58 protein-coding genes and 1 pseudogene (1 of these 59 running past the window's edge) are annotated in these 55,316 nt (G+C 63.5%); 48 read left to right on the top strand and 11 right to left on the bottom strand.

All coding sequences use genetic code 11. The features are described from left to right. From copD to fabI, 8 genes are all read left to right on the top strand, one after another. Positions 1 to 826, top strand: the 3' portion of a protein-coding gene (gene copD / locus SCA01S_RS17945) for a copper homeostasis membrane protein CopD (protein ID WP_062787970.1). 119 nt of this gene lie to the left of the window's left edge; 826 of the gene's 945 nt are visible here — the last part of the coding sequence; its start codon lies off the left edge, out of view; the stop codon is at positions 824 to 826. A gap of 36 nt (positions 827 to 862) precedes the next feature. After that, a complete protein-coding gene (locus tag SCA01S_RS17940; protein ID WP_062787969.1) occupies positions 863 to 1,537 on the top strand; it encodes a class I SAM-dependent methyltransferase in 675 nt (224 codons plus the stop codon). Between the two features lie 107 nt (positions 1,538 to 1,644). Next, complete coding sequence (locus SCA01S_RS17935; protein WP_062787967.1) at positions 1,645 to 4,002, top strand: heavy metal translocating P-type ATPase; 2,358 nt, start codon at positions 1,645 to 1,647, stop codon at positions 4,000 to 4,002. Further along, entirely contained in the window at positions 3,999 to 4,397 is a 399-nt protein-coding gene (gene cueR / locus SCA01S_RS17930) for a Cu(I)-responsive transcriptional regulator (RefSeq protein WP_007406402.1), read from the top strand. Before SCA01S_RS17935 ends, cueR begins: the two co-directional genes overlap by 4 nt. A 403-nt stretch (positions 4,398 to 4,800) precedes the next feature. Continuing rightward, positions 4,801 to 6,522 (top strand): PHA/PHB synthase family protein, encoded by a 1,722-nt coding sequence (locus SCA01S_RS17920; RefSeq protein WP_062787965.1) that lies wholly within the window; start codon positions 4,801 to 4,803, stop codon positions 6,520 to 6,522. A 3-nt stretch (positions 6,523 to 6,525) separates the two neighbouring features. Beyond that, positions 6,526 to 7,953 (top strand): bifunctional enoyl-CoA hydratase/phosphate acetyltransferase, encoded by a 1,428-nt coding sequence (locus tag SCA01S_RS17915; protein ID WP_017501312.1) that lies wholly within the window; start codon positions 6,526 to 6,528, stop codon positions 7,951 to 7,953. Then, complete coding sequence (locus SCA01S_RS17910; protein ID WP_026109209.1) at positions 7,946 to 9,136, top strand: acetate/propionate family kinase; 1,191 nt, start codon at positions 7,946 to 7,948, stop codon at positions 9,134 to 9,136. The genes SCA01S_RS17915 and SCA01S_RS17910 overlap by 8 nt, the downstream gene beginning before the upstream one ends. Beyond that, entirely contained in the window at positions 9,133 to 9,906 is a 774-nt protein-coding gene (gene fabI / locus SCA01S_RS17905) for an enoyl-ACP reductase FabI (protein WP_021245226.1), read from the top strand. Before SCA01S_RS17910 ends, fabI begins: the two co-directional genes overlap by 4 nt. A 27-nt stretch (positions 9,907 to 9,933) precedes the next feature. Here the strand turns inward: fabI and SCA01S_RS17900 are convergent, their stop codons facing one another. Next, the gene (locus tag SCA01S_RS17900) at positions 9,934 to 10,353 is read right to left on the bottom strand and encodes a hypothetical protein (protein ID WP_017501314.1); all 420 of its coding nucleotides are present in this window, start codon (positions 10,351 to 10,353) and stop codon (positions 9,934 to 9,936) included. Positions 10,354 to 10,634: 281 nt separating this feature from the next. On the opposite strand from SCA01S_RS17900, the gene atpD reads away from it, so the two are divergent. The 10 genes from atpD (at position 10,635) to SCA01S_RS17850 (ending at position 18,866) form a co-directional block, all read left to right on the top strand. Further along, positions 10,635 to 12,041 (top strand): F0F1 ATP synthase subunit beta, encoded by a 1,407-nt coding sequence (gene atpD, locus SCA01S_RS17895; protein WP_438943869.1) that lies wholly within the window; start codon positions 10,635 to 10,637, stop codon positions 12,039 to 12,041. Next, positions 12,038 to 12,448: a F0F1 ATP synthase subunit epsilon gene (locus tag SCA01S_RS17890; protein WP_017501317.1), complete on the top strand. Its 411-nt coding sequence runs from the start codon at positions 12,038 to 12,040 to the stop codon at positions 12,446 to 12,448. The genes atpD and SCA01S_RS17890 overlap by 4 nt, the downstream gene beginning before the upstream one ends. Next, the gene (locus SCA01S_RS17885) at positions 12,445 to 12,720 is read left to right on the top strand and encodes an AtpZ/AtpI family protein (protein ID WP_021245229.1); all 276 of its coding nucleotides are present in this window, start codon (positions 12,445 to 12,447) and stop codon (positions 12,718 to 12,720) included. The genes SCA01S_RS17890 and SCA01S_RS17885 overlap by 4 nt, the downstream gene beginning before the upstream one ends. After that, positions 12,717 to 12,983: an ATP synthase subunit I gene (locus tag SCA01S_RS17880; protein WP_017501319.1), complete on the top strand. Its 267-nt coding sequence runs from the start codon at positions 12,717 to 12,719 to the stop codon at positions 12,981 to 12,983. The genes SCA01S_RS17885 and SCA01S_RS17880 overlap by 4 nt, the downstream gene beginning before the upstream one ends. After that, on the top strand, positions 12,980 to 13,681 hold the full coding sequence (locus tag SCA01S_RS17875) for a F0F1 ATP synthase subunit A (protein ID WP_047169224.1): 702 nt from the start codon (positions 12,980 to 12,982) through the stop codon (positions 13,679 to 13,681). Before SCA01S_RS17880 ends, SCA01S_RS17875 begins: the two co-directional genes overlap by 4 nt. Then, positions 13,678 to 13,920 (top strand): F0F1 ATP synthase subunit C, encoded by a 243-nt coding sequence (locus SCA01S_RS17870; protein ID WP_017501321.1) that lies wholly within the window; start codon positions 13,678 to 13,680, stop codon positions 13,918 to 13,920. Before SCA01S_RS17875 ends, SCA01S_RS17870 begins: the two co-directional genes overlap by 4 nt. A gap of 1 nt (position 13,921) precedes the next feature. After that, the gene (locus SCA01S_RS17865; RefSeq protein WP_017501322.1) at positions 13,922 to 14,671 is read left to right on the top strand and encodes a F0F1 ATP synthase subunit B family protein; all 750 of its coding nucleotides are present in this window, start codon (positions 13,922 to 13,924) and stop codon (positions 14,669 to 14,671) included. Then, positions 14,655 to 16,175, top strand: a complete 1,521-nt coding sequence (locus SCA01S_RS17860) for a F0F1 ATP synthase subunit alpha (protein WP_062787963.1) — start codon at positions 14,655 to 14,657, stop codon at positions 16,173 to 16,175. The genes SCA01S_RS17865 and SCA01S_RS17860 overlap by 17 nt, the downstream gene beginning before the upstream one ends. Next, positions 16,172 to 17,020: a F0F1 ATP synthase subunit gamma gene (locus SCA01S_RS17855; protein WP_062787961.1), complete on the top strand. Its 849-nt coding sequence runs from the start codon at positions 16,172 to 16,174 to the stop codon at positions 17,018 to 17,020. Before SCA01S_RS17860 ends, SCA01S_RS17855 begins: the two co-directional genes overlap by 4 nt. Before the next feature lie 79 nt (positions 17,021 to 17,099). Next, positions 17,100 to 18,866, top strand: a complete 1,767-nt coding sequence (locus SCA01S_RS17850; protein ID WP_062787960.1) for an oleate hydratase — start codon at positions 17,100 to 17,102, stop codon at positions 18,864 to 18,866. 143 nt (positions 18,867 to 19,009) lie between these two features. On the opposite strand, the gene SCA01S_RS17845 is transcribed toward SCA01S_RS17850, so the two are convergent. The 5 genes and pseudogenes from SCA01S_RS17845 to SCA01S_RS17830 form a co-directional block, all read right to left on the bottom strand. Then, complete coding sequence (locus SCA01S_RS17845) at positions 19,010 to 19,630, bottom strand: response regulator transcription factor (protein ID WP_030541612.1); 621 nt, start codon at positions 19,628 to 19,630, stop codon at positions 19,010 to 19,012. A gap of 593 nt (positions 19,631 to 20,223) precedes the next feature. Beyond that, positions 20,224 to 20,420, bottom strand: a pseudogene (locus tag SCA01S_RS22870) (hypothetical protein); the annotation flags it as partial. A 169-nt stretch (positions 20,421 to 20,589) separates the two neighbouring features. Further along, the gene (locus SCA01S_RS17840) at positions 20,590 to 21,474 is read right to left on the bottom strand and encodes a ribose-phosphate pyrophosphokinase (protein ID WP_062787958.1); all 885 of its coding nucleotides are present in this window, start codon (positions 21,472 to 21,474) and stop codon (positions 20,590 to 20,592) included. Beyond that, positions 21,471 to 23,009 carry a thymidine phosphorylase family protein gene (locus tag SCA01S_RS17835; protein ID WP_062787956.1) on the bottom strand — a complete coding sequence of 513 codons (1,539 nt, stop codon included), beginning with the start codon at positions 23,007 to 23,009 and terminating at the stop codon, positions 21,471 to 21,473. Before SCA01S_RS17835 ends, SCA01S_RS17840 begins: the two co-directional genes overlap by 4 nt. Then, positions 23,006 to 24,466: an MBL fold metallo-hydrolase RNA specificity domain-containing protein gene (locus SCA01S_RS17830; RefSeq protein WP_174544810.1), complete on the bottom strand. Its 1,461-nt coding sequence runs from the start codon at positions 24,464 to 24,466 to the stop codon at positions 23,006 to 23,008. The genes SCA01S_RS17835 and SCA01S_RS17830 overlap by 4 nt, the downstream gene beginning before the upstream one ends. A 252-nt stretch (positions 24,467 to 24,718) precedes the next feature. On the opposite strand from SCA01S_RS17830, the gene SCA01S_RS17825 reads away from it, so the two are divergent. The 3 genes from SCA01S_RS17825 to SCA01S_RS23045 all read left to right on the top strand — a co-directional run bounded on the left by SCA01S_RS17825 (position 24,719) and on the right by SCA01S_RS23045 (position 26,471). Beyond that, positions 24,719 to 24,982 (top strand): DUF2933 domain-containing protein, encoded by a 264-nt coding sequence (locus tag SCA01S_RS17825; protein WP_062787952.1) that lies wholly within the window; start codon positions 24,719 to 24,721, stop codon positions 24,980 to 24,982. Continuing rightward, positions 24,979 to 25,722, top strand: a complete 744-nt coding sequence (locus SCA01S_RS17820) for a methyltransferase family protein (protein WP_084391110.1) — start codon at positions 24,979 to 24,981, stop codon at positions 25,720 to 25,722. The genes SCA01S_RS17825 and SCA01S_RS17820 overlap by 4 nt, the downstream gene beginning before the upstream one ends. 401 nt (positions 25,723 to 26,123) lie before the next feature. Further along, positions 26,124 to 26,471 (top strand): winged helix-turn-helix transcriptional regulator, encoded by a 348-nt coding sequence (locus SCA01S_RS23045; protein ID WP_084391109.1) that lies wholly within the window; start codon positions 26,124 to 26,126, stop codon positions 26,469 to 26,471. Positions 26,472 to 26,538: 67 nt separating this feature from the next. Here SCA01S_RS23045 and SCA01S_RS17815 read toward each other — a convergent pair whose 3' ends face one another. Next, entirely contained in the window at positions 26,539 to 26,949 is a 411-nt protein-coding gene (locus SCA01S_RS17815; RefSeq protein WP_062787950.1) for a hypothetical protein, read from the bottom strand. 503 nt (positions 26,950 to 27,452) lie between these two features. On the opposite strand from SCA01S_RS17815, the gene SCA01S_RS17805 reads away from it, so the two are divergent. Next, positions 27,453 to 27,791, top strand: coding sequence for a hypothetical protein (locus SCA01S_RS17805; RefSeq protein ID WP_024270007.1), 339 nt, complete (start codon positions 27,453 to 27,455; stop codon positions 27,789 to 27,791). Positions 27,792 to 27,802: 11 nt separating this feature from the next. On the opposite strand, the gene SCA01S_RS17800 is transcribed toward SCA01S_RS17805, so the two are convergent. After that, the gene (locus SCA01S_RS17800) at positions 27,803 to 29,098 is read right to left on the bottom strand and encodes a DUF8535 domain-containing protein (RefSeq protein WP_062787946.1); all 1,296 of its coding nucleotides are present in this window, start codon (positions 29,096 to 29,098) and stop codon (positions 27,803 to 27,805) included. Positions 29,099 to 29,206: 108 nt separating this feature from the next. On the opposite strand from SCA01S_RS17800, the gene SCA01S_RS22960 reads away from it, so the two are divergent. Then, positions 29,207 to 30,187, top strand: a complete 981-nt coding sequence (locus SCA01S_RS22960; protein ID WP_062787944.1) for a lytic transglycosylase domain-containing protein — start codon at positions 29,207 to 29,209, stop codon at positions 30,185 to 30,187. Here the strand turns inward: SCA01S_RS22960 and SCA01S_RS17790 are convergent. Together SCA01S_RS17790 and SCA01S_RS17785 are read right to left on the bottom strand one after the other, a co-directional pair. Next, the gene (locus SCA01S_RS17790) at positions 30,174 to 30,761 is read right to left on the bottom strand and encodes an XRE family transcriptional regulator (protein WP_174544809.1); all 588 of its coding nucleotides are present in this window, start codon (positions 30,759 to 30,761) and stop codon (positions 30,174 to 30,176) included. The genes SCA01S_RS22960 and SCA01S_RS17790 overlap by 14 nt on opposite strands. A 102-nt stretch (positions 30,762 to 30,863) precedes the next feature. Further along, positions 30,864 to 31,328 carry a hypothetical protein gene (locus SCA01S_RS17785; protein WP_174544808.1) on the bottom strand — a complete coding sequence of 155 codons (465 nt, stop codon included), beginning with the start codon at positions 31,326 to 31,328 and terminating at the stop codon, positions 30,864 to 30,866. Between the two features lie 381 nt (positions 31,329 to 31,709). On the opposite strand from SCA01S_RS17785, the gene SCA01S_RS17780 reads away from it, so the two are divergent. The 19 genes from SCA01S_RS17780 to SCA01S_RS17690 all read left to right on the top strand — a co-directional run bounded on the left by SCA01S_RS17780 (position 31,710) and on the right by SCA01S_RS17690 (position 51,033). Further along, positions 31,710 to 32,030 (top strand): TrbC/VirB2 family protein, encoded by a 321-nt coding sequence (locus tag SCA01S_RS17780; protein WP_062787943.1) that lies wholly within the window; start codon positions 31,710 to 31,712, stop codon positions 32,028 to 32,030. 59 nt (positions 32,031 to 32,089) lie between these two features. After that, a complete protein-coding gene (traL, locus tag SCA01S_RS17775) occupies positions 32,090 to 32,380 on the top strand; it encodes a type IV conjugative transfer system protein TraL (protein WP_062787941.1) in 291 nt (96 codons plus the stop codon). Position 32,381: 1 nt separating this feature from the next. Continuing rightward, positions 32,382 to 32,948 carry a type IV conjugative transfer system protein TraE gene (locus SCA01S_RS17770; protein WP_062787940.1) on the top strand — a complete coding sequence of 189 codons (567 nt, stop codon included), beginning with the start codon at positions 32,382 to 32,384 and terminating at the stop codon, positions 32,946 to 32,948. Continuing rightward, positions 32,948 to 33,757, top strand: coding sequence for a type-F conjugative transfer system secretin TraK (locus SCA01S_RS17765; RefSeq protein ID WP_062787939.1), 810 nt, complete (start codon positions 32,948 to 32,950; stop codon positions 33,755 to 33,757). The genes SCA01S_RS17770 and SCA01S_RS17765 overlap by 1 nt, the downstream gene beginning before the upstream one ends. Before the next feature lies 1 nt (position 33,758). Then, the gene (locus SCA01S_RS17760; protein WP_062787937.1) at positions 33,759 to 35,099 is read left to right on the top strand and encodes a TrbI/VirB10 family protein; all 1,341 of its coding nucleotides are present in this window, start codon (positions 33,759 to 33,761) and stop codon (positions 35,097 to 35,099) included. Then, positions 35,086 to 35,964 (top strand): DsbC family protein, encoded by an 879-nt coding sequence (locus SCA01S_RS17755; RefSeq protein ID WP_062787935.1) that lies wholly within the window; start codon positions 35,086 to 35,088, stop codon positions 35,962 to 35,964. Before SCA01S_RS17760 ends, SCA01S_RS17755 begins: the two co-directional genes overlap by 14 nt. Then, entirely contained in the window at positions 35,961 to 36,962 is a 1,002-nt protein-coding gene (locus tag SCA01S_RS17750; protein WP_245652755.1) for a TraV family lipoprotein, read from the top strand. The genes SCA01S_RS17755 and SCA01S_RS17750 overlap by 4 nt, the downstream gene beginning before the upstream one ends. Before the next feature lies 1 nt (position 36,963). Beyond that, entirely contained in the window at positions 36,964 to 39,555 is a 2,592-nt protein-coding gene (traC, locus tag SCA01S_RS17745) for a type IV secretion system protein TraC (protein WP_062787932.1), read from the top strand. 5 nt (positions 39,556 to 39,560) lie between these two features. Further along, complete coding sequence (locus SCA01S_RS17740; protein WP_062787930.1) at positions 39,561 to 39,920, top strand: hypothetical protein; 360 nt, start codon at positions 39,561 to 39,563, stop codon at positions 39,918 to 39,920. Continuing rightward, the gene (locus tag SCA01S_RS17735) at positions 39,913 to 40,590 is read left to right on the top strand and encodes a type-F conjugative transfer system protein TrbI (protein WP_062787928.1); all 678 of its coding nucleotides are present in this window, start codon (positions 39,913 to 39,915) and stop codon (positions 40,588 to 40,590) included. Before SCA01S_RS17740 ends, SCA01S_RS17735 begins: the two co-directional genes overlap by 8 nt. Continuing rightward, the gene (locus tag SCA01S_RS17730; RefSeq protein WP_062787926.1) at positions 40,571 to 41,107 is read left to right on the top strand and encodes a S26 family signal peptidase; all 537 of its coding nucleotides are present in this window, start codon (positions 40,571 to 40,573) and stop codon (positions 41,105 to 41,107) included. Before SCA01S_RS17735 ends, SCA01S_RS17730 begins: the two co-directional genes overlap by 20 nt. Further along, entirely contained in the window at positions 41,104 to 41,760 is a 657-nt protein-coding gene (gene traW, locus SCA01S_RS17725) for a type-F conjugative transfer system protein TraW (protein ID WP_062787924.1), read from the top strand. The genes SCA01S_RS17730 and traW overlap by 4 nt, the downstream gene beginning before the upstream one ends. 32 nt (positions 41,761 to 41,792) lie before the next feature. Continuing rightward, a complete protein-coding gene (locus tag SCA01S_RS17720) occupies positions 41,793 to 42,029 on the top strand; it encodes a hypothetical protein (protein WP_369405416.1) in 237 nt (78 codons plus the stop codon). Next, the gene (gene traU, locus SCA01S_RS17715) at positions 42,026 to 43,045 is read left to right on the top strand and encodes a conjugal transfer pilus assembly protein TraU (RefSeq protein ID WP_062787920.1); all 1,020 of its coding nucleotides are present in this window, start codon (positions 42,026 to 42,028) and stop codon (positions 43,043 to 43,045) included. Before SCA01S_RS17720 ends, traU begins: the two co-directional genes overlap by 4 nt. Before the next feature lie 10 nt (positions 43,046 to 43,055). Continuing rightward, the gene (gene trbC, locus SCA01S_RS17710) at positions 43,056 to 43,799 is read left to right on the top strand and encodes a type-F conjugative transfer system pilin assembly protein TrbC (protein ID WP_062787918.1); all 744 of its coding nucleotides are present in this window, start codon (positions 43,056 to 43,058) and stop codon (positions 43,797 to 43,799) included. Further along, on the top strand, positions 43,796 to 45,631 hold the full coding sequence (locus tag SCA01S_RS17705) for a conjugal transfer protein TraN (protein WP_062787917.1): 1,836 nt from the start codon (positions 43,796 to 43,798) through the stop codon (positions 45,629 to 45,631). The genes trbC and SCA01S_RS17705 overlap by 4 nt, the downstream gene beginning before the upstream one ends. A gap of 288 nt (positions 45,632 to 45,919) precedes the next feature. Beyond that, complete coding sequence (locus SCA01S_RS17700) at positions 45,920 to 46,750, top strand: conjugal transfer protein TraF (RefSeq protein ID WP_084391108.1); 831 nt, start codon at positions 45,920 to 45,922, stop codon at positions 46,748 to 46,750. Between the two features lie 53 nt (positions 46,751 to 46,803). After that, positions 46,804 to 48,204: a conjugal transfer protein TraH gene (locus tag SCA01S_RS17695; RefSeq protein WP_062787986.1), complete on the top strand. Its 1,401-nt coding sequence runs from the start codon at positions 46,804 to 46,806 to the stop codon at positions 48,202 to 48,204. An 18-nt stretch (positions 48,205 to 48,222) separates the two neighbouring features. Continuing rightward, a complete protein-coding gene (locus SCA01S_RS17690) occupies positions 48,223 to 51,033 on the top strand; it encodes a conjugal transfer protein TraG N-terminal domain-containing protein (RefSeq protein WP_062787915.1) in 2,811 nt (936 codons plus the stop codon). A gap of 1 nt (position 51,034) precedes the next feature. Here the strand turns inward: SCA01S_RS17690 and SCA01S_RS17685 are convergent, their stop codons facing one another. Next, positions 51,035 to 51,244, bottom strand: a complete 210-nt coding sequence (locus SCA01S_RS17685; RefSeq protein WP_062787913.1) for a hypothetical protein — start codon at positions 51,242 to 51,244, stop codon at positions 51,035 to 51,037. Between the two features lie 160 nt (positions 51,245 to 51,404). Between SCA01S_RS17685 and SCA01S_RS17680 the strand changes: the two genes are divergently transcribed. The 6 genes from SCA01S_RS17680 to SCA01S_RS17655 all read left to right on the top strand — a co-directional run. Next, positions 51,405 to 51,728 (top strand): type II toxin-antitoxin system MqsR family toxin, encoded by a 324-nt coding sequence (locus tag SCA01S_RS17680; protein WP_062787912.1) that lies wholly within the window; start codon positions 51,405 to 51,407, stop codon positions 51,726 to 51,728. Continuing rightward, the gene (locus SCA01S_RS17675; protein WP_062787910.1) at positions 51,721 to 52,122 is read left to right on the top strand and encodes a type II TA system antitoxin MqsA family protein; all 402 of its coding nucleotides are present in this window, start codon (positions 51,721 to 51,723) and stop codon (positions 52,120 to 52,122) included. The genes SCA01S_RS17680 and SCA01S_RS17675 overlap by 8 nt, the downstream gene beginning before the upstream one ends. Positions 52,123 to 52,322: 200 nt before the next feature. Further along, positions 52,323 to 53,096 (top strand): type IV toxin-antitoxin system AbiEi family antitoxin domain-containing protein, encoded by a 774-nt coding sequence (locus tag SCA01S_RS17670; protein ID WP_062787909.1) that lies wholly within the window; start codon positions 52,323 to 52,325, stop codon positions 53,094 to 53,096. After that, a complete protein-coding gene (locus tag SCA01S_RS17665) occupies positions 53,086 to 54,012 on the top strand; it encodes a nucleotidyl transferase AbiEii/AbiGii toxin family protein (protein ID WP_062787908.1) in 927 nt (308 codons plus the stop codon). The genes SCA01S_RS17670 and SCA01S_RS17665 overlap by 11 nt, the downstream gene beginning before the upstream one ends. Positions 54,013 to 54,144: 132 nt before the next feature. Continuing rightward, on the top strand, positions 54,145 to 54,726 hold the full coding sequence (locus SCA01S_RS17660) for a hypothetical protein (protein WP_062787906.1): 582 nt from the start codon (positions 54,145 to 54,147) through the stop codon (positions 54,724 to 54,726). 30 nt (positions 54,727 to 54,756) lie between these two features. Further along, on the top strand, positions 54,757 to 55,316 hold a 560-nt coding region (locus tag SCA01S_RS17655), incomplete at its 3' end, for an RES family NAD+ phosphorylase (protein WP_245652749.1).

Here is a 55,316-nt window from a genome sequence, read left to right as displayed (position 1 = left end):
TCTGCCGATGGCGGCAATGGTGGCCGGTCTCGCCTGTCTCGCCCTCCTGCTGTCGGCGCTGGGGTTCGCGTTGCAGGCTGCGGCGATGACCGGGCTGCCACTCGCCCAGCCTGATCTTTCCATGGTCGCAGAGCTGTTCAACGGCACTTCCATGGGAACGGCGCTGAAGGCGCGCCTCGTCGCGCTCCTCGTTCTTCTGCTCTGCATCCCCTTGTATCGCCGGCAATCCCGTCCTGCCTTCATCGCCTCCACTCTGGCGGGCGCGGTCGCGCTCGCGACCCTCGCCTGGAGCGGGCATGGCGCGGCCGGCGAAGGCGAGGCGGGCTGGCTGCAACTGCTGGCCGATCTCATCCATCTGCTCGCCGCCGGCGCCTGGGTCGGCGCGCTTGCCGCCTTCCTCGCGCTGGTACTTCCCAGGCTCGCAACCGATGATCTCGCCGCTCAAGACATGGACCGGATCACGCTCGCCGAGGAAGCCCTGCGGGGCTTCTCCCTCGTCGGCACGATCATCGTCGCCCTGCTGATCCTGACCGGGACGGTGAACGGCTGGTTCCTGGTCGGCCCGGGCAACGTCGCCTCGCTCGGGCAGTCGACCTACGGCCTGCTGCTCATCGCCAAGCTGCTGCTGTTCGCCGGCATGCTGGGCCTGGCCGCGCTCAACCGTTATCGCCTGACCCCGGCACTGGCGCAGGCGATCGAGGAAGAGGACGCGCCACGGGCGCAGGCGCTGCTGCGCGCGAGCCTCGTCGTCGAAGGCGGTCTTGCGATCGTCATTCTCGGGCTCGTCGCCTGGCTGGGGACACTATCGCCGCCCATGTCGATGTAGCTTATCGTTTCGGACGCCTCGCGTTGGGAGAAGCCAATGCAATCCTACACCCCGCCGCTCGGGACCGGATCGACGAAAGACTATGATCGCGCGATCCGCCTGTGGACGCGGGAGAAGCGGTGGCGTGCCGCCATGCTCGCCGCCCTGGCGCCCAAAGCCGGTGAGACGGTCGTCGACGTCGGCTGTGGCACCGGCAGCTTCGCGCTGATGCTCAAGCAAGCCGAGCCCAGGACGCAGGTGATCGGTCTCGATCCCGATGCCGAGGCGCTCGACATCGCGCGGCACAAGGCCGCTGCGCGGCAGGCCGATATCGACTGGCGTCAGGGATTTGCCAGGGACGTGGCCCCAGGCACCGCCGACGCTGTCGTGTCGAGTCTCGTGCTGCATCAGATGCCGGTCAGGGAGAAGGCGGCAACCCTGCGCGCCATGTTCGCCATGCTGCGCCCGGGTGGCCGCCTGGTGATCGCCGATTATGGCCGCCAGCACGGTCTCATGCGGCTCGCCTTCCGCCTGACCGTGCAGGGGCTCGATGGCATCGATGATACCCGGCCCAATGCCGACGGCGTGCTCCCCGGCCTGATCGCGGCGGCCGGCTTCAGGCATGTGGCCGAGACGTTTCGGCTTTTGACCATCACCGGCGCGATCGACCTGTTTACGGCGCATCGACCGGCGCAGGACCACGGCCTTACGGTTGCCAATGACCTTGGCTGATGGCGGCCAGGCGAACGGGCCCGCCGATTTGTCCGCTTAGGCGATTACGTATTGACCCTGACACGGTGTCAGACCCTAGATCGTCAGGCGTCGAAAGGAGCAAGGCGATGAACGAGACACATGGAGCGGCGCATGGCGGCGGTTGCTGCGGCGGCCACAGCGCCGCGAAAGCGGCGACCGGCGTCAAGGACCCGGTCTGCGGCATGACCGTCGACCCGGCGACCACGGCGCATCAAGCCGAGCATGGCGGTGAACGCTATCATTTCTGTAGCGCGGGCTGCCGGACCAAATTCATCGCCGATCCCGAGCGCTATCTCGGCCCGCCAGCGCCGCCGGTCGCGGCGCCCGAAGGCACGATCTGGACCTGCCCGATGCATCCAGAGATCCGGCAGGACCATCCCGGATCCTGTCCGATCTGCGGCATGGCGCTCGAGCCCGCGACCGTGACTGCCGACAGCGGCCCCAGCCATGAGCTGGTCGATTTCACACGGCGCTTCCGGGTCGGCCTGATGCTGGCCCTCCCGGTGCTGATCCTCGAGATGGGCGCGCATCTCTTCCCCGCGATCCATCGCCTCGTGCCGATGTCGATCTCGGTATGGATCCAGTTCGTGCTGGCGACACCCGTCGTGCTCTGGGCGGGCTGGCCCTTCTTCGAGCGTGGCTGGGCCTCGCTCAAGACCCGCAACCTCAACATGTTCACCCTGATCGCGATGGGGACCGGGGTCGCCTGGATCTACAGCGTCGTCGCGACGCTCGCGCCCCAGCTGTTCCCGCCCGCCTTCCGCGGAGAGGACGGCATGGTTGCCGTCTATTTCGAGGCGGCCGCGGTGATCACTGTCCTCGTGCTGCTCGGCCAGATGCTCGAACTGCGCGCGCGCGAGCGGACCTCGGGCGCGATCAAGGCGCTGCTCAACCTTGCGCCAAAGACCGCGCGCCGGATCGGTTCCGATGGCAGTGAAGAGGAAATCAGCCTCGATCTCGTTGCGGTCGGCGACCGCCTGCGTGTGCGTCCCGGCGAGAAGGTGCCGGTCGATGGCGTGGTCGAGGACGGCCGTTCCTCGCTCGACGAGTCGATGGTCACCGGTGAGTCCATGCCCGTCACCAAGGCCAAGGCCGACACGGTGATCGGCGGCACGCTCAACCAGACCGGCGCGCTCGTTATCGTCGCCGACAAGGTTGGCCGGGACACCATGCTCGCGCGCATCGTCCAGATGGTCGCCGAGGCGCAGCGCTCGCGCGCGCCGATCCAGCGCATGGCCGATCAGGTGTCGGGCTGGTTCGTGCCCGTGGTCATCGCGGTCGCGGTGGTCGCGTTCATCGCCTGGGGCATCTGGGGCCCCGAGCCGCGCCTCGCCTACGGGCTGGTTGCGGCGGTCGCCGTGCTGATCATCGCCTGTCCCTGCGCACTGGGTCTCGCCACGCCGATGTCGATCATGGTCGGGGTTGGCCGCGGCGCCGGGCTCGGCGTCCTCATCAAGAATGCCGAAGCGCTCGAGCATATGGAAAAAGTCGACACGCTCGTCGTCGACAAGACCGGCACGCTGACCGAAGGCCGGCCTGCCGTCACCCAGATCGTGCCGGCGCCCGGCTTCGACGAAGCCGAACTGCTGCGGCTTGCCGCCTCGGTCGAGCGGGCCTCCGAGCATCCGCTCGCGCTGGCGATCGTCGAGGCCGCCAAGGATCGCGGCATCCCCACGAGCGACGTCACCGACTTCGATTCCCCCACCGGACGCGGCGCGCTCGGCACCGTCGACGGCCGCCGGATCGTGCTCGGTAATGCGCGGTTCCTCTCGGAAGAGGGCATAGCAACCGACGCGCTGGCGGAGCAGGCCGACGCCCTGCGCCGGGATGGCGCCACCGCGATCTTCATCGGCGTCGACGGCACCGTCGGCGGCGCCTTTGCAATCGCCGATCCCGTGAAGCAGACGACGCCGGAGGCCCTGGCCGCACTCAAGGCCGAAGGCATTCGCGTGGTGATGTTGACCGGCGACAACCGCACCACAGCAGAGGCGGTGGCAAGGCGGCTCGGCATTGACGATGTCGAAGCCGAGGTACTGCCCGACCAGAAGAGTGCCGTCGTCGCGCGGTTGAAGAGCGAGGGGCGCGTGGTGGCGATGGCCGGCGACGGGGTCAACGACGCCCCCGCACTGGCTGCCGCCGATGTCGGTATTGCCATGGGCTCGGGCACCGACGTCGCGATCGAGAGCGCGGGCGTGACGCTGCTCAAGGGCGATCTCATGGGCATCGTGCGGGCACGGCGGCTGAGCCAGGCGACCATGTCCAACATCCGCCAGAACCTGGTCTTCGCCTTCATCTACAATGTCGCCGGGGTGCCGGTGGCGGCGGGCGCGCTCTATCCGCTGTTCGGCATCCTGCTCTCGCCGATCATCGCGGCCGCCGCCATGGCGCTCTCCTCGGTCAGCGTGGTCACCAACGCGCTGCGCCTCAACCGGAAAGCGCTGTGAACATCGGGGAGGCGTCGAAGCAAAGCGGGGTCTCGGAGCGGATGATCCGCCATTATGAGAAGATCGGCCTCATCCCGGCGCCGCCGCGCCGGGGAGCGGGTTATCGCGACTATGGCGAGAGTGACCTCCATCGCCTGCGGTTCATCGCCAATGCCCGCGATCTCGGTTTTCCGATCGAGGAGATCCGGACCCTGCTCGGCCTGTGGGCCGACACGGGCCGCAGCAGCGCCGATGTAAAGCGGGTCGCGTTGGCGCGGGCGGAGGAATTGCAGCGCAAGGCCGAAGCGCTGACGACCCTGCGCGAGACCCTCGTCGATCTCGCCGAGCGCTGTCATGGCGACGAGCGGCCAGATTGTCCCATCATCGCCGAACTGAGTCTCGACAGAAAATGTTAGCGCCGGCCGCCTCTCGGACCAGACCCGCTCTGGCGGCCGGGGTGCTGATCGCACTTGGCATTCTCACGACGGGCCTCGCGATATATTTCCTCGCAGTCCGCCCGCCACTGCTGGCGGAGGATCTTCGCCATATCGGCGGCAACCCGCAGACCCTTTCGCCGGTATTGCGGGACTGGTTCGGCGGGATAGCTGGCTCGCCCGTGCGACCGCACTGAGCCTCCTGATCGTATTTGGCCGCTTTTCATACAGCAATGTCGTGCTGAGCTCTGACTTCTGGGGCTGGCATATGCGAGGCAATCCCTCCGTAGGACTACGGAGTGCGCAGAGGCTTCCTGCGCTTCAGGGCTTGTTGCACCGCAGCAGGAGCGAAAATGTGCAGAGTCGAAGCAATATCCCTGACCCGTTGGACGGTCTGGCCACGACGCTGGATCGGTCGAGCTTCGCCGCCATCGCGCAGCTGACTTCAGGCCAGTCGCCCGCCACTTTGGCGCAGTCTTTTTCCGACTGGTGGACGCACATTCTCTGCTCGCCAGGCAGGCAGCTGCAGCTCGCCGCCAAGGGCGGGCGCAAGCTGATGCGGCTCGCCGACTATGCCATGCGCAGCGCATCCGGCAGCGATCCCGAGCCGGCGATCGATCCGCTGCCCCAGGATCGGCGCTTCGCCGACGCAGCCTGGAAGCGCCATCCGTTCGACCTGATCGAGCAGGCCTTCCTGCTCCAGCAGCAATGGTGGCATGCCGCGACGACCGGCGTGAGCGGCGTCACCGGGCACCACGAAGCGATCGTCGAGTTCGCGACCCGCCAGATGCTCGACATGGTGTCCCCGACCAATTTCATCCCGACCAACCCCGTGCTCCAGCAGCGCATCCTCGAAACCGGAGGACAATGCCTTGTCGAGGGTGCGCGATTTTTTTGCGACGACCTGGAACGCCTGGTACGCGGGGAGCCCGCAGCGGGCACGGAGGCCTATCGGGTCGGCGAGAAGGTCGCAGCCACGGCTGGCAAGGTCGTGTTTCGCAACAGGGTCATGGAACTGATCCAATATGCGCCCGCAACCGAGACGGTGCGTCCGGAGCCGATACTGATCGTGCCGGCATGGATCATGAAATATTACATCCTCGACCTCTCCCCGGAAAATTCGCTCATCCGCTGGCTGGTAGGGCAGGGCTACACCGTGTTCTGCATCTCCTGGCACAATCCCGACAGCGCCGACCGCGATCTCGACATGGAGGATTATCGCCTGCTTGGGCCGATGGCCGCCGTGGATGTCATCCAGGCGATTACCGGCACCGAGAAGATCCACGCGGCCGGCTATTGTATCGGCGGCATGCTGCTCGCCATCACCGCGGCCGCGATGGCGCGCGATGAAGATAAGCGTCTGGCGAGCGTCACGCTGTTCGCCGCCCAGACCGAGTTTAGCGAGCCGGGCGAACTTGGCCTGTTCATCGACGAGGCGGAAATCAACCTGATCGATGCGATGATGTGGGCGCGCGGCTTTCTCGACAGCAGTCAGATGGGCGGCGCCTTCCAGATGCTGCGATCCAACGATCTGGTCTGGTCGCGCATCCTCTCGACTTATCTCATGGGCGAGCGCGAGCCGATGACCGACCTCATTGCATGGAATGCCGACGGCACCCGCATGCCCTATGCCATGCACGCGCAATATCTGCGGCGCTTGTTCCTCGACAATGACTTGGCCGAAGGGCGCTACGAGGCCGGCGGCCACCCGGTCTCGCTCTCGGGGCTGCGCATGCCGATCTTCATGGTGGGCACGGAAACCGACCACGTCGCGCCGTGGCGCTCGACCCACAAGCTCCACATGCTGACGGGCGCGGAGATCCGCTTCGTGCTGGCGAGCGGTGGCCACAATGCCGGGATCGTCTCCGAGCCCGGGCATCCTCATCGCCACTTTCGCGTCGCGACACGGATGCAGGATGGCCCGGCGCCAGGTCCCAATACCTGGCTGGAGCGGGCCGAGCTGCGCGAAGGGTCGTGGTGGCCGGAATGGAGTTCATGGCTTGGATCGCACTCGGGCAAGGCGGCCGCCCCACCGTCGATGGGCGCGCCCGAACGGAACTATCCGCCGCTCGGTGATGCCCCCGGGCGCTACGTGCTGGAGCGCTGAGCCATGGCCACCGCCAACCTCATCGAGAACCGCACGTTCGACGAGATCGCCGTCGGCGACACGGCCAGCCTCACCCGCACGCTGACCGCCGACGACATCCAGCTCTTCGCGGCGGTGTCAGGCGACGTGAATCCGGCGCATCTCGACCCTGTCTATGCCGAAACGGACATGTTCCACAGGGTCATCGCTCATGGCATGTGGGGCGCGGGGCTCATCTCGGCGATCCTGGGAACCGAGCTGCCAGGGCCCGGTGCGATCTATCTCGGCCAATCGCTTCGCTTCACCCGCCCGGTGGGCGTCGGCGACACCATCACGGCCTGCGTCACCGTCGCGCAGAAGCGCGCCGAGCATCATGTCATCGTTCTCGACTGCACCTGCGTGAACCAGAAGGGCGAGACCGTCATCAGCGGCCAGGCCGAGGTCAAGGCGCCCACCGAGAAAGTCAGCCGGCCCCGCATGCCGCTTCCCGACGTGCGGATCGCCAGCCACGACCGCTTCCGCCAGTTGATGGCGCGCGCCAAGGACGGATCTGCGTGCGTCACGGCCGTGGTCCATCCGTGCAGCGCCGACGCCATGCGCGCAGTGGCTGAGGCCGCCGACGCCGGCATCGTCGTTCCGATTCTCATCGGCCCTGCGGCGCGTATGACGAATGCGGCGAAGGACGCCGGTGTCGATATTGCGGCCTTCCGGGTGATCGACGTCCCGCACAGCCACGCCGCCGCCGCCGAAGCCGTCGCGCGCGTGCGGGCCGGCGAAGCCGCGCTGCTGATGAAGGGCTCGCTTCATACTGACGAGCTCATGGGCGCGGTCGTATCGTCCGACACGGGCCTTCGGACCGAACGCAGGATCAGCCACGCCTATGTGATGGACGTGCCCGGCTATCCGCGCCCGCTCATCATCACCGACGCCGCGATCAACATCGAGCCGACGCTTGAGGACAAGGCCGACATCGCGCGCAACGCGATCGACCTTGCCCATGTGATCAGGATCGAACAGCCCAGGGTCGCGATCCTCGCCGCCGTCGAAACGGTCAATCCGAAAATGCGCACCACATTGGATGCCGCGGCGCTCTGCAAGATGGCGGACCGGGGCCAGATCGAAGGCGCGCTGCTCGATGGCCCGCTCGCCCTCGATAATGCGATCAGCGAGGCGGCCGTGCGCGAGAAAAGTATCGTCTCGCCGGTCGCCGGCCAGGCGGACATCCTGCTGGTGCCCGATCTGGAGGCCGGCAACATGCTCGCAAAGCAGCTGACCTTCCTGGGCGGCGCCGATGCCGCAGGCGTGGTGCTCGGCGCGCGCGTTCCGATCATCCTCACCAGCCGGGCAGACAGCGTGCGCACGCGCCTCGCCTCCTGCGCGCTCGCGGTGCTGCTGGCGCGGGCTGCGACCAAGGCGGCTCCCGGCGTTGCGGGACAGCGCCGCGATGGCTGAAATCCTGTGCCTCAACGCCGGTTCGTCGAGCCTTAAGTTCGCGCTCTACGCCGAGCCGGGCACTGATGAGCCCTCTTTGCTGGCGAGCGGCAAGATCGAGAATATCGGCCTTGAGCCGCACCTGATCGCGCGCGATGCGAAGGGGGATGTCCTTGCCGAGCGGCGCTGGACGAAAGACGGCACGATCACGCACGAGACGCTGCTCGAGGATTTGCTGCGGGAGATCGAAGCCTCGGTCGGCGACGATCTGATCGCGGTAGGACATCGGATCGTTCATGGCGGCACCGACTATTCAGCGCCGGCGCGGGTCGACGCGCCACTCCTCGCCGCGCTCGAGGCGCTTTGCCCACTGGCGCCATTGCATCAGCCCCATAATCTCGCCGCGGTCCGCGCCGTCTCCAGGCTGCGCCCCGCTGTGCTGCAAGTCGCCTGCTTCGACACCGGCTTCCATCATGGCCAGCCCCCGATCGCGACGCGCCTCGCGCTGCCGCGCGCGCTTGGCGAAGAGGGCATGCGGCGCTACGGTTTTCACGGCATCTCCTACGAATATATCGCGCGGCAGCTGCGTTTGATCGATCCCGATACAGGCGGTGGCCGCACGATCGCCGCGCATCTCGGCAACGGGGCCAGCCTTTGCGCGATGGCCGGGGGGCGCAGCATCGACACGACGATGGGGTTCACCGCGCTCGACGGGCTGGTGATGGGCACGCGCTGCGGCGCGCTCGACCCGGGCGCGGTGCTCTATCTTTTTCAGCAGAAGGGCATGACGGCGCGCGAAGTCGAGCATCTCCTCTACAGCGAGTCCGGCCTTTTGGGCGTGTCCGGCATCTCCAGCGACATGCGCGCGCTTCTCGGCAGCGAAACGCCCGCCGCTGGGGAAGCGATCGAGCTCTTCGTCTGGCAGATCGCGCGCCAGGCCGGCGCTCTCGCGTCCTCGCTCGGGGGTCTCGACACATTCGTGTTCACTGCCGGGATCGGCGAGAATGCGCCTGAAATTCGCGCCCGCGTCGCCGGTCGGCTCGGCTGGCTCGGCGTGGACCTCGACGCGGACGCGAACCTCCGAGGAGATGCAGTCATCAGCGCGCCGTCCAGCCGTGTCGCCGTCCGCGTCATCCCGACCGATGAGGAAAGGATGATCGCCATCCACACCGCCGATCTTCTGCGTGAGGAGCCGAAACCATGAAACCTCTCGTCGATCTTACTGGCAAGCGCGGCCTGGTGATCGGTATCGCCAACGCGCATAGCATCGCGGCGGGTTGCGCCCAGGCCTTTCACGACTGTGGCGCGAGACTGGCGGCGACCTATCTCAACGGAAAGGCCGAGCCGTTCGTGGCGCCCGTCGCGGAGACCCTGGGAGTCGAATGGCTCGCCGCGTGCGATGTCCGGGTGCCGGGCGAACTGGAGGCCCTGTTCGAGCGGGTGAAGTCCGAATGGGGCGGCCTCGATTTCCTGCTTCACTCGATCGCTTTCGCGCCGAAGGAGGATTTGCACGGCCGCGTCGTCGACAGCTCGGCCGAAGGCCTCGCGCTGGCGATGGACGTCTCGTGCCACAGCTTCCTGCGCATGGCGCGTCTCGCCGAGCCGCTGATGTCGGATGGCGGCTGCCTGCTGTGCGTCACCTTCTACGGGTCGGAGCGGGTGGTCGAGCACTACAACCTGATGGGGCCGGTCAAAGCGGCCCTCGAAAGCGCGACCCGCTATGTCGCGGCTGAGCTTGGCCCCAAGGGCATTCGCGCCCATGCGATCTCGCCAGGCCCGATCGCGACCCGCGCTGCCAGCGGCATCGACCGCTTCGACGAGCTGCTCGAACGGGCCGCGGCGACGGTCCCGCAGCACCAGCTCGTGACCATCGAGGATGTCGGAGGGCTCGCCGCCTTTCTGGTGAGCGATGCCGGCCGCCATATCACCGGCACGATCATTCCGGTCGATGGCGGTCAGCACCTGCTCGGCTAGGGCGGCTCGCCGCGATCGGGGGCTATCCTATTTGTCGCTGGTGGCCTGCTTCTCGCCGTCGCCCGGGCTTTTCTGCCCGAACCATGGTCCGACAATGGCAGCAAAGGCATCCAGCGCCCCGGGAGCCGTCGGAGCGCTCGCGACGGCCTGCCAGGCCTGCTGCCATTCCTCGAACGCCGATCTTGTGCCGGCAATCATATGCTCGCGGACCGTGGCCATGTCCTCGAACAGTGCCCGCGGTCCGGCCGGGCTGACCGCGCCGGCGTCCGACGTCTTGTCCGTCGCGCCCGCAATCGAGGCACGCGCCTCTTCGGCGAAGCGGCCGGCGGCGCGGTTGCCGACCTCGAGCGACTCTTCGCCACCTTTCCGGGCGACTTCGGCGAGCTTCAGCATCAGGCCGACATTCGCTTTGGCGAGCGCGGCGAGTTGATCAACGGGATAGGGCATGAAACGGTGAACCTTTCTCTTCGCGTTTGAGCTCTGGCATATCGGGCATAGCGCCCTGGCCTTAGGCCCATCGCGTCGCGCCGCCGTTATTCGGCGAGGCTGAATCAGAGAGAATCGGTAACTCTACGTATGCCGAATCTGCGGCTTGCCTGCGACGCTCAGCCAATGCACTTTTGGCTTGTCGTCCATGTCGTGCCCGCGGGCAGCGACTTCTACCCGTCCCGTCATGATCGCGGCACGGTCGGGCATGATTATGGTCTGACCCGGCAACCGGCATGGGCGTGATACCGTCCATAGCCAGGCTCGGCCGGATTGCGGCGCTGCGCGGTCCCGTCCTCGACGTCGAGTTCGACGAAGGGCCGCTGCCCGCGGTCAATGAAGCGCTGCGCGTCGATGCGTCGTCAGGCCCGCTGGTCGCGGAAGTGCAGAGCCATATCGATGACCGCACCGTCCGCGCCGTCGCGCTTCAGCCGACCTCCGGTCTCGCTCGGAATGTCGGCGTGATGGCCTTGGGCGCCCCCATCGCGGTCCCGGTCGGAGACAAGGTTCTGGGGCGGCTCCTTACGCCGACCGGGCAGGTGGGTGACGGCGGCGCGCCGCTTGGGCCGGATGTCCCATTGAGGCCCATTCACCGCGCCCCCCCGCCGCTCGACGAGCAGAGCGCGGCGACGGCGATGTTCGAGACTGGCATCAAGGTCATCGATCTGCTCGCGCCGCTCGCCCAGGGTGGCAAGGCGGCAATGTTCGGGGGCGCGGGGGTGGGGAAGACCGTGCTGGTGATGGAACTCATCAACGCGATGGTCGCGCGCTATGAAGGTGTTTCCGTCTTTGCCGGCATCGGCGAGCGATCGCGCGAGGGCCATGAGCTGCTCACGGACATGCGCGGCTCGGGCGTGATCGACAAGACCGTGCTCGTTTTCGGGCAGATGAACGAGCCGCCGGGCGCGCGCTGGCGGGTAGGGCTGACCGCGCTCACCATCGCCGAACATTTCCGCGACGAGCAGAAGCGCAATGTCCTGCTGCTCATGGATAATGTGTTCCGCTTCGTCCAGGCCGGCAGCGAAGTCTCCGGCCTGCTCGGACGCATGCCTTCGCGCGTCGGCTACCAGCCGACGCTGGCCAGCGAAGTGGCCGCGCTGCAGGAGCGCATCGCCTCGGTGCATGGGGCGGCGGTGACCGCGATCGAGGCGGTCTATGTGCCCGCCGACGATTTCACCGACCCTGCGGTCACCGCCATCTCCGCCCATCTCGACAGTTCCATTCTGCTCTCGCGCGCCATGGCGGCCGAAGGCATCTATCCCGCAGTCGATCCGCTGGGATCGTCGTCGATCCTGCTCGATCCGCAGGTCGTGGGCGATCATCATTACGCGCTCGCCCAGCAGGTCCGGGAGACGATCGCGCATTATCGCGAGCTTCAGGACATCATCTCGCTGCTCGGTATCGAGGAACTGGGCCGCGAGGATCGGCTGATCGTCGGCAGGGCGCGGCGGCTGCAGCGCTTCCTGACCCAGCCCTTCATGGTGACCCAGGCCTTCACCGGGCAAGCCGGCCGTTCTGTGGCGCTGGCCGATACGCTGCAGGGCGTCGCGGCCATCCTGGCCGGCGAGACCGACGACTGGCCCGAGAGCGCCTTCTACATGGTGGGCGATATTGAAGAGGCACGCTCTCGCGTGGGGGAGGGCGCATGAAGCTGCGGATCACCGATCCGACCGCGATCCTCGTCGACACGGACGTCAGGTCGGTTCGCGCCGAGGATGCCAGCGGCAGTTTCGGCATCCTGTCGGGCCACGCCGATTTCCTGACCGCGCTTGGCGTCTCGATCGTCTCCTGGCGGGGCCTCGATGGCGCTCCCGGCTATTGCGCGGTGCGCAACGGCATTCTGACCGTGAGCCACGGCACGGAGGTCGCGGTCGCGACGCGCGAAGGCCATGTCGGCGATGACCTCGGAACGCTCGAGCATGACGTGCTCGCGCGCTACCGCGAGCGCGACGAGGGCGAACGATCCGAACGGACCGCGTCGGCGAAGCTCAGGATGCAGGCGATCCGCCATATGGTCGAGGCCCTGCAGGGTGGTGGCCGGGAGCTTGGTCTGTGACCGCGGACAAGCCCGAGCAGCCGATCGTCGAAGCCATCCGGACCCGCGCGGAACGGCGGCGGCTTGCGCAGCGGCTTCCTTCCGTCGCCCGCAATCTCGGCCAGATCGGCGTGCTCGGCTGGCAGATCGTCCTGCCCGCGCTGGTCGGTCTCGCGATCGGCCGCTGGCTCGACCACCGGCTGGATAGCGGCATCTTCTGGACCGCGCCGCTCCTGCTCGTCGGGCTCGCCCTCGGCTGCTGGTCGGGCTGGCGCTGGATGCACCGGCAATGAGCCAGCTCTCCCCCATCCTGTTCCTGGCCCTCGGATTTGCGGTCGGCCTCGCCCATTTCGCGGCCATCGCCAGAGAAGCCGACCTCGTCACCCATGGCGGCCCGGCATCGCGCGCGATCCTGCTCAGGCTCGGGCGTCTCGCCGTCACTATTCTGGTTCTCGTCATCGCCAGCCGGCAAGGGTGGCCGGCGCTTCTTGCCGCTACAACCGGCTTCATGGGCGGGCGCCAGATCATGCTCCACCGGCTCGGAGGCGCCCGATGAAATTCGCGTCACCACTTGAAAGCCATGTGCTGTTCGCGATCGGTCCGGTGCCGATCAGCCAGCCGGTCGCCACGACCTGGGGCATCATGGCCTTCCTTACAATCGGAAGCTGGTTGCTGACCCGCCGCCTTGCGTTCCGCCCAACCCGAGCCCAAGCGGCGCTCGAGCTGGTCGTCGAGACCATCGCCGGCCAGATCCGCGAGACGATGGAGGCGGAGCCGCGGCGTTATCTGCCGCTGATCGGCACGCTGTTCCTGTTCCTGCTGGTCGCCAACTGGTCGTCGCTGATCCCCGGCGTCGAGCCGCCGACCGCGACCCTCGAAACCGACGCGGCGCTTGCGCTGATCGTCTTCGGCGCAACGCTCTGGTTCGGCGTCCGCGCGCTCGGGCCCAGGGCCTATCTCGCGACCTTCGCGCGCCCCTCGATCCTGCTCGCCCCGCTCAATATCGTCGAGCTCTTCACCCGCAGCTTCTCGCTGATGGTGCGCCTGTTCGGCAACGTCATGAGCGGCGTCTTCATGATCGGCGTCGTGCTGAGCCTCGCCGGGCTGCTCGTCCCGATCCCGCTCATGGCGCTCGAAATGCTGACCGGCGCGGTCCAGGCCTACATTTTCGGCGCGCTCGCCATGGTCTTTATCGGGAGCGCTATCAGCGAGAACGGCGCCCGCCCGCCATCCAAACAGGAGTCCCCCGCATGAACTGGATCCATCTCGCCAGCATCCTCGGCGCCGCTTTCGCGATCTCGATCGGCGCAATCGCCCCGGCGCTCGGGCAGGGCAGGGCCGTCGCCGCCGCGATGGACGCGATCGCGCGCCAGCCCGAAGCCGCCAACACCGTCTCGCGCACGCTGTTCGTGGGCCTCGCGATGATCGAGACGATGGCGATCTACTGCCTCGTGATCGCGCTGCTGCTGCTCTTCGCCAACCCGTTCGCCTGACATGCGGATCGACTGGTGGACGCTCGCGCTGCAGGCGGTCAATGTCCTCATCCTCGTGTGGCTGCTCGGACGCTTCCTGTTCCGTCCGGTGATGGATGCCATCGCTGCCCGCCAGGCATCGGCCCAGGCGCTGCTCGACGAAGCGCGGGAGGCAAAGGACCGGGCACAGGCCGAAGCGCAGGCGCTCAAGACGCAGAATGACGGCTTCGTCGCGGATGCGGCGGCTCGCCGCGCCGAGATCCGGACCGAGGCCGAAGCGGAGCGCCAGCGCCTCCTCGCGCAGGCCAGGCTCGAGGCGGACGCCGTCGTCGAGCAAGGCCATGCGGCGATCGATGCCGAACGCGGGCGGGTGGCGGCGCAGTGGCGGGAAAAGGCAGCGAGCCTCGCCGCCTCGATGGCAGGCACGTTGCTCGCTCGTCTCCCGCCCGAGCAGACGGTGCAGGCCATGGTCGACGCGCTCAAGGCGCGGCTCGGGGACCTTTCCGAGGCGGATCGCCGCAGCCTGGCGGCCGCCGGGCCCGTCACCGTCGCGACGCCCGCGCCGCTGACGGCCGATCTGCAGACGCAGGTAGCGCGCGCGCTTGGCGAAATCCTGCCGGATACCGCGACCCCGATCTTCGCGGTCGATCCAGATCTCATCGCCGGCGCGGAGCTTCGCACGCCCCACGCCGTCGTGCGCAACAGCTGGCGCGCCGATCTCGACGCCATGGTGGAGAGCCTCAATGAGGACAATCATGCCCGGATCGCCTGAAGACTGGCTGACGCAGGCCCAGAGCTGCATCGCGCGCGCCAATCTCGGGCCGCGTGTCGATGCAATTGGCCGGGTGGAATCGATCGGCGACGGCGTTGCCATGGTCTCGGGCCTTCCGGACTCGCGCCTCGACGAATTGCTCTATCTCGCCCGGGGCCAGACCGGATTCGTCCACACGCTCGACCGGGACCGGATTGGCTGCGTGCTGCTCGACGATGCCGCACAGGTGGAGGCAGGAGACACCGTAACCGGCTCGGGCGAGGTGGTGCGCGTGCCGGTTGGCGAGGCATTGCTTGGCCGAGTCGTCGATCCGCTCGGCCGTCCGCTCGATGGGGGCGCGCCGATCCGGGCCAGGCGCTTCGATCCTGTCGAACGGCCGGCGCCGGCGATCATCGAACGCGACCTCGTCGTCCAGCCGGTGCAGACCGGCACGCTCGCAATCGATGCGATGTTCGCCATCGGCCGGGGGCAGCGCGAACTCATTCTCGGTGACCGCGCCACAGGCAAGACGGCGCTCGCGGTCGACACGATCATCAACCAGCGCACCAGCGACATGATCTGCGTCTATGTCGCGATCGGCCAGAAAAGCTCGGCGGTCGCGCGCGTGGTCGATCAGGTGCGGCGGCATGGCGCGCCGGACCGCACCATCTTCGTCGTGGCGAGCCCCGCCGCGGCGCCGGGGCTGCAATGGATCGCGCCGTTTGCGGGCTTCACGATGGCCGAGTATTTTCGCGATGGTGGCGGCCATGCGGTGGTGGTGCTCGACGATCTCACCAAGCATGCCGCGACCCATCGCGAGATCGCCCTGCTGACCGGACAGCCGCCCGGGCGCGAGGCCTATCCCGGCGACGTCTTTTTCCTCCATTCCCGCCTGCTCGAACGTGCGGCGCGTCTCTCGACGGAGAAGGGGGGCGGTTCGCTCACGGCTCTGCCGATCGCGGAGACCGATGCCGGCAACGTCAGCGCCTATATCCCGACCAATCTGATCTCGATCACCGACGGTCAGATCATTCTCGACGCGAAGCTGTTCGCGCAGGGGCACAAGCCCGCCATCGATGTGGGCACGAGCGTGAGCCGGGTCGGCGGCAAGACGCAGCTTCGCGTCCTGCGCGACGCGAGCGGGACCATGCGCCTCGACTATGCGCAGTTCCTCGAGCTCGAGATGTTCACCCGCTTCGGCGAGCAGCCCGAGCCGCGTGTCCGCGCCCAGATCGAACGCGGCAAGCGCTTGCGCGCCTTGCTCGTGCAACCGCTGTCGAGTCCCCTACGGGTCGTCGACCAGGTGGCGCTGGTCGTGGCGCTCGGCGAAGGGTTGCTCGATGGCATTGCGGTCTCGGAGATACCGTCGCTCCGCGCGCGGCTGCCTGCCTGGATCGACGATCACGTCCCCGATCTATGCGCGCAGATCGAGCGGACTGGACAGATCGACACCGCGCAGCGGTCCGCTCTGATAACGACGGTGAAAGCGCTGATCGAAAGCCAGCCGGCCGGTTCTGCATCATGAGCGATCGCCTCGCCGAGATCGGCCAGCGGATCGAGAACGTCCGCCAGCTCGGTGCGGTGGTCAACGCCATGCAGGGCATCGCCGCGCAGCGGGCGCATCAGGCGCGCGCGCTGCTGCCTGCGGTGCGACGCTATGCGGAGACCGCCCGCACCGCCATTGGCCAGGCGCGCCGCCTTGACGAGCCACTGGCGCGTTTTCCGGCGCGGGCGGTCGGTGGTGCGAGAGGCGGCCTTATCCTGTTCGGTGCGGAGCAAGGCTTTGCCGGGGCTTTTCCGGAGCAGCTGCTCGACGGCGCCGCGGCCGACATGCAGGACAGGCATATCCTTCTGATTGGCGCGCGCACGGCCACGCTTGCGGCCGAGCGCGGTCTGCGCATCGCATGGAGCGCGAGCATGCCGAGCAAGGCCGATGCGCTGCCCGCACTCGCGACAAGCATCATCGACGCGCTGTACGACTATCTGGACGAGACCGGCGCGGTGCCCATCACCATGGCTTATCCGGTCTGGAGCAGCGGCAAGGGCGTCTCGATCGTGCGCGCGAGCCTCCTGCCGCTCGACCTCGACACTTTCCCCGCGTCCACGGCGGATTTGCCGCCGCTCGTCAATATCAACGCGGCGGACCTCATCGGCGACCTGACGGTAGAATATGTCTTCGCCCAGATCTGCGCGGCTGCGGTCGAGACGTTCGTCGCCGAGAACGAGGCACGGCTGCGCACCATGGCGACCGCCCGCAGCCACATCGATCGCAAGGGCGAGGCCCTGCGCCTCGAGGAGCGCCTCACGCGTCAGGATCAGATCACCAGTGAAGTCGTCGAACTGAGCGGCGGGCGACATCGGCGAGAATGAATGCAGGGCAGGCATTTCTGCTGTGCAGCAAGAAACCGCAGAACCGCCATTGTCGTCGGGATCGAAGAGGGAGTTCGTCATGCACTATAGTAGCGGGAACTACGAAGCTTTCGTGCGGCCCCGCAAACCTGAGGGCGCCGACAGGAAGACGGCCTGGTTCGTCGGCTCGGGTCTTGCGGGACTGGCAGGCGCGGCGTTCCTGATCCGCGACGGCGGCGTCGCCGGCGAGCATATTACCATCCTTGAGGAGTTGCATATTCCCGGCGGCGCGCTCGACGGCCTCGACGTCCCCGAAAAGGGGTTCGTCATCCGCGGAGGGCGCGAGATGGAGGAGCATTTCGAATGCCTCTGGGATCTCTATCGCTCGATCCCGTCGCTGGAGATGGAGGATGCGAGTGTGCTCGACGAATTCTACCGGCTCAACAAGGACGATCCGAATTTCTCGCTGCAGCGCGTCACGCAGAACCAGGGCCAGGATGTGCCCGACAAGGCTTTGCTGACACTCGGCGATCGCGCGCGAAGAGATCTGATCTCCGTCTTCCTCGCGACGCGGGAGGAGATGGAGAACAAGCGGATCAACGAAGTCTTCGGCGATGATTTCCTCAGGAGCAACTTCTGGCTCTACTGGCGCACCATGTTCGCCTTCGAGGAATGGCATTCCGCGCTCGAGATGAAGCTCTATCTGCATCGCTTCATCCACCATATCGGCAGTCTGGCGGATTTTTCCTCGCTCAAGTTCAACCGCTACAACCAATATGAATCGATGGTCCTGCCGTTGGTCAAATGGTTGCAGAATCGCGGTGTCAGATTTCGCTACGGCGTCGAGGTCACCGACGTCGATTTCGACATCCAGCCCGGCCGCAAGCAGGCGACCCGGATTGCCTGGATCGAAAACGGCGTCGAAGGCGGCGTCGATCTCGGCGCCGATGATCTCGTCTTCATCACCATCGGATCGCTGACCGAAAATTCCGACAATGGCGATCATCATACACCGGCCAGGCTGAATGAGGGGCCGGCGCCGGCCTGGGACCTGTGGCGCCGGATCGCGGCCAAGGACCCGGCCTTTGGTCGTCCCGACGTGTTCGGATCGCACATCCCGGAAACCAAATGGGCGTCGGCGACCATCACCACGCTCGACGCGCGCATTCCGGCGTACATTCGCAAGATCGCCAGGCGCGATCCGTTCAGCGGCACGGTGGTGACTGGCGGCATCGTCACGGTCAAGGACTCGAGCTGGCTGCTGAGCTGGACGGTCAGCCGGCAACCCCACTTCAGGAAACAGCCGAAGGACCAGATCGTCGCCTGGTTCTATGCCTTGTTCGTCGACCGGCCGGGCGACTATGTGAAGAAGCCGATGCAGGACTGCACGGGCGAGGAGATCACGCAGGAATGGCTTTATCATCTCGGCGTGCCGGTCGAGGACATCCCCGGCCTCGCCGCGACGGGGGCGAAGACCGTGCCGGTGATGATGCCCTACATCACCGCCTTCTTCATGCCGCGCCAGGCCGGCGACCGGCCGGACGTGGTGCCCGAGGGCGCGGTCAACTTCGCCTTTGTCGGCCAGTTTGCCGAGTCGAAGCAGCGTGATTGTATCTTCACGACGGAATATTCGGTGCGCACGCCGATGGAGGCCGTCTACACCCTGATGAAGGTCGAACGCGGCGTGCCGGAAGTGTTCAACTCAACCTATGATATCCGCACGCTTCTGGCCGCAATCGGGCCGCTTAGGGATAGCAAAGGGATCGACATTCCCGGCCCGTCCTTCCTGCGCAAGCTGTTGATGAAGAAGCTTGAAGGCACAGAGATCGCCCAGCTGTTGGAAGAGTTTCATCTCCTTTCGCGATAGCAATCAAGCGCGACCCTTCGCCTGGGCTCACGAAAATTCCGCCAAAAGCTGATGAACAACGTCGATGCATCCCGGCAGGCACTATGTCCGCGCCATCAGGTGACACGCAGAGATTCAACCGCAGCAGCCCTGGCCGCCTTTACCTACAGCGGCCTTCCCATTCCAGCCGCAAAGGCGATCCGCAAGGTTTCGGCAAGGGTACGGACTCCAAGCTTGGACATGATGCTCGCGCGATGGACTTCGACCGTCCGTGAAGAAATGCCCAGATCATAGGCGATGGTCTTGTTCGGAAGGCCTTGCGCAAGGCCTTCGAGAACATCCCGTTCGCGCGGTGTCAGTAGATCGACCTGTCGGCATGCCTCGGCTTCTTCGAGAGCGCGCCCCTCGGCCGTGTCGATGCGCGCGAACGCTCGGTCTATCGCATCGAGCAGCAGCGCCCGTTCGATAGGTTTGGCCAGGAAATCGACAGCACCCGCCTTCATCGCTTGGACAGCAAGCGCAATGTCTCCGTTGCCGGTCAGCATCACGACTGGCATGCTTATATCCATCTGCGTCAGCGCTGCCTGAACCTGTAGACCGTTCATGTCCGGCATGTGCATGTCGAGAACGATGCTACCTCTTTCAGCTTCATCTGCAATTTTCAGAAAGTCGACTCCCGAGCCATAGGTCTCGACGGCAAATCCCGCTGTCCTTAATGTGAATCCTACAGCTTTCCTGATTGTTTCTTCGTCATCAATGACATGAACGACGCGCTTGCTCTCCATGGCCCCCCGGACGTGTTGGCATTGCTGCGCACCCCAGCGGGCACAGCTTCAAAGGGGAGACCTTCTACGGGTAGGACCATGGTCCAAGGTCAAGGCCGAAATACCGCCGCATCACAACAGGCAAGGCAGGTGCTCGGCGAGAGGGGGGTAAGCGACCCGGCATCATGTGCCGAACTTTGCGAGATGACCGCTCTTGCGAACGGGGCGGCGCTCCCTCTGGTCTCCCGGCGGCAAGGCGCCGCAAGACGCTGCCGCCGGGAGTGGGCACGCCTCTTGGGGGATGAGCGCGCTGGTTGCTCCTAAGCTCGACGCGTCATGTTGTCATGGCAAGAAGCTGATAATCGCTATTCTGTGTCAGCAGCGCGCCGTAACGCCGATGTCCGGGGCGGATCGCAGCTCCGCTCGCGCGCCGCTACGGCACGGCGAATCCGATTCAGCACGAACCGGTGATCATAGGGTTGTGAGATCGAAGGCTGATCATCGCAGAGATCGCCCGCCTTCCGTGTCGCAGTTTCGATATTCCCGGCGAGGATGGCACCGATACCGGGTTGTTCCTGACGAACCAAGGATGCCAGGCCCGCGCCGCGCTCAGCGCGATCGAGCCAGCGCAGCGCTGCCATCACATCGTCGACCGGCACCGGGATGCTGGCGGGCGACGGAGGGCCGGTTGGCCCTCGACGGCGGAGCGATCGGACGCCCAGGATGCAAGGATGGCGGGCTTCACTTCGGGCTCAAGCTGCGGGTGCCGAGCAACGATGAAGGGATCAAGGAACGAGCGTGTGTGCGACATGACATATCCTCCTTTCCTGCCGCGACTTTCTCCGAAAGCGGAGTTCCCGGAAGATTGGTTCGGACTCGCTTAGGTTCAATGAATGGGAATGCGCCCGGCGTTTGCCGGGCGTTCGTTTTCATCGTGCATTGAGCATTGAGTACTGAAGAACTGACGCGCAGCGCACCGTTCAGATCCCGCGGCGAACGGACTCCGCAATCGCCGGCATCACGTCGATATCATTCGAAGTATGTGCAACAGCGTTCGTGCTGACGATCCTCTCGACGAGCCCACCCAGGACTTGCGCTGCATCGCCGGCGAAAAGCGGATGCACGACCACGCAATCCGGTCGCGTGAACCCCATGTCGACCAGCTGGCGCGCCGCCTCGGCGAGGGTTCGGCCGGATGAGGCGATATCGTCGACCAGCACCGGCTGGCGATCGAGAAACGCTGGGGCATTCGGAATCGAGATGGTGACGTCACGGTCGCCGGACCGGATTTTCTCGCACACGAGAAACGGAGCATCGGCATCGGCCGCCACCTGCGAGACCCACTGTTCGCTTTCCAGGTCCGGACCGATGATCAGCGGACGAGCGACATTGCGCTTGATCCACGAGGCCAGAAGCGGCGCGGCATGAACGACCTGGGTCGGGATGCGGTAGATTTCCGACAACGCATGATAGCGATGGAGATGCGGATCAACCGTCACCAGCCAGTCGAGATGGCGAGACAGGATCGCGGCAAAGGTTCGCGACGTCACCGCCTCGCCGGGATGGAAGCGAATGTCCTGGCGCATGTAAGCGAGGTAGGGGGCGACGAGCCCGATCCTGCGAGCGCCCAGATCGCGCGCGGTGTCGGCTGCGAACAGCAGCGGCAACAGCTTGGCGTCCGGATGATCGAGACTGCACAGCAGGATGACCTCGCGGTCGCTGATGTCGCTTACGACCCTGAGATAGGTTTCCCCGTCAGGAAACTGACGATGCTCGATCGTGCCGACCTCTGCATCGAGCGCGGCGGATAGCGGCTGTGCCAGGGCCTCGCTGCCAGACAGCGCGAACAGCACGGGACGGTTCATAGCGCTTCAATCCCGAAGATCGGCCCGTCGCTCACCGCATAGGCCGCCGCATAGTCGAGCTCGCCCGGGCTCTCGGCATGAATGGTGCACAAGGGAGCCCCGGCATCCACCATCTGGTTCAGCCGACACTGCAGCGCGACGCCGGCGGCCTTGGCCATCGGCGCGCCGGCAAGCTTCGCGACCGTCGCGAGCTTGCGATTGTCGATACTCACCAGGCGGCCGCTATAGGGAGCGATCATATCCTGTTGGAACCGGGCGACCGGTGGAGCCCGCATGCCGCCCTGCGCTTCGCAGATACGTTGGAACTTGGCCCAGGCCCGGCCGCTTTCGAGGCACGCCCGCGCACGCGCATAACCTTCGCGGGCCGGGGCTGCGTCCGCGAGCTCAAGCAGTCCTCCCGCCAGCTCGCAGGCCCGGTGGGCGAGATCCTCGGCGCCCGGCTGCCCCTGGAGCACGGCAAGGATATCCTGCGCCTCGAGCGCCGGACCGATGCCCCGTCCGATCGGCTCGGCGCCGGGGCCGCGCATCACGCGCGTGCGAAGCCCGAAGGCTTGGGCGACAGAGCTCAGCGCCCGCTCGAGCGTGTCGGCGGCATCGGCGCCGCGTACCTTGGCGGTCGGCCCGACCGGGATGTCGATGACCAGATGGGTCGCACCGGCCGCGATTTTCTTGGACAGCACCGAGGCGACCATCTGCCCGACGGCATCGATATCGAGCACGCGCTCCACGCCGATGATCACGTCGTCGGCAGGGCTGAGATTGACGGCGCCGCCCCAGGCGATGCAGCCGCCTTCGCGCTCGACCACCTTGCGGATTGCGGAAACGTCGAGGTCGACAGGTGCCAGCACCTCCATCGTGTCCGCCGTGCCGGCCGGCGAGGTGATCGCCCGCGACGATGTCTTGGGCATGATCAGGCCCTCCGCGGCCATGATCGAGACGATGATCGGCGTGGTGCGATTGCCCGGCAATCCACCGACGCTATGCTTGTCGACGATGACCGTTCCGGGCCACTGCAATCGCTCGCCGACATCGACCATCGCCCTGGTCAGGCTGATCGTTTCGTCCGTATCGAGCGGGACCGCTGAGCAGGCCGTGACGAATGCCGAGAGATGGACATCGCTATAGCGTCGCTCGGCGATGTCGGTGATGATCGCTGAAAAAGCCCCGTCACTGAGACGATTGCCATAGATGCGCCGACGTACTTCGGCGAGCGAGGCGAGAGGCTGGGCGTGCGCGATCTCGACCGGATCGCCCTCGCTGACGCCGAGCCGCTGCCATGCGGATTCGGACAGGCCGATCTCGCCGGGCGCTGGAGCCTCTGCGGAACTGTGCAGCAGCGAGACGACGATTTCCCGCCCGCCAGCGCGCAGCGCGACCTGCGCGCGGGACGCAAGACCTTCCGAGCGGCAGACGGGACAGTCGTGGCGCATGACCGCGATCAGATCGCTTCCGGCAGCCGACAGGCCGATGCGGCGTGCCCGCAGCGTCGTCGCGACAGGCTCTGCTTCGGCGTCCTTGATGATCCCGGGCTTCACGCGAGCATGCCCCAGCTACCCAGCGCCGGTACGCTGCATGCCCAGCCCAGTTCCTCCGAGACACGCTTCGCCAGGACCTGGGCGCCGGTCGGCTCGCCATGGGTGACATAGACATGGCGCGGGGCCTCGTGCAGCGAGCCGAGCCAGCGCATGAGCTCGTCGCTGTCGGCATGCGCCGAGAGCATCGTCAGGTTGGCGACCTCGGCTTCGACGGGGATATACTCGCCGTGGATCTTGATCGTCCGGGCACCCCCGATCATGGCGGCGCCGCGGGTGCCCGCCGCCTGGAAGCCCGAGAAGAGGATGAGGTTCTTCCCATCCGGCGCGAAGCGTTTGAGATGGTGGAGCACGCGGCCGCCCGTTGCCATTCCACTGGCCGAGATGATGACCTTTGGGGCGGGGTTGGCGGTGAGCTCCTTGGATTCTTCCACTTCGCGCACATAGTGCGCGACGCTGCACGCCGCTTCGCACTCGGCGCGGGTCAGGCGATGCTCGTCCATGAAATCGCACATCAGCCCGCTCGCGTTGATCGCCATCGGGCTGTCGAGGAAGATCGGGATGTCGCGGAGGCGTCCCTGCGCGCGCAGACGCGAGAAATGATAGAGAAGCGACTGAACCCGTCCCACGGCGAAGGCCGGGATCACCACCGTCCCGCCTCTCTCGACGCATCGCTCGACATGATCTCCAAGCGTCTTTGTCGGATCGACCTGCTCGTGGCGCCGATCGCCATAGGTCGATTCCACCAGGACATAGTCGGCGCGCGCGGGCGGCTCGGGATCCTTCATCACCGCATCGCCGTAACGGCCGATATCGCCTGAGAAGAGGATTGTCCGTCCCTTCCAGTCGATCTCGATCGACGCCGCGCCGAGGATGTGGCCGGCGCGATGATAGCGCACCCTGATGCCGTCCGTGACTGCATGCCACGCTCCGAACTCGATCGGGCGGAAGAGCTGCAATGCCAGACGCGCGTCGGCCTGGGTGTAGAGCGGCAGCGCCGGCTGGTGCCTTGAGAAGCCGTGCCGGTTGGCGAACTCCGCATCCTTTTCCTGCAGATGGCCGCTGTCGGGAAGAAGGAGCTCGCACAGGGCCGCGGTTGCCCGCGTGGCAAGGACGGTACCGTCCCAGCCCAGGCGCGCCATGCGCGGTAGCGCGCCCGAGTGATCGAGATGAGCGTGGGTCAACAGGACCTGGCCGACATCCGCGACTTCAGGTGGAATTGGCGCCCAATTAAGGCGGCGCAGATCCCTGGGTCCCTGAAACAGGCCGGAATCGACAACGATCTGAGTTTCACCATCGTCCACCAGATAACGCGACCCTGTGACCGTTCCCGATCCGCCGAGAAAGGCGACGCCGAGACCATCGGCCGGGCGCTTGGCCAGATCGATCCTTGCTTCGCGCTCAAGGACGGTCACGCCGGACTGGTTACGGGAATGGTGCCGTTTCTTTCTCTTGTGCATGGACGCGGGCCTGCCTCTCACGATTATGTTCGTGAGCGCAGCATTGGTTCGCGGACGCCGCACGCCTATACGCAAAAGCCGCAGCACGACTGCTGCTCCCCGGCAGCTGCGTCGCGCGAACGCCGGTGGCCGATCCGATCGATCACCTTACCCATGCTTGCGCGATGCCCGGCGGACTTCGGTCTCTACTTATACCTTGCTCCTTGGACTCGAGCCTATGCTGGCTGGACGTTGACCAGAAGAGGACGGCATATGGGCGAACATGACCATCGCATGCGCAAGCGCGGCAAGATCGTTCTGATCGGCTTCCTGCTCGTCGCCAGCTTCTTTCTCCTCACCGAGCACACCGCGCACTTCCTGGGTGTGCTGCCCTATCTCATCCTGCTCGCCTGCCCGCTCATGCACCTGTTCATGCACCACGGCCATGGTGGGCATCAGCATGGCCATGAGCCCGGTCAGGCACCCGCCGGCTTGCCGGCCAATCCCAACGGCCGCATCGAAGGAGAGCCGCGATGACGCACGCCGACTATGGCTATGGTCTGTGGGGGCTCGCGCTGGTCAATGCCGCCGTTTTCATCCTCTTTGCGTTCAGCTTCTTCAAGCCGGCAACGCGGCGCGACTGGCGCAGCTTCGGCGCGTTCAGTGCGTTCATCGTCGCGCTCTTCGCCGAAATGTATGGCTTCCCGCTCACCATCTTCCTGCTGTCGGGGTGGCTCCAGTCGCATTTCCCCGGCGTCGACTGGTGGAGCCACGATGCCGGCCACCTCCTGGAGATGATGTTCGGCTGGAGGGTCAACCCGCATTTTGGCCCGTTCCATCTTGCCAGCTTCGTGCTGATCGGCACGGGCTTCTGGCTGATCTCGGCCGGATGGGCGCCGCTTCACGCAGCCCAGCGCGTTCACAAGCTCGCGACGACGGGAATCTATGCCAGGGTCCGCCATCCGCAATATATCGGGTTCATCCTCGTGATGCTCGGTTTCCTGGTGCAATGGCCGACGTTACTTACGCTCGCCATGTTCCCCGTGCTGGTCGTGATGTACATCCGGCTAGCCCGGCATGAAGAGAAGGCGGCGCTCGCAGAATTCGGGAATGAGTATCGCGACTATATGGCACGAGTGCCAGCCTTCGTTCCCCGGCTAACGCCTCGGCCCGCGCGTCCTGTCCGTTCATCCACGCCCTTGGAGAGGCAAGGCGCGGCTCGATCGGGGGCGGAACAGGCTTTAGCCAAAAAGCACGATTGGCCGCGCCGAGGCTGAGGGGTTGGGCGTCGGGGTGCGTATTACATTCGAGCGATGGAGCTTACGCCGATGGCCACCGCATCTCGGCACGTTGATTTGAGATGCGGCCCACGCTCGTTTCGGCGGATCGCACGGAGGGAAATCTGTTATGCCTTTCGATGCGACGTTGTTCATCAAAACTCGGATTGCGCCGGCCGTCGAAAGGTGCACCCGCGCCCCGAAACAGTCTGCCGTCAGCCGGATGAACACATGCCGAGGCGCCCTTAACCTCCGCTTGGAACTAACGCTCTCGCGGCTCGCACTCTCGTCTCAACACTTTTTCCGTAGCGGATAACCAGCCCCTCTGCCGCACCAGGATCGGGTGCTGCGGAAGATCTGGCGCAGTCCCGCCGCCTCCTTGATGTTAAGAGAGTAATTGGATGGGTATCGAGACACAGAGCCAAGTTCATCGATCAATAGACCCCGCTGCAGCCGACGCGATATTTCAAACCCTGAGCGCACGTTGGGTGTTGCACATCCTGGTAGCGCTGAGCAAAGACGATCTCCGCTTCACGTGCCTTCGCCGAGAGATACCGAGGATCAGCGCCAATGTGCTTACGGTCCGCCTGAGGGAACTGGAAGCGGCATGTCTGGTCTCGAGGACGACTTCGCCGCCACCGGATTCCTATCAACTTTACGGACTGGGGCCGTTGGCACATGGGTTGCGACCGGCGCTGCAACATCTGGAGCAATGGAGGATACAGCTCGGTGTATTCGGCAAGACCTAGAGCTCCGATGATTCCATCGTGGATCGGAGTCGATTGCCGCGCCTGCGGAATGCTCGCCGCCCGTCACTCAATGCTCGGGGAGAAGGACCGCCGCAACCTCGCGATAATCGACAGGGTGGATGCGGTCTTTTGATTGAAAGCGCGCAAGATCCAGGGTTTCATCGCCAAACGTCACCGCGATCGAGTTTATGAGATAGGCGCGCGTCCGTGAATATGGCAGGATCCAGATCGCTCGCTGGGTGGGAATATTTTGGCGAAGTCTGGTAAGTTTGAGTGCCAGCAGCCGGCTCGGCTCATCATTCGACCCGACAGCGAGCAGCGTGGTCCCGTAGAACTTGTTCGGGGTTCGCCAGGACAATATCTGGCTGACCGTCGCCCGCTCCTCGACCAGCTTATCACATTGCCCGGCATATCGGTCACCGATCGCCCGTGACATTCCGACACCGATGCTGTCGCCAATGATAAGGCACGCGAACATCGAACATCCTAATAAAGACAGGTTTCAGGGCCACCCGCCTCGCCCGTCATCGACCGTGCAAGTGAGCCAGCACCTCTTAGTCTTTCATGGGCAGAACGCGCGCTGCAAGCGCTGAAATATCGGCTTCCCCAAGAATGTAGGAGGCGCCCGTTTCGGAAAAGAATAGTTGTACGCGCTCTTCCTCTGCGGTGGGCGGGCAGATTGGCGCCGTAGAATGACTGTCACTCCAGGAAGCGTCGACAAACTGAACAAGCTCAGACCAGGCCCTGATACCGTCGTCGTGAATCGTGATGCGTTCCCGTCCACGAAATAGGATAACAAGCACTGATACCTGCATGATACCTTAACGGTTGATGTGTATGGTCGATGGCTTGGCACGGTCCTCAGGCTCCTGACCGTGGTAGGCCGAGTACAGGCCGAGATCGCCGAAAATCGTCTCCGATTTGGAGCGATGCTGCATTATCGGTCGCTTCCCCTCGTGAAGGGAAGGGTGTTTGTGAGCCATGGAAGATGGCGGGAACGAGACCATTCCGTCGAATGTTACAAGCAAAGCGGATGGAGATTTGTGGATCGTGGCACATCTTTCGGCCGTGGAACTTCACAACTGGATCGCGCTCTATGCGGCGGCAGGGGTCTGCTGCGCGCTCGGGATGATCATGTCCCTGGGGCTCATTCTCGTCCAACTTTACCGCGAGCAGGCGTGGGCAACGCTCACTACAGGGCGCGGCCTTCTCCTTTTCATCCCTAATACCTGGTGGCGATGGCAGAAGCTCTACCTGCTTTCGACCCCGGTAACGCTTGGAATTGTGGGCGCCTTCGCCACGACATTGGCCTGGACTTAGCGCCATGCAGTCTAGTTAAGTCGGTGCAGCGCTTCGGCGATGAGCCGCGCGACCTGATCATCCTCAACATCCCTCGGGGTGATCGGAAGGGCGGGGGCGATCTGCTCGAGTGCCCGCTGCGTAGCCGGCGTCGATCCGATGCCAGCGTTACGAGGCATTGCCTGGATCACAAGCTGTCGGATTTCGCCCGTCGCCTGCGAGCGCGCTTCTACAAGAAAATCCGGCCGACAGGCCCCGAGCGGGGTCAGACGATCAAAGATCGGCTTCTCGAGAGCCAGATCGACGCCTTCGCGTGCGAGAACGCGCCTTGAGCGGAGAAGCGCTTGCAGCACTGCCCGCTCGAAATTGCTCTCTACCGGTATGAACCGCACGCCCGAATAGATTGGTTGGGCATAGGCACGCAGGGGCGCATAGCCGTGAGCTTCTGGATACTGTCCTATTACAACAATGACGAGATACGGCCCCTGGATCGAATTGTCGCGCACCGAGGGCGACTGGACGCGATTCGCGACGTCGATCGGCTCCGAACCGGCCGGGAAGATTGTCGAGCCCTGAAATGCCTTGGCAAAGAGGGCCAGAAACCCTTGCGGAGCGTGTCCGCGTGGCCATCGACGGCCGAGTTCGCGAATGCCGGCAAGGGCCCTTCTGCTGTGCAGGGCGTCCCCATGTGTCCAGAGCACTCGTCCCAGCTCGATGCCTGGCGCCACCTCAATCTTTGCCGCCGCGCGCGTAAGCGCCCTGAATTCCTCGCCGATCGTCCGCTCGGCGGTATCCTCCGAATATGGCGCCACCAAGTGCAGGCTAGCATTGTTCATCAAGCGCCAGAGCAGTCTTGCCAGCCGCGGTATGGACGCGTTGCGCGTGCGATCGTCACTCGCGTCGTTATCGGGGCGCTGTGCCAGCTTCTCCGGCGCAGGGCGGAGCACCTCAAAATAGCCGACCGGGGGATCGGCCGGCGTCAGCGGGTTGCGGGTCTGGGTGATGCGGTTGGTGACTTGGTCGCGGAAGAAGGGGCAAGTGGCGACGTGCTCCGGTCGTTTGGCGCTGGTGAGGCGACGCAGATAATAGGTCTCGGCCTCCGATAGAAATGCCGGCGTAAGAACAGGCGGAGTGCAATCGACACCGAGACAGTCGCAGGCAAGCCATTTGCCGCCGATGCGCGCCTGCTGCACCAAGGTGATTCCAGCATCCTCATCTTGGCGTGAGCCTTCGCCGACATACCAGCGGATCAGCGCGGATTGAAGCGTTGGGGGCAAGGGAATACGGGCGCCACCGAGCCCGCTGCTGTGTCGGTCAATCAACCACATGAGGCTGCCAATCGAAGCATAGTCGATAAATGCTTTCCCAGCTCGGCTCGGTTGACAACAAGAAACGGTTCGATCTCCACTTCGGTGATTGGTCAATCGGAGGTCGTTATGAGAGCGATACTGCTAATAAGCGCTGCCCTGATCAGCGGATCGTGCGCGACGGAAGCGGGTGCGCGTCCAAGCGAAAAATCCTCGAGAACGGCCCAAGTCATCGTGATGTCGACGGCGGCGGCGCCTACCAAGCGCCAAGGCGGGATCCCGCTGACGACCGGGACAGATCCGAATGGCGGCGAGCTCGTCCAGACGCTGGCTTCGGCACCGCTTCCTCCCGCGTTTAAAACGCATGATCTGAGCCGGCGCTGGGTAGCCTTTGAAATGGCCAGCAGCTTTGCTGCATCCGCTTTGCCGGTCGCAACCGAGACAAGGGATTTAGATCCATTCGCGCATGTCGGCGTCGCCACGATCCCAACCGATTCCGGCTTGTCGGCGGCTCCGATTGCCATCCCACAATGGATGAACGGGGGGGCGGCATTTGCGACCGCCCCCCGACGCATTTCGGCTCGCTGTCCCGCGTACGGCTATCAACCTGCCGGGTTTCTCGATGCAGGCACCGAGCTGAGACGGTCCGGCTACTATGGGATGATGAGCAGCATCGCCTGTGAATATGGAATACCGGTCGGCCTGTTCGACGCGATGATCATCAGAGAAAGCCGGTACGACGCGGGCGTCTTTTCCCCAAAAAGGGCATTTGGGCTGACACAGCTCATGCCCGACACTGCGGCGGGGCTTGGCGTGAATCGCTATGATGTCGAGCAAAATCTCCGCGGTGGCGCTCTCTATCTGCGTCAGCAACTCGACAGGTTCGGACAGGTGCATCTGGCGCTGGCGGCCTATAACGCCGGTCCGGGGCGGATCAGGAACGGAGCCTTGCCCAGGATCGCCGAGACACAGGCCTACGTCGAAAACGTCCTGCTTAACTGGCGCCGCTTGCTGGGATTCACGCCACCGAATTTGTCCCAGGACGTGAGGGCTTTGTCGGTCTTGCAAAGGCCGACGATAGCCCGAGCGGCGACGGTCACGTCATATTAGGGAGCAGCGGCTCAAACAAGTCCGTCGCCATTGCCGACATCCAGAGCAGAAGGCTCAGCGTTGATATGTGGGCAAGATGAGCGCGTCTCGCCATGACGGCACCCACCTCTTTGACCAGTTTCTCCACAACGGCCTGCCGCAGCGGGCCAGCCCATTCCTTGCGCACTTCGGTCCCGTCCATGCCCTCTATCTCGTCGAGCGCAGCCACCAGCATCGACGGCAGACCCTCGAAGAGTTCCGCGAGCATCGCGATTGATGTCTGGAAACGCTCGTCAAGGAAGAGCTTTGGATTGCGATAGGTCTCTACGGCGATGATGGCTTGGATGATATTGATGTCCAGCGCGTCGAGGATCTGCTGGAATTCAAATAGATACATGGCTGCCCGTTTGGCGGGATCATGATGAAGCAACAGTCCTAAGCGGGTCTTGCTGATACCTGTCTTGAGCGCCAGCTTACGCTGTCCGATGCCATGCTCCGACATCGCTTCAAGGATCAGCGGGATGAAGTCCCGCTGATCGGCGCCGGCTGAACAACAGCCTTCGTCCGAGGCCTCGATATGGGCAAAGGATGACAAATTACCGTCTCCTGTTGCACGTTCGGTATGAAACGAAACACAGGGGCAGCTACTAATCAACCCTCGGCATGGATGTGCGGTTACGATCAGCGTGGCCGTTAATTATCTGAATGGGACCACGTTATCTGGCGGATCGTCGTCGCCGGCGGGCTGTGAGGAGGAGACGCAAGCGGAACTATCCAGCCCAATTCTCTGAAGTATTTTCGCCGCCTTCTGATCGACAATGTAAAGAAACAGCATGATCGAGAGGGTGTCGCCCAAGCTGATCTCAGAGCCTAAGCCCTCCGAAATAAGACGTTTTGCTGCATCGAGGCTGTCTGCGCTCGACTTCGTGATTGTGAGATCGATGCGGATATCACCGGTAGTGGGTATTGCCGACAGATGATCGCGAATTGTCCTCGGATCGTGGGACTCCAGCGCACAAGGTAAGTGGACACGCGCCGCCAACAGGCTCTCAAGGGTCTGGTAGCATCGGGTCTCGTTCGAGCGGAGGCGCAGGCTCTCCGTCGTCAGATTGAACAGGTGCTCCGAAATGTTGAGCGCGAGCGTGCACTGATCTCCCGTCATCGAACCTGCACCAGGCTGTCCTTCATCAGCATGTCTTGAGTGCTCATATCGTCGACAAGAATTCTGCCCGGCCGACGGGAATTCACCGACTCCGGTTAGCGAATCTAACCTGAGCCATCGATGACGGCAATTATCAGCGCATATGCCGACTCGGGAAGTGGCCTGCCCCGGAAAAGGGGGCGGCTTGCCCCGACGTCGGGGGCATTGTGCCCCGCAGGCAGGGGCATGCCGCCCCGCAAGGCGGGGCGCCTCCTTGAACCGTTCAAGATTCTTTCGCGAGTCGAACATGGTTGGGGGGAAGTTCGTTGCCGCCCGCCGTTTGACCTGACCACCTTTTGATTGGGCGCGGATCAGTCGCGTTCCGTTTGAAGGGAAACTCTCATGCAGACTGTCCTCAAGTACAGCGGTCGTGCGGAGCTGGCGGTTCTCGCCCTCATCGCACTGGTGATCGCGCTGCTTCTTCTTGCCGGACCGGCCTTCGCCGGTGCCGACACCACGTTCGATACCGCCCTGACGAAGTTCACCGACTTCCTCGAAGGGTCGGGCGGCAAGATCATCACCGTCCTGTCGCTCGCCGGCGGCATCGTCGCGCTGGCATCGGGCCGCTTCTCGATGGGCCAGATCGCAATTCCGGTCGGCGTCGGTGTGGGCGCCGGGACCGGCATTCCGATCGTCACTTCCACCGTCACCGCAACGATCTGAACAGTCCAAGGGGCGGCCGGAATAGCAGATTCGGTCGGCCTGCGGGGGAGGGTGGTGTTATGGCCGCGGACAAGTACGTCATTCCGTCTCATCTGGATGATCCTGAGCTAATCGGGCTGTGGACGCTGGATGAGTTCCTGGCGATGGTGATTCCATTCGTCTGGGGTATCCTGTCTCAGCATATCCTTATCGGCATGTTGCTTGCGGGCGCTGGCTGGTGGGGACTGAAGAAGGCTAAGGCAGGGCGGGCGACCTCCTGGCTGCTGCACATGGCCTATTGGCATCTTCCGGCCGGCTTCACCGGCATGAAGGCCACGCCACCCTCCTATCTCCGGTTGATGGCGGGTTGAGATGGAGATTTCCTACACCCACGCCCAAAGCCAGCGAATCCTCAAACAGCGCAATATGCTGGTGGTCATTGCCGGCATCCTGGGTGCCCTTTGCGCGATCTTGGCGCTCATCACAGCTACTCGCGACCGTGAGGTGGTCCTTCAGCCAATTCTTGGATCCCCGCTGGTCGTGAACAGCGCCGGCGTGAGCCGAGAATATCTTGAACTGGTGACGCGCGACACAGCCGTGCTGACGCTCGACCGCAGCCCGGCGAATCTCGAATACTGGATGAAATCGGTCCTCGATATCACCGCGCCTAGCGCGCAGGGGAAGATCCGCGCCGACCTCATGAAGATCGTGAACGAACAGCGCGGATCATCGATCGCGCAGTTCTTCACCATCCAGCAGATGGAAATCGACCCGAAGAACCTGTGGTCGACCGTTACGGGCGATCTCCACACGATCGTCGGCAACAAGGTCGTCGCCAACGAACGTCGAACCTTCCGCTTCGATTGGCAATACTCCGGCCTGTCGCTGAAGCTTGTCGGCTTCGGAATGGTGACGACCGGCAAGGAAAAGGATCAGTGATGTCGGTCTATGCGATCGGCAGCGCCGCAGTCGGCGTTGTCTTCCTCTCCCGTGTCTACTGCGTGTTGAGCCGTTGCTTGGGCGCCGGGCTGGTGGCGTTGAGCTTCGTCCTGCTCGCCTCGCCGGCATGGGCGGATCAGACCGTCATGGCGGCGGATGGCAGCCAGGTGGACTGTGCCGCCTCGGCGAAGGATCTCACCAGGATCAGCCTTGTCGAAGACGAATTCGCATCGGTCTCGAAAATTTCGACAGGCAACCCGCAGGACGACTTCTCGGTCGTGAACGAGCCCGTGCGCGGAGATATCTACCTGTCTGTGCCCGATGGCTTCACCCGTCCGGCGCTCTCCTTCTTCGCCACGAGCAAGCGCGGCTATGTCTACAAGATCGTCTGCCGGATAGCTGGCGATCAGGCGGTGCAGCTGTTCATCTCGAACCCCGCGATCGCCAAAGCGAAGTCCGACGAGAATGGCACGCCAGAGGTGGCGGTCGCCGCCAACCCGCAGGAGGCCGCCGTCGAGCTCGTCCAGGCCATGTATTCGAACAGTGTCGCCGACGGCTACCAAATGCGCCAGCGCACGCTGCGGCCGGTCTACGTTGGCAACCTCAAGGTCCAAATGATCGCTGAATATCGGGGGTCGGCTCTGACCGGGCGGGTGCTGCGCATCGAGAACCGCGGCCCTGAACCCATCACGTTGAGCGAGGCGACGGTCGCGCCGACCAGTGCGCTCGCCGTCTCGATCGCCGAGCCGAAGCTCGATCCTGGGAAGGTCACGACGGCCTATCTCGTCTCACAAACCGGGAGGCAGTGACATGGCCTGGACCGATTTCCTCAAGCGCAAGCGCGAGCCCCTCGATGGTGGTGATGAGAATCCGGAGGGGGTTTCGCCGATCGCGGCCGATCTCTCTGCGAACGAAAGCGTGCGGAAGAAACAGCGGATGCTTCTCGCCGGCGTAGCCGGGGTCGGGCTCGTTGCATCATCCTTCTGGATCTTCGGGGACGACGACAAATCGAACAGCGCCGACAGCGACGAGACGGCCAAGGTCCAGGTGTCAACCAAGGACATGGTCAACAAGAACCTCAACCAGCAGGAGTGGATGGCGCTCTCTGAGAACCAGATGCAATCGGTCGAGAACCAGCTGAAATCAGTCAACGGCCAGCAGCAGCGTATGGATCAGCTCTCGCAGCAGATCGAGCTGTTGAAGGGCGAAAACCAAGCTATGCGCGCGGATGGCTCCCGCGTTCTTTCTGCCTACCAGCAAGAGAATGAAGCGCTGCGTCGGGAAGTTGCCGCCGCTCGCACTGCGCCGCCTCCCGCGCCCGGGCCCAGCGCGATGTACGGACCAGGCGGAACGCAGGCCTATCAACGTCCGGATAGCCCAGGCGCCCCTGGTGCCGGTCGCGCGATGCCGATGGCGGCCAGCGCGGAGGTAAAGTTGGTGAGCTTCCAGACGGCCGACACAGGCAATGCGACCCGTGTGGCAAAGGGAACGACGACGTTCAGCGACAGCATCAACTATTTGCCGCCGAACAGCTTCGCGAGCGCCAAGGTGATCGTTGGGGTCGATGCAAGCGCGGGGGTGAACAGCCAGACCGATCCGCTGCCGGTGGTGCTGCGCGTCACTGGCCCGGCGCGCTCAGTCTATCAGAACGGTCGGCTCCTCACGACGAAGATCGAAGGCTGTCTCGTCAACGGCGCCGCGCGCGGCGAACTTTCGAGCGAGAAGGTCTACGTCAAGCTGCAAAAAATGACCTGCCCCCAGCCTGGTGGGCGCTACGCGGTCTCGGAGGTGAAAGGCTTCATCGCGTTCGGAGGCAAGACCGGCGTGCGCGGCCGGGTAGTGAGCCGCGAAGGATCACTGGCGATGCAAGCCTTCCTGGCCGGTCTGGTCAGTGGCGGCGGCAATGCGCTCAACACTGCCTTCAATCAGCCGCTCGCAAGTATCAGCACCGACGGAGAAGGGGGCCTCAATCGCACGCCGAACTTCGGCAGCGTGGGTTTGCGCGCGCTCGGCGGCGGCGCCGCTGAGTCCGGCAAGGACGTCTCGAAATATCTGATCGAGCGCGCTGAGCAATATCAACCCGTCATCGAGATGCCGACCGGCATCGACGTGGAAATTGTCTTCTTGGAGGGTGTCTATGTCCGCAACTGATCGTTTGCGAAAGCTCCGCGCGCTCGCGCGTCCAGCCCCAGTCGTGGCGGCGATAGGCGCACTCTGCATCGCCGGAATTGCCCTTGCAGCTGACGTGGCCGGCAAGGACGAAGCCAAGGTCAGCCTTCTCCTCAAAACGAGGCTTCCCAAGACCCCGCTTACGAAGGTTGACTGCGAGAAGATCGACGGCCTGTGCGAGGTAACGGCCGGCGCAAATCTCTTCTACGTCAATCATGGTGCGCGATATCTGATCATCGGCCATGTCTACGATATGGAGACGCGCCAGGACCTGACAGCGGCCCGGCTGCTGGAAATCAACCCGGATATGCTTGTGGGAGGGGCCGCCAAGGCGAACGCCGTGGCCGCCGAAGGGGGAGAAGCCGACGGGGCGACGACGCCTGTCGGTAAACCAGGGAAAGTGACCGCGCCGGTGCGGCCGGTTGTTCTGAACCTGTCGGGTCTTCCGTCTGATGGCGCGATCGTCTGGGGCAATCGCACCGCGAAGCAAAGCGTCACGATCTTCACCGATTTTCGCTGCGGCTATTGCAGGGCGCTGACGAACGTGTTGCGCGGCATGGATGTGAAGGTCGTCGAGCGGCCGATCTCCGTTCTTGGCAGCCGGGATATCGCGGATCGTGTCTATTGCTCGAAGAATCAGGAGCAGGCGCTGCACGCCGCCTATGCCGGTGAGCCGTTCAAGGGGCCGACGGCGTGTGACACCAAGGGACTCGACGCCAATGAACGGTTCGCACGCGAGCATGGACTCAACGCGACGCCGATCATCGTTCGAGGCGATGGTGCCGTGCTTGAGGGGTATCGGCCAAAGGAATTCCTCGAAGCCTGGCTGCGGGGAGGCCAGTCGTGAAGGCGGTGCGGCTCGATCGGGCACCGTTGCTTCGCGGCTCGACAGCACTAGCGGCGCTCAGCCTTCTAGGAGGATGTGCGACCTTCGGCAGCAATGTGAAGGGGAGCTTCTCGTGCGCCGCGCCGGACGGTATCTGCGCACCGTCAGCTTCGATCGACGACCGGGCGCTGGCCATGATCGCGGAGCAGGGTGCAGTTGGCGACCCCTCGCCAGCGAGCGGGCCGCCCCGCCGCCTCTCGTCAAAGCCGTCCCGCACAGCGTCGTCCAGTCACGTAATTCCGGTCTCGCCACTCGATGCTCGCCGCACGCAAGAGCGCGTGCTGCGCATCATTTTCCAACCCTATATCGATGAGCGTGGTCGGCTCCATGAGGCGAGCGCGATCCATGCGGTGGTCCAGAGCGGAGAGTGGCAGCAGCAGGTGCTGGCCGACGCGACATCGATCCCGGATCGCAACGCCATCGCGGCTGGCCCGCAACCGGAATCGCTCGCCGATGCCGTAGATCGCGCAGACCTCGCGACGATCGAGGCCGGGGGCATGGATCCCAATCTTCCCGATCCTGCGGTCGTCGCCGCGGCGCGCGCTCGGCGCATCGACCCGGTCAAAGCGATCCAGAACGACGTTGCGGCCCGCCTAGCCCCCAAGGCGGGCCGCACACCAACGCCCATCCCAAGGGAGATCGGCAAGCGGCAAGCGGAGACCCGAAGTGTCGATGGAGCGGCGCAAGCGATCCCAGCCTCTAAGCTGAAAGTCGACGGTTCGTCGACGCCGCCTGTATCCGACGCCGCCGCCGTACCTGTATCCGCTCCGAAGACGACGGTCGGCGCTGAAGCGCTGTCCCGGATCAAGGCCTCTCCGGCATTCCACGAACGGGCTGCCCAAGCGGAGAGCGACGCGCGAGCTGCCGGTCAAACCGGCGGCGTTCCTGCAACGAACGTCAAGGCGCAGCCGACAATCGGCGCGGCGGGTTTCCCTGCCGTGGTGCCGGAGGATAAATGAAATGGCACGCGGCTTTCTGGATGAGCTGTTGTCGGGCATCTTCGGAGACACCAAGCGGCCCGACGTGCAGCGTCCGGACCTCTCAATCCCGATGCTGGCGCACTGGCTGCCTTATCGCAGCTATGATCCCAAGACGGGAATCTTCTATAACAGCGCGTCACGGGGTTTCGTCATCGAAGCCGCGCCACTCGTGGGAGCCGACGAGCGCACCGGCGAGATCCTGTCGCAATTTATGTCCGAAGGCGTCCCGGCGCCTGGATGTCTTCAAATCCATCAATGGATGTCGCCGCGCATAGGAGAGCGCCTGTCCAAGTGGTATGTCCCGCGCTACTCGGCGCGCGGCGTCTATGAACGGATGGCAAAGCATCGGGTCGATTTTCTCACGGATGGCGTCTGGGAATCGCTCTCGGCCGATGCACCCTTCTGCCTGCGCAATCACCGCGTCGCGATCTCCTATTCAACCCCGGAATCATCCTCCATAACGGTCGAACAGATCGTCTCGCTGATGGACGGGCTGATTTCCGCGCTCCAGTCGGTGAACGTCGCGGCGCGCAGGATGGATCCCGTAGCCCTTATCGGGTGGATCGACGACATTACTTCTCCAACGACAGCGGCCGGCGAGGACGCCGTCAGCTACAACCCCCTCGATCCCATCGCCGATCAGGCAATCCGCCGAGACATCGAACTGCATATCGAGCCGGACCGGATGCTGCTGCGGACCGAGCGCTTTCGGCCGACGGGCAAGACGTTGAAGGGCGCGCCGGAGATCGGTGAGATTTATCCGGACGTGTTCGACGTGCGCTCCTTCTCGGTGCGCAATCTCCCGAGCCGTTGGGCGCCGTGGGATGTGACGCGGCTGATCGGCGACATGTTCACCGACAAGCTGCGCATGCCCTGTCCGGTCGCGACCAATCTTTGCATCGAGTTTCCCGACCAGCAGGCCTCAACCAACAAGGCCAGCTACAAGTTCATGCGCACCACCAGCCTGGCCGATTCCAAGTCGTCGCGATTTCTGCCTCAACTCCGCGAACAGTCGCAGGAATGGCGCTACGTCAACGAGGAAATTCGACAAGGCCGCAAGCTCGTGCGCGTATTCTTCAGCGCCACGTCATTCTCGCCCAAAGGGCAGGGCGACAGCAACGAGCGCGTCCTGAAATCGATCTACCGAGCCGCAGGCTGGGACCTGCTCGATGATCGATATCTCCAAGTCATGGGTCTGCTTTGCGCGATGCCGATGACGATGGCGAATGGTCTGTCGAAAGATCTTGAACGCATGAAGCGGATGCGCACCCTGCTCACGACGACGGCCGCCAATCTTGCGCCGCTGCAGGGCGAGTATCTCGGCGGAACCATACCGCATTTGCTACTCATCGGCCGCCGCGGCCAGCCCTTCTTCTGGAGCCCATTCGAAAACAGCGCGGGCAACCACAACGTCGCGGTGTTCGGCAAGTCGGGATCCGGCAAGTCGGTGGCGTTGCAGGAGCTTTGCGGCTCATTGTGCGGCGCCGGGGCGCGCGTGGTAGTGATCGACGACGGACGGTCGTTCGAGCATTCGGCGAAGTTGCAAGGCGGCGCTTTTGTCGAGTTCACCATGAGCTCGGGCTTCTGCCTGAATCCGTTTTCAATGATCGACGAAACGCAGGCTGTCGAAGACGAGGATTATCTTCTCGACTGCATGGCGATGCTGAAAGCGATCATCAACCAGATGTCGCGGCATATAAATCTACTCGACGATACGGAACGTGGCCTGATCGACGGAGCGGTGAATCAGGTCTGGGAAGCGCACGGAAGCCGTGGCTCGATCGATCTGGTAATCGAGGCGCTCGAGGCGACAGGGAACGGGCTCGCGGTCAATCTCGCGATCGCGATGCGACCCTTCTCATCCGGCGGAACTTATGGCCGCTTTTTCCAGGGAGAGGTTTCGTTCGAGCTTAAATCTCAGCTCACCGTCTTCGAATTATCCGACCTGTCCGCGCGTGAGGAACTGCGCAGCGTTGTCCTCACGGCGATCATGTTCATGTCGCAGCAGATGATGCGCAAGCTCGATCGCTCGATTCCAAAGGCGCTGCTTCTCGATGAAGCGTGGCAAATGCTCCGTGGGGGTGCGATGGCCGATTTCATCGAGACCTATGCGCGCACATGCCGGAAATATGGCGCCTCCCTCGTCACGGCGACGCAGTCGCTGAACGACTACTACAAATCGGCCGGTTCGATAGCCGCGCTCGAAAACTCCGACTGGTTCGTGATCCTTCAGCAGAAACCGGAGACAATCGCGGACTTCAAGAAGCACGATCGTTTCGAAATGGACGATTATACGGACGCCCTGCTTCGTTCACTGAAGCGTAACGGCTTCGAATATTCCGACATCATGATCAAAGGGCCTGATACCTTGGCTGTTGGCCGTCTGGTGCTGGATCCTTATTCGGCGACCCTCTTCTCTTCGAGCCCCAAAACCTTCGCCGCGATCGACGCGCTCATCGCGGAAGGTTTGAGCATCGATGAGGCGATCGAGCGGATCGCCTTCCCCGACAATCCTGAAAAATGGGTGAGCAGCCTCGTCCCGGCGGACGAGGCTGCCATCGCGGCGGAGTAGCGACGATGGCAGCACGCCCGGACAGCGGAACACATCGACGGATCGTTGGCTTCACCCGGCGCGAATGGCAGAGCACGCTCTATTTCCTGCTGCATGGTCTCGGGTTCCTGGCTTCCACGTTGCTGATCACCTGGGGGCTGTTCTGCCTCTTCTTCCTCGCGATCGGCGGCTTCTCGTTCGATGGCTTCGTCCACCAGCTGAACAATTTCACGACGCGCTACGTCGCCGCCGATCCGGCTCGGACCGGCGCTTTCCTTAACATGTTCGCGATTGCGCACATGATCCTGTCCACCGCCGTCATCGCCTTTCGCGCCGATCGCATCCTGCCTCCGCGCGATGAAGAGGGAGCCTCGCGTCATGGCTGAACAACCTCAACTCGACTTTCCCGTTCCACCCTCTGCGCCTGACGTTCGTGAAGCGAAGCGCAAGATCGGGTTCGGCGGGTTCACTCGCGGCCAGATCTTTCTCGGGCTGGTGCTGGTTGCGACCATCGTCTGGGGGATGTGGGTGACCCGCGCACTAACCCAGTCGAAACAGGACCATATCGTCTCAGCGCGACTTTCGTCGCTGGTGGGCGACTATGTCGAAGCCCAGCGCTACTCGGGTTCGCCGCCCGATCGCGTGCGGGCCGAGATGCAGGCGTTCATGTCATCGCTCGACACCGAGCTGCAGCGTCGTAGCCAAAGCGGTCAGATTGTCCTTGTTGGTGAAGCGGTGCTCACCAAGAACGTGCCGGATATCACCGATAGCCTGAAGAAGGCCGTCTTCGCTGCCGGAGTGCCCGAGCCCAAACGCCTTTCGGTCGAAGAGTTGCAGCGGATGCAGGAGCTGGCAGCAGCGCAGTCCGCAGTGGCAGCATCGCGAGCAGCACCACTGGCGACGCCGGGCGCCGCTGTCGATCCCATGGCTGGTGTAGCGGACATCGGGCCGCTGGCACCGGTGGCGCCCAATGCACCGTCGCAGCGGGTTCCCGCGCAAGTGTCCGGCGCATCGGTCTCGACCTTCGGAGGTCCCGATGGCAACGGCGGCCAATGAAATCGAGCCCCTGCGCTGGCGGCCGCGGAAGCGTTTATGGGGGGCGCTGGCGGCAGCTGTAATCGGCACCGTCGTGTTTGGTGCGATCAGCGGATGGCGCGACGACCACGTCCTTCTCGTAAATGTAACGGACTCGCTGCCGAACTGGGCGTTTCTCATCCACCGCAAGCAGGTCCCGGCGCGGGGACAGTTCGTCTTCTTCGATCCGCCCCACACCAATCTCGTGCGCCGGCATTTCGGTGCCAAGCCGCAGATGTTCGGTAAAATCGTCTATGGCATGCCGGGCGACGTCGTCGCACACAACGGTTCGGTCGTGACGATCAACGGCAAACCCGTCGGTCGCATGAAGCCGCAGACCAGGGATGGCGAGCCGCTCACGGTAGGCGCCGTCGGCGCTATCCCTGCGGGTTGCTATTATGTCGGCTCGCCCCACCCCGATGGCTTCGACAGCCGGTACGCCGACATTGGCTTCGTCTGCGCGCGCCAGATCATTGGCATTGGGAAGGCTATCCTATGAAGCAGATTCTTGCTGGTGTGGCGGCGGCCGCCATCCTTATCACGGGGGTCGCTTTCGGCATTCCGGTCCGCACCGAGGCGCGTGACTATGGCCAGACCGGTCAGGCCTTTCCTGTGATCGAGCCGGACCTGCTGGCGACGATCGAGACCAGGCTGAAGCGCGCGGAAGCGAGCGGCGAGCTCGCGCGAACCAACGAGATGTTCGTCAAGCGTGCCGAAGCCAAGGTGCGGCGGCCGACGCCTGTCGGCGGGATCACACCAGCGCGCGAGGCGCGGGAATGGGATTTCGATCCCACCGTCCAGGTCGAACATGATGTTCGCGACCAGAAGGGCAACCTCATCGCGGCGGCCGGACACCGGATCAATCCACTCGATTTCGTTGCGATCCGACAGGACCTCGTATTCATCGACGGGGATGACGTCGCTCAGATTGCTTGGGCGACGGCCCGGTACACTGACCTCAACGCCAAGATCATTTTCGTGAGCGGATCGCCGATTGCAGCGATGACAAGCCGAAAACGGCGCTTCTACTTCGATCAGGAGGGCAAGCTCAGCGCGCGATTCAAGATCGAGCATACACCCGCCGTCGTTCACCAGACTAGCCGCGTCATGCGCGTTTCTGAGCACGTGTTGCGTAAAGGGAGGCCAGGCTGATGCCCTTATGGCTCGACCTTCTGCGCACACCTATGGCCGCGCCCGAAACCGCAACGCTCAAACGGATGCGCCTCGTCTGGCAGAGCCTCTGTTTCTCGACCGCGGCCGGTGCTGCATTTTTCGGCCCGATTCACCGCGCGGTCGGCCGCGGCGCATCAGGCGGGATGGCGATCCTCCTGTCTGTCTGCGTCCTTTGGACCGCGTTCTACTTCATCAGGAAGCATAGCGCGGACAGCGCCTACCTCGACACCTTGGGGAATAAGGAATGATGCGCTGGCTCCGCTCTATCGTGACCGCACTTGCGCTCGTTTTGGCCATCGGGGCTTTCGCGCCTCGAGCCGAGGCCGCGCCGACCTGCAATGGCAAGTTTGTCAACCCTATCACGGATGTCTGCTGGTCATGCCTTTTCCCGCTTTCCGTCGGCGCACTGAAGATCTGGCCGAGCAGTCGACCAGATCCTGGCAATCCGGCCTCGCCGATTTGCGCCTGCGCTGACCCGCTTCCACGCATCGGCATTTCGGTTGGCTTTTGGGAGCCCGCCCGGCTCGCAGATGTTACGATGAAGCCGTGGTGCTTTCCGAACCTTGGAGGCATCCGAATCGCTCCCGGGTTCGACATCGGCCAGGGATATCTGGCGGGTCCGTCGATGGTAGGCGGCCGATCCCAAAGCACGGCCAAGTGGCATGTCCATTGGTACGTCTATCCGCTGCTTTACTGGATGGAGATCCTGACCGACTTCGTCTGCTTCGAGCAAGCCTCGTTCGACATCGCATACATCACCGAAATCGATCCGCTCTGGCAGGACGACTCGCTTGCCGCGCTGATCAACCCTGAGGCGATCGTTTTCGCCAATCCGATCGCGCAAGCAGCCTGTGCGGGCGACTGCATCGCCGGCACCGTCAACCTTCCTCTCGACCCCCTCTTCTGGTGTGCAGGCTGCCAGGGATCGATGTACCCGCTGAATGGCAATATCCCATCCTCGATCGGGCATGTGCAGTCATCCCGGCTCGCGGTTTCACGGTTTGCCTACAAGATGCACCGCGAAGCGCTGGCCTGGGGCACGATGGGTTCGAAGGGGCTCTGCGGAAAGTACCTCATGCCGATCATGCGGAAGCAACAATATCGCTTCCAGATGGTCAACCCGATCCCCACGGTCAGTGGCCGCTTCGCCTGCTCGGCGATCGGCGCATCCACGATGCCGCCCGACGCTGGCCGCGCCTATCCCGCCGGCGGCGAGGACATGGGCTACCTCGTGTGGCGCAAGCGCAACTGCTGTGTGTTTTAGGAGATCCAAGATGCGCCTTCTTCCCTTGGGTATCTTGGCCCTTCTTGGAATGGCAGGAGTGTCAGCGCTGCTTGCCCAAAACATCGATGGAGTTGATGTCCAAGCGGTAAAGAAACGCTCGGCTGACCTCGCAGCCGAGGCGCAGGCCTTTGTCGATCAGATAAAGGATCGAGGGGATCGGTTCCGGGAAGAGGCCGCGACGACGCGCGACGGGGGAACCGAGAATATGCGCCGCGTCGCCGCACAACGTCTTCCGAAAGGTCCAGCGGGTCCGGTCGATTTTGATGAAATCGTGCAAGGGGCGGCCAGCAATACGCAAACCAATGGTGGGGAGGCACCGCAGTTCATCGCGTTCGCCAGCCTGTCGATGCCAGACGAAGCTTTGAAGCAACTCATCCGCGACACTGCCGCTGCTGGTGGCGTGGTCGTCTTTCGCGGCTTCCCGAACAATTCTGCCAAGGAGTTCGTGGCGCGACTGAGCAGGGTGGTCAATAAAGGGCAGTTCGCAAGCATTGGCATCGATCCGCGGCTCTTCCGCGCCTTCCAGGTCCAGGCCGTCCCAACCTATGTGAGCGTTTCCTCGGACTTCGATCTCTGTGCGGGCTTTTCCTGCACGACGAAGGTTCCGCCATATGATCGCATGATCGGCAATGTGACGGTCGAATATGCCCTCAGTAACTTCGCCGAGGGCAACGGCCCCGGCGCACGAGTGGCTGCGGTGGCGCTGTCGAACATGAAGCGGACCAACCCGTGATTGCGCGGCGCCTTGTGAGCACGCTTTGCGTACTGCTCCTGGTCGCCGAGCCGGTGAGTGCGCAAACCATGACGGTAGAACAGGCTCGCGAAGAAGGCAAAGCGATGGCTCTGGAGAAGAGGAACGATTCCTCGATCGTACCGTCGACCGATGCCCAGGCGAAAGCGGTTCCGGGCTATTCGGGAACGGACCAGCCTCAGAGCACCTATTTCGACGATCCCGATCGGCTTGTCTCCGACGCTCAGGCCATGAAATCGGGAAACGAAAGCTATCGCCTTTCGACCGATGCCGATCATATCCGGCCGACCTTCAGTAACGCAGACATTCTGGCGACCACTAATCGTGCGACAACCGTCGAGAATGACCCGACGACTTATCTCGACGACGTGGCGATCTCGAGCGGCTCGGGCGCCTGCACTCCCTTGCCTCCGCCGACGAGCGGCACGGGATATTATGAGGCGACCTGCAACCAGGGCACCAAGATCGAGGATCAGCCGCGATCCTGTGCGATTACCATGGTTCCCGAGACGACCACGACCGACGCTTACAAGTTCTTCGTCGTTCCGAATGGTGCCTATGGCACACCGTTTGCGCGCTACGATGCAATGGCCCCGCATCTCGCCGCGGGCACCTGCAAGCCCACAGGCATAGTGATGCAGGCGTGCGCCGCCCATGTCATCTACGGCGTTTCCACCAACAAGTTCTGCGACGATTATTATGCGACCGAATATGTCTGCTCGGAGAACCTGACAGATCTATCGCTGCTTCCGAGCCCGATCACCGGCCAAGGATGGCATGCCAAGACGACCGAGGCGAAGGTCACCGTCAAGCGCGTTGACGGCTGCACAGGGCTTGCAGGCGACACCATGTGCTCCGCCGATCCGGCTGGCGAGGTGTGCACGGAAGGGTTGGAGACCCGGATCATCGAGGGTGTGCCTGTGACGCAGCCTTGTTGGGCATGGAAGCGGGATTTCTCGTGCAAAGTCATGACGGCAGGAAACGACTGCGGCGATTTGGAGGCGAACTCGGCCTGCACCTATGTCCGGGACGATTGTCTGGACGATCCCCAGGACGGGCCGTGCAAGGTCACGGAGAAGGTCTATCGCTGCCCGACACCGGCAAGCAAAGTGCCGACCGACAAGCAATATATCTGCGGAGACGACGTCTACTGCGTCAATGGCGACTGCGAGCCGATCGTTCGCGAAGCCTCCACCGAATTTCGCGATGCGCTTGTCGGCCTGCATGCGCTTGATCAAGCGGGCAAGGAATTCGACGAGAATAACTTCCGCGTGTTCACGGGTACTCGCGAAACCTGCCACAAGCCGGTTTTCGGCCTGATCAATTGCTGCGCCGGCAAAGTGTCGGGTGCCGTCCCCGTGGCGGCAGGCGCCGCGGCGCTGGCTGGCGGGCCGGCGGCGATCGCCGCGTTCGCCACCCCATTTCTCGTCCTGTTCGCGTGCAGTCAGGACGAGATGAAACTCGACATCAAGGATCGGATGGGGCTTTGCCACAATCTCGGTACGTACTGCTCATCGAGTTTTCTCGGCATCTGCTCGACCAAGCGCACTGCCTATTGCTGTTTCGAAAGCAAGCTCTCGCGCATCCTGCAGGAGCAGGGCCGCCCCCAGCTCGGCAAGCCTTGGGGTAGCGCGAAAAAGGAACAGTGCCAGGGATTCACGGTCGACGAATTCGCCCGGCTCGATCTGTCGGTGATGGATTTCACGGACGTCTATTCGGACTTCATGGATGCCGCGAAGCTGCCCGACGAGGTGCAGACAATGTCGGACATCCAAGCAAAAATTCAGTCCTACTACGATCTCCACGGCAAATGACGTGGGCCCGATGAAGCCCGCGCTGACAGAGGCCGCCGTGCGGCTCAACATCAGGGAGAAAGTTCATGACACTGTCGCTTCTCGAGCTGCCGGTCATCGTGTCAGCGTTCGTCCTACAGCCCTCCAGCAGCACGCCTCCCACGCCGGCGCCGACACCGTGCGCTGGCCAGCACCGCACGACGGTGGCGGACTGCTGCGTCCACGTCTCGGGGTGGGATCGGCCTGCAGACCAGCTCCTCCTCACATCCCTCCGCGCCAGCTCCAGCGATGACGAAAGGAAAGCGAGCCATGTCGATCTTCGGTAAGACGTTCATCCTGACCGCCGCGCTGTCAGCCGCGAGCTGGGGGCCGCAGGTCCTCGCGCAGGAAACACCGCCGCCACAGGGCGATGCAATTGAACAGGATCGCTCCGACGACTTCTATTGTCGCGAACGGCGGCTCGGCCAATGGTTCTATTGCGCGAAGCCCAAGCCAGCGGAGGAGACCGGGTCTACGGCGCAGGTCCGGGAGGAGAGCGCGGTCGATCGCATCGCGGCCATCGCCAAGCAACTGGATGAGCTGAAGGCGAAAGCGATCCTGGATCCGACCGAAACCAACGTGATCAACTATGTGCGCTTCCAACGCGAGCAGCTCGATCGCGCGTCGACCTTCTCCGACACCTGGCAGCGCGCGCTCTGGCAGAACCCGGACCTCGACTACACGCTGCAGCGGCCCGTCTCGACAGTGGGCAAACGGCTCTGGCTGGACAACCGCCAGGCGGACCGGGATGCGGTCCTCACGAACCTCGGCCAGCGCTACGGTCTCTTCTATTTCTACGCTCAGAGCTGCGGTGCCTGCGAGGTTTTCGCGCCGATCCTGCGATCGGTCACCGACAGCCACCGCATGACGGTGATGGCCGTCTCGATGGATGGCGGGCCGAACCGCGAGTTCCCGAACTACGTCGTCGATTCCGGCCAGCGCGCACGGATGGGGATTCCAGGCAACGAGACGCCAGCGCTGGTCCTCTTCGACACCCAGACCAAGCGGACGATCCCGGTCGGTTACGGCGTGCTGAGCGCTGATGAGATCATGGATCGCATCTTCATGCTGACCAACACCAAGGTGGGGAGCGATTACTGATGGCGCGCGGGCAAAAGGGCGCGCTGCGCCGTAGGCTGGGCACCGGTCTCGCGCTGGTCGCCGCTTCGCATTTCGCATTGGTCGGCGTCGCGCGCGCCGATGTCGCCTCGCAGATGAACGGCTTTTTCAACGACGCTGGCGGCGCCGCGAATGTCACCGGGCCGACGGCGTTCCAAGGCCAGTCGGCCGGCTATTACTCGCTGGGCAATGTCTGGACGCGCTTTCCACAGAAGAGCGTTTCGCCTTTCAACCTTCAGCTCCCGAGCGCGCGAGCGGGATGCGGCGGCATCGACCTTTTCGCTGGCAGCTTCTCCTTCATCAATGCCTCGGAGATCGTGGCCATGCTGAAGGCGACCGCGAATAACGCTCTGGGTTTCGCGTTCAAGCTCGCGATCGATTCCGTTTCGCCGGAGATCGGCAAGGTGATGGACGAGTTCAGCCAGAAGGCACAGCTTCTCAACCAGATGAATATCTCGAGTTGCGAGACCGCGCAGGCGCTCGTAGGCGGGATCTGGCCACAGATGGAGACCACACGCTCCACGATTTGCGAGGCCGTCGGCAACAGCCAAGGTGTGTTTTCGGACTGGGCTGCGTCCCGGCAAGGTTGCAACAACGGGAACCGGCGCGACAGCACGATCGCGGGCAATACCGACGCCAATATGAAGGACCAGCTCGTCGGGGAGCCGCACAATTACACCTGGGAAGCCCTGAAGAAGTCGGCCAAATTCGGAGCATTCGACCAATCGTTCTCCGAATATATCATGACGCTGGTCGGGACCGTCGTGACGACGCCGTCGACCGATCCGAGCGTGGGCGGGAAAGTCGTCATGTTCGGACCGGCGGAGGAGGCGGTGGTAACAGCCTTGCTTGACGGCACAGCCGATGCGCCGGCCGTGAAGATGCTCAAGTGCAACGACACCGAGTGCTACGATGTCGGTGAGCAGACCCTGACGGTGCCGGCATCGTCGGCGTTGCGGCCGCGGATCGCGGGAATGATCCGCTCGATGAGCAGCAAGATTCGCACGGACACCGCCCTCGATGCGTCGGAGAAGCAGCTCCTGAACCTCGCCACGGTTCCGCTCTACAAGATTCTCTCCGTTCAGGCTTATGCGCATTACGCCCTCACCGATGGCGAGATCGAGACCCTGTCCGAAATCGTTGCGGTCGACCTGCTGGCGGCGATGCTCGACAATATGCTCGATCGGGTCGAGCAGGCGCAGACGCATTATCAGACATTCGACCAGGCGACCGCGACTCAGTGGAAGCAGCAGATCGCGGCCACACGGCAGAAATTTGCGCAGCGCGATGTAAAGCTCTCTAACAAGCTGCAGGTGACGATGCAGATCATCGACCGCAGCATCATGCTCGAGTCCACACTTCAAAACTCGATGACGCCGGGCATGTCATCCGCGCTGAACTTCTCACGTGGCCTGAACGCACAGGGCCTGATGTAGGGCGGGGGAGCCGGGACGATGCTCGAAGTCTTCACGGTCGGGGGCGGGGAGTATCTCGTCAACACTTTCAACGCGGTCGCCGCTTGGTCGGGCGGCGGCGGGTACCGATCACTTCTGCGGGTCGTGATGGTGATGGGCCTCATCTACTCGCTGCTCGTGGTCGCCTTCACCATGAACTTTCGCGTGTGGATGAACTGGTTTCTCCAATCAACGGCCATCTACCTCTGCCTCATGGTGCCTACGATCGATGTGAAGGTCACCGATCGGATCAATCCATCGCTCGCGCCGGCTACAGTCGCCAACGTCCCGTTGGGGCTCGGTGTCCTGGCGAGCTTCACGACGCAGATCGGAGACTGGCTGACGCGTACGGCAGAGACTGTCTTCGTAATGCCAAGCGAGCTCAACTACTCGACGAACGGCATGGTCTACGGAGCGCGGCTTTTCGACGCGACCCGCAATTTCATCATTCGCGATGCCGAGTTTTCAACGAACCTTGAGGAGCACTTCAAGAAGTGTGTTTTCGGCGATGTGATGCTCTACCAAAAGTCGCTGACGCTCCTCGCGCAATCGAAAGACCTATGGGCCGACATCGGGCCCGGATCGGAGGCGCGCTCGCAGCAATGGCTGGAGCGTCAGGGGGACGGGACCGTCACCAGCGCGATCGTCACGTGCCGGCAGGCCTATGGGATGCTCGATGCACAGTGGGCACCGATGATCGAGGCGAACACTCCGATCTGGGGGAAAGAACTCTATCCGAAGCTGAGCAACTCGCTGGCTGCCGACAAGCTCAAACATGATCTCCCGATCGCGAACGCCGCGTTCACCGGCTCGGGCAGCAGTTATAGCGATTCCATGCGGCAGAACACGGCGATCAATGCGTTCATGCAGGCGCGAAATAGCATGGCGGGAGGAACGGGCGCGGCGACGATCGATACCTTCGCACAGACCCGTGCCGACATCCAAGCCCGCAATACCTACAATTCGATCGCGCAGCAGGCGATGGCGTGGGTGCCGATCCTCAACATCGTGCTGACCGTCGTATTTTTTGCGATGTTCCCGGTGATCTTCCCGCTTTTTCTGATGCCACAAACGGGGCTGGCGTCGCTCAAGGGCTATGCGATGGGGTTCTTCTACCTGGCTGCCTGGGGGCCGCTTTACGTCATCCTCCATATGATCTGCATGACGCGGGCCGAGGCAGCCTCCGCTGGTGTCGCCGCCGGCGGGGTGACGCTCGGCACCTACGCCGGAATTGGCGCGGTGAATGGGGAGACGGCGACGATTGCCGGCTTCATGCTGATGAGCATCCCGTTCCTCGCCGCGGGCCTCGCGCGCGGTGCGATGTCGATCGCCGGCCAGGCGACCTCGATGCTCGCGCCGGCGCAGAATGCGGCCGAAGCCGCAGCCCTCGAGCAGACCACTGGCAACTACTCCTACGGCAATGTGAGCTGGGCGAACGCGACATCGAATATGCGCCAAAGCGACCAGTGGTCGACGGCGCCGAGCTTCATGGGCGGTGCCACCAGCGTCGGGTGGCGACAGGACAACGGCGCGGTCGTGTCGGGTTTCGGCAACGGCCAGGAGGTGTTCGATACGAGCGGCGCGATTTCGCGATTGGGCTTTACACCCACGATGAGCACGGGTTCGGTGGCAGAATGGCGCGAGATGGCGAACGAGGCGCACCGCCAGGCGCAGGCCTATGAGAATGCCGCAGCCGACATCCTGACGGCGACCCACGCGAACCGCAGTGCCTTCGGTACCTCCACCGAACGCTCGTCGGGCTGGGAGTCGAGCAGCGGGCGTCAGGCGAATAGTTCTGTGGAGGCGTTCGACAGGCGGACCGCAAGCAGTTCACAGGGCCTGGAGGAACGCGATACGATCTCTCAGGGCCAGCGCATTACACAAGGGCATGACCGCCAAGCACAGACCAACGACCAGATATCGGGGACTATTTCGGCTGGAACGGGTGGTCGGCAAGCGGGACGTGGGGCTGGTGATCGCGGAGGAGTGCTAGGTCGACTACCCTCCATCGGAGGAAGCGTTTCCAAAACAGGCAGCCAACTCGACGGCTTGCGTTATGGGACGGACGAGACTCGTGGCAGTGACAGCGCCAACACATCGTCGAGTGGGGTGCGGGACGAACATGCCAGCGGCAGCGGCGCGACGATGTCCGATGGGACTTACTCACGCAGCGGCAGCTTCAGCCGGGCTTCTGCGACATCGTCCGCGTCGTCGAGCACGGAGGATTCACTCGCGCGAGCGAAGTCCTATTCGGAAACGGCCCGCCGGCTCGAGGAGCTTTCCCAACAGCTCTCGCGCGATGCAAGCTATGCGGAAACGCATGGCATGCAGCTCAGCGAAAATCTGAGCCAGGATCTTGCGCAATGGTATCGGCACCAGCAGGTCGAGAACCCGGGTCTTGAAGCGCCTGAGCTTTGGGCAACCGATCTGACCGACCAGCAGCGTCTCGTGCGCCAGGAAATGATCACGCGCTGGATGCACGACAAACAGGATGGCATTCGAGCCGAGATTGCGGGCCGCCTGCACGACCCGGACCTCGTTGACGTGAGCCGGCCGAGCGTCTCGAGCGCAGCAGACGTCAAGACATCTTACCGTCCACACGGACCCGGGCGATTGGCCAGCGGCCCTGCCGGTGCTGGCGATGTGGCCGCCGCCGCAATCATCGAGGCCGGCAAGGGCGAGTTGAATAACGATCGAGCAGCGGCTCAGACGATGCGAGGGCAGCGCGTGCTGGGTGCCGTCGATCTGGAGCAGGAAGTGAACCGCGATCATGATCGCGGCTTCTTCCAAGACCCCAAGCTTCGCGAATAGGTCAGATCAGGTAGAAAATAGCTCCGACAAAGCTGACCATCAGAGCATAGGCCAAGGCATAGCCGATCATTCCGCCACGCGTCGGATTGCCCTCCTGGTCGGTGATCATCTCGATTTCCGGGATTTCTTCCTCGACGACAGCAAGTGTCGGACCGCCAGGAAGGTCCTTAGTCAGATTGTAGGTGTTGAGGTCGAATTTGGCGAAACGCATCGGCTTTCTCCGCGCCTCCACCATAGTGCGTTCGAGGTTTGTTCGCAACTGCTTACGTTATACGGCTCAGCTGCGTTAGCGCGCGAAATGCCCACGCTAGAGGAGCGATTTCGCGAACTGGACCAGTCTTGATGAATTAACCTTCAAGGTGTATATCGGGATGGCGATCAAGCGGAAGCCGCATCATAATCTGGCTGCGGTCCAGGCGAAGTTCGCGCAGGTTGGGACCTTGGAGATCACGCGCACCGCCGTCCAGGGCGCCCGCGCTTTGGGCTATTCGCTGGGAGACATCGTTGAGGTGGTGCAAGCACTTGAAGCCGGCGACTTCATTAAGTCGGAGACAGCGCACAATCCGCCCAACTCGAAGGTATGGCACGACACCTACAACATGCCGTGGGACCAGCGGTGGCTGTATCTAAAATTCGCAGGCGAAACGTTGGTCGACGTCGCGCTCACATCGTTCAAAGAGGTCGGCAATGACTGAGACGCGCATCCATCCCGAGACCGGCACGCTCCTGCGACGCAGCGTGCGTCCGCAGACTGTGAAGTTCGGCTCGATGACGCGCACCGTCGAGGTACCCGGTTGGTATCCCGACGATGACGGCGACGCGATTCATTCCGGGGCCGATCTCGCCGAATCCGATCGCGTGTTTCGGGAGCTGAAGAAGGCCTATGCGGCTCATGTCCGCGAAGTCCGCAAGCGCTTGAAGCTGACACAGGAAGAAGCCGGATATCTGATCGGCGGTGGTCGCCGGGCCTTCCAGAAATATGAAAGCGGGGCCATGTCGCCGAGCGATGCGGCTGTGGGCCTGATCGAGCTTCTCCATCGGCATCCCGAGGAGGTCGAGTTTCTGAAGTCCATTCGGTCAGCAGCATAGAGCATGAACCAAAGTATGTATCTTACGGGGTTCGGCCCCGTTCATCGTTCTCGCAAGACGGGATGCGCCGGGCTATGCCGCAGGAATATGTCGGGTCCGCCTTTAACATTGAATTATAGGCGATAGCTATACCGTTGGCATATTAGCATGGAAAATTCCGAGGCATTGATCGACCTTGGAATTTATGCGATAGATATGCCATGAAGGTAGGTCGAACTGATAAATTGAGGTCGTTGCTCGATGCGTGGGAGCCACACACGGTGGCGACCAGCCCGCATCTCAAGGCGCTCGGTCTGACAGCACAGGACCTGCAGAACTATAGATCCTCGCAGTGGCTCGTCTCGTTGGGTCGTGGCGCATTCAAGCGCCCGATGGAAACAGTGACCTGGCAGGGAGCGCTTTACAGCGTTCAGTCCCAGCTGAAGCTGCCGGTCCACGTGGGCGCGCTCACGGCGATCGAGATGACGGGAAATAGCCACTATGTGCGCTTCGGAGAGAGCAGGGCCTACCTCTTCTCGCCGCTGCACGTGGTTCTGCCGGCATGGTTTCAGAAACATTGGGGGGGGGAGGTCCGTCATATGCAAACCAAGCTCCTGCCGAACGATATCGGGCTCACCGAGCACCGAACCCCGGAAGGCTATCCATTGACAGCCGCTACGCCCGAGCGGGCGATACTGGAGCTGCTGCATCTCGCGCCAAAGGAATTCGATCTCGTCGAGGCCTGCCAGATCGTGGAGGGCATGACGTCGCTTCGCCCCAAGCTCATGCAGTCCCTGCTCGAGGCCTGCACATCGGTGAAGGTCCGGCGGCTGTTCCTCTACCTTGCGGAACGGGCGGACCTCCCGGTCATGCGGCACGTGAAGGTGGAGCAGATAGATCTGGGCTCCGGCGATCGCAGCCTTGCGAAAATGGGGCGGTACGTCCCGAAATACAGACTGCTCCTCCCCAGGGAGCTTGTGTCGAGTGGCAACTGACCAATATCGTGACCAGGTTCGCCTGCTGTTGGACGTCCTGCCTTTGGTCATGGCGGAGCCGGCCTTCGCATTGAAAGGCGGCACGGCGATCAACCTGTTCGAGTGGGATCTCCCGCGGCTCTCGGTCGATATCGATCTAACCTACCTTCCCCTCCAAGACCGGGCGGCCTCTCTGCAGGCGATCGGCGAGGCGCTTGCCCGGATCAAGGTAGAAATCGAACGCCGCCTCCCGCCAACCCGCGTGACCCAGACACGCCAGGGCCAGGAAGGTATGGAGGTCAAGCTCAACTGTCAGCGCGGCAAGACCCAGATCAAGGTCGAGGTGAATCCCACCCTGCGCGGCCATCTCCTTCCTCTCCGCGATCTTCCCTGCTCCGACCGTGTGCAGGAGAGATTTGAGGCTTTCGTCGAAGCGCGCTGTCTCTCGCACGGCGAGCTCTTTGGCGGCAAGATTTGTGCCGCGCTGGACCGGCAACATCCGCGCGATCTGTTCGACGTGAAGCGTCTGCTGGACGTAGAGGGCGTCGTCGATGAGGTTCGTCACGGTTTCGTCGCGGCGCTTGTAAGCCACGGGCGCCCGATCGCTGAACTGATCAGCCCGAGCCGAAAGGACCAGAGCGGAACGTTCAAGGCCCAATTCGAAGGCATGCCCTTCGAGCCGTTCACCTATGAGGATCATGTTCATACGTTCGGTCGCCTCGTGGCGGCGATCCATAGGTCCCTCGGCGCTGATGATCGGAGGTTCTTAGAGAGTTTTGAGGCCGGAGACCCGGAGTGGGACGCCTTCCCATTGCCAGCGCTTCGCGAGCTGCCCGCTCCTCAATTCAAGTTGGTAAACATCCGCAAATTTCGAAAGGCACAGCCGGAACGGCACGCAGCGGGTCTCATCGCGCTGGAAGCAGCTTTCGAGAAATAGCACGCGGTAATGCGCATCGCAGGAGAGCGCCCGATTGCTTCGTGGGTCCGGGCTGAGAGATTCGAATTCATCCACGAGTTGAAATCGTGTTGGTTTCGGAGTATATGAAACTGACTCAACAGGAATGATCGAATGGTTCGCCCAGCAAATATCGGTTTCGTTGATGCGGATCGCGTCCTCCACGACCGGATTGTGGCGAGCACCGACCGCATCATCAAGATGATGCCGGCGGCGGCAAAGGCGGCGGCGATAAGCAGCGTCGACGTGCCGAGCCTTGTCTTCCATCTCGCGCTTGGCATCCCGGCGGTCGAAACGGATAATCCGGAAGCCGCGGAAAGAATTACGAACGCCATCGCCTTCAAACGGCGGCTGATCGATGCTGCAGGCGGAGCTCTGACCGCGGAGAAGGTTCGCACGTTGCTTGGGCACAAGACGATCCAGGCCGTCTACAAGGCGGTCAAGGATCGCCGACTGCTGATGGTCGAAGACAACGGGACGAAGCTCTTCCCGGTCTTTCAGTTTGATGGGAATGCAATTCTTCCCGGCGTTGCGAAGGTCCTTAGCGCCGCGCCGGAAACGACGGGCTGGGCCGTCCTGCAGTTCCTCGTCAGCGGCGATGAAGGTCTTGATGGAGTGAGCCCGATCGCGTTGCTGAAGGGCAGCGATGCGGAAGTTGAGCGCCTAGTGCGTTTCGCCCGTACGCTCGAAGATTGACGCAATATGGGAGCGAAAGGCGGGATACCCGTGGCGACGATCGCGACGGGGCGAGTGCTTCATCGCGTGCACGCCGCGACGGTCGCGGCCAAATGGTATGGCCGCAAGGACGCGACCTGGCGTTGGGACGATCCGGACGGCAAATTCGGTGTGCTGTATTTGGGCAAGACGCTCGTCGGCCCCTTTGCCGAGACCTTGCTGAGGAGGCCGACGGACCGGGATGTCCTTTGGGATCAGGTCGCCAGGAGACGCGCTGCAAGATTCTCCGCAACGCGACCGATCCGGCTGGCGAAGGTCCACGGACCGGGTCTCGGCTGGTTCAGAACGACCACCGCCGGAGTCTCGGCCGACTTCGATCCGGTAGACAATCCTGGCGCGTATGCGGTGCCCCAGCGGATCTCAGCGGAAATCTACAGCACCACCAGCCTCGATGGTATCCAGTACCGATCGCGGTTCGACAGCGATGAGCTTTGCATCGCGCTGTTCGATCGGGCTGACGCTGCAATCTCCTTGGACACGGAGGGTGTCGTCATCGCCAAGGACTGGACCCGGACCGTGCTCGGCGATCGCGGCTATACGCTGATCGAACT

This window comes from Novosphingobium capsulatum NBRC 12533, from assembly GCF_001598375.1.
Lineage (GTDB): Bacteria > Pseudomonadota > Alphaproteobacteria > Sphingomonadales > Sphingomonadaceae > Novosphingobium > Novosphingobium capsulatum.
Note: the sequence above shows the minus strand (reverse complement) of the source record. Positions and strands in the feature narration are given on the sequence as shown.

Coding starts and splice junctions, on each gene's coding strand:
- SCA01S_RS17940 (WP_062787969.1), top strand. CDS start 863: ATGCAATCCTACACCCCGCCGCTCGGGACCGGATCGACGAAAGACTAT.
- SCA01S_RS17935 (WP_062787967.1), top strand. CDS start 1,645: ATGAACGAGACACATGGAGCGGCGCATGGCGGCGGTTGCTGCGGCGGC.
- SCA01S_RS17915 (WP_017501312.1), top strand. CDS start 6,526: ATGGCCACCGCCAACCTCATCGAGAACCGCACGTTCGACGAGATCGCC.
- SCA01S_RS17910 (WP_026109209.1), top strand. CDS start 7,946: ATGGCTGAAATCCTGTGCCTCAACGCCGGTTCGTCGAGCCTTAAGTTC.
- fabI (WP_021245226.1), top strand. CDS start 9,133: ATGAAACCTCTCGTCGATCTTACTGGCAAGCGCGGCCTGGTGATCGGT.
- SCA01S_RS17900 (WP_017501314.1), bottom strand. CDS start 10,353: ATGCCCTATCCCGTTGATCAACTCGCCGCGCTCGCCAAAGCGAATGTC.
- SCA01S_RS17890 (WP_017501317.1), top strand. CDS start 12,038: ATGAAGCTGCGGATCACCGATCCGACCGCGATCCTCGTCGACACGGAC.
- SCA01S_RS17880 (WP_017501319.1), top strand. CDS start 12,717: ATGAGCCAGCTCTCCCCCATCCTGTTCCTGGCCCTCGGATTTGCGGTC.
- SCA01S_RS17875 (WP_047169224.1), top strand. CDS start 12,980: ATGAAATTCGCGTCACCACTTGAAAGCCATGTGCTGTTCGCGATCGGT.
- SCA01S_RS17870 (WP_017501321.1), top strand. CDS start 13,678: ATGAACTGGATCCATCTCGCCAGCATCCTCGGCGCCGCTTTCGCGATC.
- SCA01S_RS17865 (WP_017501322.1), top strand. CDS start 13,922: ATGCGGATCGACTGGTGGACGCTCGCGCTGCAGGCGGTCAATGTCCTC.
- SCA01S_RS17860 (WP_062787963.1), top strand. CDS start 14,655: ATGCCCGGATCGCCTGAAGACTGGCTGACGCAGGCCCAGAGCTGCATC.
- SCA01S_RS17855 (WP_062787961.1), top strand. CDS start 16,172: ATGAGCGATCGCCTCGCCGAGATCGGCCAGCGGATCGAGAACGTCCGC.
- SCA01S_RS17850 (WP_062787960.1), top strand. CDS start 17,100: ATGCACTATAGTAGCGGGAACTACGAAGCTTTCGTGCGGCCCCGCAAA.
- SCA01S_RS17845 (WP_030541612.1), bottom strand. CDS start 19,630: ATGGAGAGCAAGCGCGTCGTTCATGTCATTGATGACGAAGAAACAATC.
- SCA01S_RS17840 (WP_062787958.1), bottom strand. CDS start 21,474: ATGAACCGTCCCGTGCTGTTCGCGCTGTCTGGCAGCGAGGCCCTGGCA.
- SCA01S_RS17830 (WP_174544810.1), bottom strand. CDS start 24,466: ATGCACAAGAGAAAGAAACGGCACCATTCCCGTAACCAGTCCGGCGTG.
- SCA01S_RS17825 (WP_062787952.1), top strand. CDS start 24,719: ATGGGCGAACATGACCATCGCATGCGCAAGCGCGGCAAGATCGTTCTG.
- SCA01S_RS17820 (WP_084391110.1), top strand. CDS start 24,979: ATGACGCACGCCGACTATGGCTATGGTCTGTGGGGGCTCGCGCTGGTC.
- SCA01S_RS23045 (WP_084391109.1), top strand. CDS start 26,124: ATGGGTATCGAGACACAGAGCCAAGTTCATCGATCAATAGACCCCGCT.
- SCA01S_RS17815 (WP_062787950.1), bottom strand. CDS start 26,949: ATGTTCGCGTGCCTTATCATTGGCGACAGCATCGGTGTCGGAATGTCA.
- SCA01S_RS17805 (WP_024270007.1), top strand. CDS start 27,453: ATGGAAGATGGCGGGAACGAGACCATTCCGTCGAATGTTACAAGCAAA.
- SCA01S_RS17800 (WP_062787946.1), bottom strand. CDS start 29,098: ATGTGGTTGATTGACCGACACAGCAGCGGGCTCGGTGGCGCCCGTATT.
- SCA01S_RS22960 (WP_062787944.1), top strand. CDS start 29,207: ATGAGAGCGATACTGCTAATAAGCGCTGCCCTGATCAGCGGATCGTGC.
- SCA01S_RS17785 (WP_174544808.1), bottom strand. CDS start 31,328: ATGACGGGAGATCAGTGCACGCTCGCGCTCAACATTTCGGAGCACCTG.
- SCA01S_RS17780 (WP_062787943.1), top strand. CDS start 31,710: ATGCAGACTGTCCTCAAGTACAGCGGTCGTGCGGAGCTGGCGGTTCTC.
- traL (WP_062787941.1), top strand. CDS start 32,090: ATGGCCGCGGACAAGTACGTCATTCCGTCTCATCTGGATGATCCTGAG.
- SCA01S_RS17770 (WP_062787940.1), top strand. CDS start 32,382: ATGGAGATTTCCTACACCCACGCCCAAAGCCAGCGAATCCTCAAACAG.
- SCA01S_RS17765 (WP_062787939.1), top strand. CDS start 32,948: ATGTCGGTCTATGCGATCGGCAGCGCCGCAGTCGGCGTTGTCTTCCTC.
- SCA01S_RS17760 (WP_062787937.1), top strand. CDS start 33,759: ATGGCCTGGACCGATTTCCTCAAGCGCAAGCGCGAGCCCCTCGATGGT.
- SCA01S_RS17755 (WP_062787935.1), top strand. CDS start 35,086: ATGTCCGCAACTGATCGTTTGCGAAAGCTCCGCGCGCTCGCGCGTCCA.
- traC (WP_062787932.1), top strand. CDS start 36,964: ATGGCACGCGGCTTTCTGGATGAGCTGTTGTCGGGCATCTTCGGAGAC.
- SCA01S_RS17740 (WP_062787930.1), top strand. CDS start 39,561: ATGGCAGCACGCCCGGACAGCGGAACACATCGACGGATCGTTGGCTTC.
- SCA01S_RS17735 (WP_062787928.1), top strand. CDS start 39,913: ATGGCTGAACAACCTCAACTCGACTTTCCCGTTCCACCCTCTGCGCCT.
- SCA01S_RS17730 (WP_062787926.1), top strand. CDS start 40,571: ATGGCAACGGCGGCCAATGAAATCGAGCCCCTGCGCTGGCGGCCGCGG.
- traW (WP_062787924.1), top strand. CDS start 41,104: ATGAAGCAGATTCTTGCTGGTGTGGCGGCGGCCGCCATCCTTATCACG.
- SCA01S_RS17720 (WP_369405416.1), top strand. CDS start 41,793: ATGGCCGCGCCCGAAACCGCAACGCTCAAACGGATGCGCCTCGTCTGG.
- traU (WP_062787920.1), top strand. CDS start 42,026: ATGATGCGCTGGCTCCGCTCTATCGTGACCGCACTTGCGCTCGTTTTG.
- trbC (WP_062787918.1), top strand. CDS start 43,056: ATGCGCCTTCTTCCCTTGGGTATCTTGGCCCTTCTTGGAATGGCAGGA.
- SCA01S_RS17700 (WP_084391108.1), top strand. CDS start 45,920: ATGTCGATCTTCGGTAAGACGTTCATCCTGACCGCCGCGCTGTCAGCC.
- SCA01S_RS17690 (WP_062787915.1), top strand. CDS start 48,223: ATGCTCGAAGTCTTCACGGTCGGGGGCGGGGAGTATCTCGTCAACACT.
- SCA01S_RS17685 (WP_062787913.1), bottom strand. CDS start 51,244: ATGCGTTTCGCCAAATTCGACCTCAACACCTACAATCTGACTAAGGAC.
- SCA01S_RS17680 (WP_062787912.1), top strand. CDS start 51,405: ATGGCGATCAAGCGGAAGCCGCATCATAATCTGGCTGCGGTCCAGGCG.
- SCA01S_RS17675 (WP_062787910.1), top strand. CDS start 51,721: ATGACTGAGACGCGCATCCATCCCGAGACCGGCACGCTCCTGCGACGC.
- SCA01S_RS17670 (WP_062787909.1), top strand. CDS start 52,323: ATGAAGGTAGGTCGAACTGATAAATTGAGGTCGTTGCTCGATGCGTGG.
- SCA01S_RS17660 (WP_062787906.1), top strand. CDS start 54,145: ATGGTTCGCCCAGCAAATATCGGTTTCGTTGATGCGGATCGCGTCCTC.